The sequence below is a fragment of the Allohahella marinimesophila genome (assembly GCF_039538005.1).
In the GTDB taxonomy this organism is placed as follows: domain Bacteria; phylum Pseudomonadota; class Gammaproteobacteria; order Pseudomonadales; family Oleiphilaceae; genus Allohahella; species Allohahella marinimesophila.
In genome coordinates this window covers 115,344-173,014 of sequence record NZ_BAABBO010000010.1, presented here as the reverse complement: position 1 = coordinate 173,014, position 57,671 = coordinate 115,344, and the positions used below count along the sequence as shown (strand labels likewise).

Here is a 57,671-nt window from a genome sequence, read left to right as displayed (position 1 = left end):
ATACCAAGAAAAAGCTGCAGGCTCAGGTCGCCGACCATCTGTATAGGCCGATGGTCGATGTCGACCTTGAATAGTTCAAGGCTGTTGGTCAGCAGTATACCGAGGAACATCGCGGTCAGAAACGCAGGCAGTCGCATGCCAAAGTCTGAAAGCCAGCCATAAACAGTCGCACCGAGCGCGAAGCACAGAGCAATCAGCAGCACAGCGGTCAGCACGCTATTCAGTTCGATGATATAGGTGATTTTATGCTTGGTCTCGATATGCTGGAGCTCGAGCTTGTCGGCGCCCGAATACAGGTTGTTCCGTCGGATCAGCCAGGCGCCCACCGGTCCACCGATCAAACCGCCTGCGATCAGACCTGCGGTCGCGAAGGTCATGCCGATCGAGCTGGCGTTAGCCAGGCCGAAATGCTCCTCGAATAGCTGGCCCCAGGTGATGGCTGTGCCATGTCCGCCTGCCAGCGATACACTCCCACCAACCAGGCCGTAAAGCGGACTTTCACCTGCCAGCAGGGCGATGGCGGTACCCGTCAGATTCTGGAAGAGCAAGAGCACGATGGCCAATCCCAGCATGATCGCCAACGCCTTGCCACCTTCCAGCATCTGGCGTAACCGAGCCGAGAGCCCTATGGTGCTGAAAAACGTGATGAGCAGAAGGTCTCTCAATTGCAGGTCAAAACGAATCTCAATACCGCTCGTAGCCTCGATCACCGCCACCAATGTACTGATGAGCAGCCCACCGGAAATGGCCGGTGGAATGTGATAGGTATGCAGGAAGGCCACCCTGCGATTGATATGGAACCCAATCCAGAGGGCAATGATCGCAACGGCGACTGTGACGGGCGTATTAATCACCAATGATTCGGACTCTTCTTGGAATAGGTGGACCGAGATTAGCAAGCTCTTGCCTGGCGGACCAATTTTACCGCCTCCAGTTGATAGCTCGCCTTTCGCTTTCCGATTCGCTCTTGGTATGAACCTTTGCGCCTGCAATACTCATCGGCAGACATTGCCACCTGAATCTAGCAGATCTAGATCCTTCAAGCTGGAGTTAGTAGGGACTCGACATGATTTCAACGGTATCAACTCTCATCGGCGGAATCGGCCTCTTTCTTCTCGGCATGATCTTGATGACCGACGGTCTCAAGGCAGTGGCCGGCGACGCCCTGCGCGCGATGCTCGCGAATTTCACAGGTTCTCGCACCAAGGCATTGGCTACCGGCGCTGGCATAACGGCGCTCGTTCAGTCCTCCAGTGCCACGACCCTGGCCACCATCGGTTTCGTATCAGCCGGCTTGCTCACGTTCAATAACGCCATCGGTGTGGTCATCGGTGCGAATCTGGGAACGACCAGTACCGGTTGGATCGTTTCGTTGCTGGGCCTCAAATTTTCATTAGGTACTATTCTGTTGCCTGTTATTGGCATAGGCGCTTTGATGCGTCTGCTAGGCAGAGCCAGACTGGCTCATACAGGCAGTGCTCTGGCTGGTTTCGGAGTGATTTTCGTCGGAATAGATGTCATGCAGGACAGCATGGGTGGTCTGGCTGAGCAGGTGGATCTTTCTCAGTTCAGTACGGCGGGCATTCAGGCCCGCTTGATGCTCGTGATGATTGGCGCAGTCATGACGGTCCTGATGCAATCGTCGAGTGCGGCTGTAGCCACCACACTGACGGCGCTGGCCGCTGGTACGATCTCGGTTGAGCAGGCAGCCGCCCTTGTGATCGGACAGAACCTCGGGACCACCGTTACGGCCTGTATCGCTGCGATTGGGGCCAGCGTGCCGGCCAAGCGCACCGCATTCGTCCATGTCATTTTCAATCTGGGTACCGGCACAATCGCGTTCTTTATTCTGCCAGCTTTCGTAGCGGGGGTGGACCTTGTGACCGAGCGCTGGTTGGGTCGCGAAGAGGCGCTGACAATTGCAGCTTTTCATACGGCTTTCAACCTTTTGGGCGTTGCGGTGTTCTTGCCACTGACCTCGCACCTGGCCAGCTTGGCAACCTATTTCATTCCCGAGATACGCCCCACGTTGACCCGAAACCAGGATCTGAGCATGCGAGATGTGCCATCGCTCGCCGTCAATGCCGCGCATGACACGCTTCGTCAATGTGCAGTGATCACATTGCTCAATGCATCTGCGCGCCTTCGTGGTGAGGACAGTCCTCATATTGAGCAGGTCCTCGTCGAGGTGCGTCAGGCCACCCATGAGACCGGCAATTTCCTCGCCCGGTTGCCCAGTGTCGAAGCGGCTATATTGGGTCGCCTGACAGCGGTCCTGCACGTCATCGATCACGTAACTCAATGCGCTCGCGATGCTGAATGGCTATCTGATTCGAGGCGCCTGCGGACGATGCCGGCCTTGCGTGTGCAGGCAGATCGGCTCGCTGCGCTATTCATGTCGGGGGCTGAAGGATTGACGGACGGTGATCCGGATGATCTGGCAATCGTGACCGTACAGCTAGAGGAGGCACTCTCCAGTGGCGAGGATGCCCGGCCCGCAATTTTGCAGTCGGCTGCCCGCCATGCACTGAATATTGATGAGGCGCTCGATGGCCTGGATGTGCAGCGCGCGCTCGAACGCCTGGCGCATCACGCCGGGCGATCGTTATATTATCTGCATCAGCTGGACCAGCGGACGCCGGATACCGCCTCTCTGGCAGAATTGGACGTCCGTACAGGGGAATAAGCGGCCCGGTCGGTTCTGGCTAATATCACGAGCGATCATCACTGGCATCTTTGGACGCGCTGTCTTCCTGTTTATCTTCGGACTTTTCCTTCAGCTTTTCTGCGCCGGAAAAATCGAAGCCAGTCTCATCGGATAGTTGATCCGGATCGAAACGGATGCCACAGCCGCCTTTGATGATCTGGGGTGTTCTGGCTGTTCCAGGTGTTTGTTCTTCGTTGTCATTGTCTTGCGACATCATGACGGGCTCCTTGTCATGGAAAGGGTGTAGTATTTTGAACACCAGTACTCGGCAACTGTGCAATAAACGATTATATACCAGCGTCGTTGCCATGAATTCAGGGATCACCGTCATCAAAGGGAATTTCATATGCAGTTTTCACGTGAAAGCAAGATAGTCTGAGTCATCCTCACGGAAGGCAGTGCAGGGATGAGGCCCGGGAACCTGGCGCTTAACGAAACGCAATGGGCGTCATGGCGAGCCGGGCATGCTCACGCTGGGGTCTACGTCTCCCCATAATGAGACAGTCACGCAAAGGATCCGCCCGCTATGAACCTTTGGCAACTGATGACGGCTTTGATGCCAATAGTGGCTGTTTTCCTGCTGCTGGTAGTGTTGCGCCTACCCGCCAGCCGGGCAATGCCCCTGAGTCTGCTGGTAGTCGGCACTCTCGCAGCCCTGGTCTGGCGGGTCCCTGGCAGGCAGATTATGGCCTCGATACTGGAAGGCTGGGTGATCGCGAGCTCCATTCTGATCATCGTTTTTGGCGCTATTTTTCTACTCAATACGCTGAGGGCCGGTGGTGCCTTCGATGCCATTCGAGCGGGTTTCTACCATATTTCGCCTGATCGGCGTGTGCAGGTGATCATCATTGCCTGGTTGTTCGGGGCCTTTCTCGAAGGCGCCAGCGGATTTGGTACCCCGGCGGCGATAGGCGCGCCATTGCTTGTAGCGCTGGGGTTTCCCGCCATGGCAGCGGTGACACTGGCGTTGATCGCTGACAGCGCGCCGGTCACTTTCGGTGCAGTGGGTACGCCGCTACTGGTGGGCATCGCCCAAGGTGTACCCGGCACCAGCGATGCAGCGTTGAAGGCCGTAGGGACCACTGCGGCGGGTATCGATATTATCGTGGCGAGTTTTCTACCCCTGTTGATGGTGGCCCTGCTTACGCGCTATTTCGGCGCTAACCGTCGCTGGCGCGAGGGTCTGGCTTTGTGGCGCTTTTCGCTCTTTGCCGGCCTCGCCTACACAGTGCCAGCCTGGGGTGTCGCGTTACTGCTCGGGCCTGAGTTCCCCGCAATTATTGGTAGCATGGTTGGGCTAGCCCTGGTGGTGGGCGCCGCACGACGAGGCTGGTTTTTGCCTGTCGACCCCTGGCGGCTGGCTGACGACCAGGCTTCCGTCGATGGTAAACCTGAGGAGCCTGGCTCACCCATGCCGCTGTGGCTGGCCTGGTCCCCCTATCTGCTGGCGGCATTGCTGCTGATACTCACTCGCCTCAACACCTTGCCATTAAAGGCCTGGCTGCAAGGCTTTACCCTGGAATGGCCAGCATTGCTGGGTACCGACATTTCCGCCAGCCTGGCGCCCTTGTACCTGCCCGGAACCGTGTTTGCGGGGACTGCGCTGATAACGCTCGTAATGCACCGACTACCCTTGACTACCGCGGTGGCGGCAGCCCATCAGACTGCCGGCAGTCTGCTGCCAGCCACCATTGCCCTCGGCACTTCAGTGCCGATGGTGCGAATTTTCCTCAACTCCGATGTGAATAGCAGCGGTCTTGAGGCCATGCCCACCGAGCTTGCCCATCTTGCAGTCGCTCATCTGGCCGATGTGTGGCCACTGATGGCTCCGATCATCGGGGCACTCGGCAGTTTCGTCGCCGGCTCATCCACCTTTTCCAACATGATGTTCGCTGGTCTGCAGCAGGAAGCGGCGCTCTCTGCAGGCCATTCCCCCAGGCTGATCCTGGCTCTGCAAACACTTGGGGCGAACGCCGGCAATATGATCTGTGTGATGAACGTAGTGGCCGCCGCTGCCGTTGTAAACCTGGCTGGGCGAGAAGGAGACGTTATCCGCCTGACGCTGGGACCTATGCTGTTTTACGCAATTGGCGCAGGGCTTATCGGGTTGGGACTCGCGTGAAACGGTTTTCGGAAAGATCCGTCTCAGTGAAATGTCGCTTAATTACATTACTGTAATGCTTTCGGTCGGGAGAAACTGGTTCGGAAACTTGTTTTACATCAATGGAATTTCCTTTATTCAGTGCTCACGTAACAGCGCGTTGCCTTCTGTCAGCACAGATACAAATTGACCACAAATCTGAAGCGCATATGCAACTATATTGTCGGGGAATTTTACCTTGTCTGGATCCTGATATGCACTGGTTCAACCGAAGTTTAATGAACAAACTCCTCGCGATCATCGTCGCATCGACGACCCTCTGCCTTGGGGCTGCTGCTTACAGCGTCTGGTCCTCGAACCACGCGATGAACGAACTCGAAATGCTGCTCGATAATGATGTGCGGCAGGCGCGGCAGGCCCAGGTCGTACTGGCAGACTTCAAGACCCAGGTACAGGAGTGGAAGAACGTGCTGCTCAGAGGTCAGGATGACGCTGCTCGAGCAAAGTACTGGGCGCAATTTCAGGCTCGAGAAGCCGGTGTCAGACAGGGTGCCGAGGCCTTGGCCGAAACCTTGCCCCCATCGCCATCGCAGGTCAGCATCGTAAACTTCATCGAGTCACACAGGCTTATGCAGGATGCCTACCGCAAAGGGTTCGAGGCCTTCGTGGCGAGCGGCTACGATGCTGCTGCTGGTGATCTCGCTGTCAAGGGGATAGACCGGGCACCCGCCACATATCTCGATGAAGCTAATAACCATTTGATGGAGAGCGCTCGCAGCAAGACCAGTTTGATCACGGGCCAGGCCCAGTCATCACTCTGGTTTTCGAGTGCAGTGCTCTTCAGTATGATCCTTATCAGCGCAGCGCTAGTGCTGTATACCGTAAATCGTGCACTTGTAGCGCCAAGCCGCTATCTCGTCGGCAGGATTTCGGAGCTTAGCCAGGGCAGACTGAGCGGCGAAATTGAAGTGTCGACGCAGGATGAGCTTGGACAGTTGGCTGATTCAGCAAAAACACTCCAGACCTTTCTCCGGGATATCGGCAGACAGATGGGCGAGACTGATGTGGCTATGCAGAGCGCGTCGCGAGCATTGAACGATACCGCAGCGCGTCTGGCTCGCCAGGCGACGTCGGCCCACGATAAGACTGACCAGATGGCCACCGCCATGCAGGAGATGTCTCATAGTGCATCCGAAGTGGCGAGTCATGCCAACAGCACGGCCAGTGTTACCAGACAAGCCAATACTGATGCGAGCGAGGCCAGTTCGACAATGTCTCAGGCGAGCGCTGCCATGAGCCGGCTATCCAGCCAGATTCAGCAAACGTCTGACATGGTCGACAGCTTTTCTGAAGACACGAAGAATGTCGGCTCGGTCATCAATGTCATTCGTGGTATCGCTGAACAGACGAATCTGCTGGCGCTGAATGCGGCCATTGAAGCCGCAAGGGCAGGGGAGCAAGGGCGTGGTTTTGCTGTCGTCGCGGATGAAGTGAGATCACTGGCTCAAAAAACTCAGGAATCCACCAAGGAAATCGAAAGTATCATCGCCAAGGTGCAATCAGGGGCGAAGGGAACGGTCGAATTCATGAAGTCGAGTCAGAGCATTTCGGTCGAAAGTTCGGCACTGTTTGCCAATGCTCAGACTGGCATTGACAGTATAGGTCGTCAGGTTGCCGAGGTGGATCAGCTGGCTGAACAGGTGGCGACTGCTGCCGAGGAACAGACCAGTGTTTCGGCAGATATTTCCCGCAACATCACCGGTCTTGCCGAATTGACGGAGTCCACGCTCAGAGACGCCGATACGGCTGAAACCGTAGCGAAACAACTCGTACAGCTGGCTGAACAGGCCCGTTCAATCGCGCAGCGCTTCGATATTAACAAAACCAACTTTGATCAAAAGTCTGTCAGCTGATTAAATAGCAAGCCTGTCGTGATTCATTCTTCGCCAGGGATATTTCAGCATGCTCCGGCACGCCACACATAGGAAGGAACACAGCAAAACGAGCAGGATGGCGAGCCTGGGTCTTGCTTTCGTAGCGCTCGCGGCGCTGATCTGGGGGTTGGCGGGTGGAGTCGCCGGAATGTTGATCGCCGACGGCTGGGATCCATTCGTAGTGGCCCTCTACCGGGGTGCTATCGGACTTGGCGTAGTACTGATCTGGCTCGCCTTGCGCCGGGATGGCTGCGGTATGACGAGTGGCCGCCTTTGGTTCTGGTCCGCTATCGCTGGTCTTGGTGTTGCTGGCAACTTCACGTTCTATTTTGTCAGCATCGCCGAAGGCAGTGTCGCTGTGGCGGCGACCCTGATGTACTGCGCCCCGGTGTTCGTCTACCTCGTGTCCTTCGCCTTCAAGCTGGAACAGCCCGATCGGTTCAAGTGGATCGCTATGGCGGTGGTCGTCATCGGTATCGTTCTGCTGACCGGTGTCTATGAGAGCGGGGAAGGCGGCGTCACGGCGATCAGCGCCGGCGCTGGACTGTTGTCTGGACTGTGTTATGCGATTTTTATCTTCGGCTTCAAATTTGCGGCGCCTCATGGCAGCCCGCAGGCGATTCTCGCAATTGCCCTGGCGGTGCTCGCCACCGTACTGATCTGGCCCGCTGATTCCGGGCAGACTATTGAGGTGCTCAGCTCGCCAAGTTGGTCATTGTTCGTGTTACTGGGTGTGTTTGGTGCGGGCCTGTCATTCGTTATTTACATCGTAGGTCTCAATCACGCCGCACCGGCCGTTGCTTCAATAGTAGCGATGGTCGAGCCAGTCACCGCTTCGCTGTTCGGTGTCGTATTACTGAATGAGAGCCTCGCCCTGTTGCAGGTATTGGGCATGGCGCTGATTCTGGTGACTGTCACTGCTTTGAGCGTCCACTCGAGCTGACCGAGCCTCTCTCCGATGACTGGAGAGAGGCAAAGCGAGGCCTAGTTACAGCTCCGATACACTCGCACCCAATCCACCTCCATCTTCGCCGGGAAGATGCCCATGTCGACACCTTGCTGTCCGCCCCACATTCCACCGATAGCGACATTCAGGATGAGATGGAAGCGCTTGTCGAAGGGCCAGGTGCTCCAGCCCTGTTTTGGATTCGTGTAGGTTCCGAAGACCCGACCATTCATCATGTACTGGATGCGATCCTGGTTCCAGTCAACACTGTAAACGTGGAACTGATCCTGTACTGTGTTGTTGGTTGTGGTCACGGTGAAGTTGTTGCCCAGCATATGATTGCGGCCGTTGGAGTGGATCGACCCATGGATATTCCAAGGGTCATGACCAACGTTTTCCATGATGTCTATTTCACCGCTGTTTGGCCAGCCACCATATTCAGAATCACTCGGCATCATCCAGATCGCAGGCCATGTACCGCGGCCTCGAGGGAGCTTGGCGCGAACTTCTATGCGGCCATTCAGCCAGTCTCCCTTGCCATGGGTTTTCAGGCGTGCCGACGATATCTCATGCCCGCCGAACCAGTCCCTGCGAGCTTCGATGGTGAGAACGCCGTTACCAACGCGGGCGTTCTCCAGTCGCTGTCCGGTGTAGTTCTGCCACTCGTCGTTGACCCAACCTGGTCGCTGCACTTCGAAGCTCCATTTGCTGGCGTCCGGCAGCCCGCTGTAGTTGAACTCATCGGCCCAAACCGGCGCTGCGGTGCAGGTGCCACCACCGCCACCTCCCGGACCACCGCTCACTGCAGCTAGCCGCCATTTCTGTCGCGCCTCGCCCTGGTATTGGTACTGCTGGATATTGCCGCCATCGTAGGCGGCCCAATCGGCCACGTTGACGACCTTGCCACTGTGCTTGTTGCGGATCTGGTACTCGTTATTGCCGACACTGATGAAAGAGAAGAGCTGAGCATCGTTGCCGTTGTCGTTCCATTGTTGAAGGTTGGCGTTGTTGGCGGTCGAGGCATTGGCCACATCGAGCATGTGTCCGCTGTGTCGGGACTGAATCTTGTAGTAACCGTTGCCGGTATTGATCAGGTTCCACTGCTGATTGGCACCAGCGCCGTAAGCCCACTGCTGGACATTCGCGCCTGGTGTGGCAGATACGTTGACGACATCGAGGCTTTTGCCGCTATGCACCGAGTCGATACGCACAGCGCCTGAAAGGGTGGTAGCTGCCCCGACCGGAATGATCTTCCACTTCTGATTATTGTGGTTGCCCCAGGTCCATTGATGCACATTGGCGCCGTTGTCCTGATTCCAGGCGGCCACGTCGAGCACTTTGCCGCTGGCGACATTCTCCAGCCTGTACACGCCGCTTTCGATTTCCACAATACGGAACTTCTGTGCATTGGAGCCGTTGTAAGCGGCTTGCTGGATGTTCGCACCATCATGAGCGGCGCCCCAGGCGACATCGAGATACAGCCCACTATGACGATTTTTCAGAAAGTAAGTGTCACTACCGGCAGAGACCATTTCCCATTGCTGATTGCCACCATTGCCATAGGCCCACTGATGCACATTTGCGCCGGCAGCCCTGGACACACCGTCTACATCCAGGGCCTTGTTCGAGTGGAGATTGACGAGATAATAGTTGCCCGTGAAGGTGGTGCCAGCGTTTGCGGGTAAGCTGATTGCCAAAGCGAGTAGACCACCGCACATGATCCGGGCAGTGATTGAAGGTGTCTGAAACTGCATGCCTTATTCTCCTGTGAATTTTCTAGCAGCCAGCAGCCTGCCGCAAGATAGGGGCCGCTGACGCGAACCCTATCTGATGAGTGGCGACGAAAGCATCGTCGGAACAGACGATGCCGATAGGGAGATAGCAGACTTTCTGCAGAATATGTGACGTGGATCGAAAGCGGACTATGATTAGCTGAGGTCGCCCAGCTCAGGAGACGCCGCTGTGATTCGTGTTTCGCCGCGTGCAATAGTTGATGAGCCTGTCTTCACGGAAACCCTTTACCATTACGTGAACCGTCAGCATCAGCAACAAGTTGAGGCCCTGGCACAATTGCTTAAACAGGCGAAGGCAGAGGGCTGTGCAGAGCGGATTAGCAGCCATGTTCTCTCTGCCAACGCTTATTCGACATCTCAGCAGCCAGCTGTGCTATGTAGTGCTCTCAGAAACACCGCTCATTGAGCTGTATCAATACCTTTTGCCTGGCGTTCGAGTAAGGTCGAATTCACTGTTGGTGTATCGGATTGCAAAGCGGATTCAGATTCTTGTATCGACGATCCGCACAATGCTAATCTCAATCACAGCAAGTATTGCAAGTGTCGGAAAACGAACATTTTTTGCTGAGTCCTGTCTCATCCTTGCTGTGGACCGAGAGGGCATTTCTCATGGGGGTCCCCCTTCATCATGCTTGAAAGCGTGTTCGTACAGGTTGGCGTGATTGTCGGCATCGCGGCGATGGGGGGCGTGTTGGCACAGTGGTTACGCCAGCCACTGATAGTTGCCTTCATCGCAGTCGGGATTCTGCTAGGCCCTTCAGTCCTTGGTCTCGTATCTCATAGCTCTGAAATAGAACTGTTTGCTCGTCTCGGGATTGCCCTGCTGCTGTTTGTAGTAGGGCTCAAGCTTGACCTGCATATTATCCGCACGGTTGGTCCAGTAGCACTCGCCTCGGGTCTTGGGCAGGTGGTCTTCACATCGGTCGCCGGCTATCTGATTGCACTGCTTCTTGGTATGTCGTCTATAACGGCAATCTATGTGGCAGTTGCGCTGACTTTCTCCAGCACTATCATCATCGTCAAGCTGCTGTCCGACAAACGCGAAGTGGATTCGCTGCATGGCCGAATCGCGGTGGGTTTCCTCATCGTGCAGGACATTGTGGTGGTTCTGGTCATGATCGGACTCACTGCCTTTGGCAAGGCCGGTGGTGATTTCCATCTTGGCTGGGAGGCCCTCAAGATCCTGCTGAAAGGTGCGGGCATGATTCTCTCCGTGGCGCTGTTAATGCGCTACGTGTTGCCCTGGTTACTGCAGCGCCTGGCCCATTCATCCGAACTCCTCATGCTATTCGCCATCGCCTGGGCCTTGTTGGGAGCTGCTGCGGGGGATGCGCTTGGCTTCAGCAAGGAGGTAGGCGCCTTTCTGGCTGGTATATCCATCGCTTCGACACCTTATCGCGAGCAGGTCGCCGCCCGGCTGGTCAGTCTGCGGGATTTCCTGTTGCTGTTTTTCTTTATAGAGCTTGGTGCCACTCTTGACCTGAGTATGCTTGGTGCACAGCTTGGAGCCGCCATCGTATTCTCACTGTTCGTCCTTATCGGTAATCCGTTAATCGTCATGGTGATCATGGGTTTCATGGGGTACCGAAAGCGCACCAGCTTTCTGGCCGGTTTGACGGTGGCTCAAATCAGCGAGTTCTCGCTCATCCTCGCCGCCCTCGGACTGAGCCTTGGGCATCTGCTTCCGGAGACGGTTGGTCTCATCACCTTGGTGGGCCTCATTACTATAAGTGTCTCGACCTATATGATCCTGTATTCCCACTGGCTATATGAACGTCTAGCGCCCTGGCTATCGATTTTCGAACGAAAGGTGCCGCATCGTGAGAGTGACAGTCCGGTCGAGAATGCAGATGGGATCGATGTGCTCGTGGTTGGGCTGGGCCGTTATGGCGCGGCGCTGGCGTCGACGCTTCGCGAACGCGGCAGTCGGCTGTTAGCGATAGATTTCGATCCATCCACGGTTCAGCAGCACCTGCGTGATGGTTACATGGTGCACTACGGCGATGCAGAAGATCCTGAATTCGTCGGGACCTTGCCCCTGAATCGCATCCAGTGGGTTGTCAGCACGGTAAGGGATCGTGACATCAATCGCATGCTCTTGAATGGGCTGCGCGAGCTGGGTTATCAGGGAAAAGTGGCGATAGCGACGTCCAGCCGTCGTGATGCCGCCTGGTTCGAGCAGGCGGGAGTGGATCTGACGCTCATTCCGTATGCTGACGCCGCCAGAGAGGCAGCGACCAAGCTCATGCCGAAGCCTGCCGTCGCGAATGACCCTGTTGGAGACCCTGTATGAATAGATTCAACAACATTGTTTATGTCTCGGATCGAAGCCTCAACCAGACCGCGACCATGGCACGCACGGTGGCGCTCGCCCAGGCCAGTCAGGCTCGACTGACTGTTCTGGAAGTCGTGCCCGATATCCCTGCTGGTGTCTGGATCAGCCTGGATGGCATTCAAGCCGCGGATTTGACGGCGGCGCTGGTTCAAGAACGGCAACTGCAGATTGAATTGCTGACTTCAGGCTTCAAGGACGAGATTGAGATTGAAATCGAGGTACTTGTGGGCAGGCTGTCGCTCGAAGCCATCAGGGCAGTATTACGCAAGGATTTCGATCTGCTTATCAAGCCTGCTGAGAATCCCGACTATCTCGACCGCCTCTTCGGCAGCGATGACATGCATCTGTTGCGCAAATGCCCCTGTCCGGTCTGGTTGATGAAGCCGCTGGAGGGTACAAGTTATCGAAGCATTGTCGCCGCGCTGGATCTCGGAGCTGACGACCGATATCCGGCAGAGAAGGCCTTGAATAGGCAGATTCTTGAGCTTGCAGCCTTTCTTGCGGTATCTGAATCTGCCGAGCTTCATCTATTGCATGCCTGGGATGCCCCTGAGGCCGAGTTTATCCGCATATGGGCGAATGATCCGGATACGGCCGAAACGGATTTTGTAGAGGGCGAGCACTTTCGTCGCCAGAACGATATGGAAAGCCAGGCCCTCGAGCTCCGTGACTGGCTCGGCGCTGAAGCCTATGACTATCTCTCCCCCCGCATTCATCTGGCAAGGGGGAACCCGAAGAAGGCTATTCCTCGACTTGCCGAAAATCTCAAGGCTGATCTGGTCGTGATGGGTACGATTGCGCGCACAGGGATTCCCGGCTTTATTATCGGCAACACCGCAGAAGCCATTCTCGATCAGCTCAAGTGCTCAGTGCTGACGCTGAAGCCTCCTGGTTTCCGAACACCGGTTACTCTGGACTAAGTCGCTACTTGGCTCGGATTGCCTGCCTTTGAGATGTAATAGTTGGGAAACGATAGTGTGAGAATATTTCCGTTACGCAGTGGAAGCGGTCAAGGAGGATTGAAGTGGAAATAAGTGACTTACCGTTCGATATCACAGATTGGTCGAAAGTCGATGCGAGCGAGCACAAGGGAGCGCAGGGCATGGCTTACTGGCGAACGCGCGCGTTCGGCAATATTCGTGTGCGAATGGTAGAATATTCGCCGGGCTACATCGCCGATCACTGGTGCGCGAAAGGGCATATCCTGCTGTGTCTCGAGGGCGAGTTGGTCACTGAGTTAGCCGATGGTCGCCAGTTCGTGCTCACGCCTGGTACCAGCTATCAGGTTGCGGATAATGCCGAGCCGCATCGATCATCGACGGCGACTGGTGCAAAACTGTTTATCGTTGACTAGGGAGCTCAATCAATGAAGCAGACCGGAAGCTGTCTTTGCGGCGGCGTGCTCAACAAAGCACCATGGTTCGATATAACCGACGAGCTTCCCCAGTACCCCGAGAACTAAAACCATGAGTATGCTTGATAAGAAAGTACCCCCACTTCTTCTGGCTGGAATTGCTGCTGTCGGCATCTGGGCTATGGCAGCTGTCTTGCCAGGCGCCCACCTGCCGGCCTGGCTTCGAATCTACGGTGCCTTACTCATCTTCGTCTCAGGGTTTTTGATATGCATCGCCGGCATTATTGAATTCAGACGTGCTAAGACCACAGTGGATCCACGCATACCGGAGACTACTTCCTCGCTCGTCACGTCTGGCATCTACGCAAAAACCAGAAATCCAATGTACGTCGGCTTTACGCTTTTTCTGATTGCCTGGGCTATGTACCTGACGTCTCTGTGGTCGTTGATAATCGTCGTTGCATTCGTGGTCTTCCTCAACCGTTTTCAGATCAAACCTGAAGAAGAGGCACTGGAGGTGATTTTTGGCCAGGAATTCGCAGCCTATCGGTACAGAGTGCGGCGATGGATTTAATCTAGCGAAGAGGATTTATGAAAGTTATCTTTTCAGTAGTGTTTTTTGCATTGCTGCAGGCTTGTTCAACAGTAGGCTACCATGGGTAGACCGCCATGCTTGTCCCTGGGCAGCGAACCGTGCCTATGCTCCGCGAAGCAGCAGCAAGATTTCAGGCAGACCTGTTGTTAGCCTATAGAAGCACCTGCGATTCATATCAGAAATATCGGTTTCTCAGCGCAAATGAAAACAGATCCTATTGCTCGGTAGAGGCTGTCTTGTTGGATATCCGGTCGGGTGTAATCGTCAAACCCGTGGTGAGCACCGAAGACTTCAGCACCCGAAAATCTGACGAGGATACGAGTTTCAGTGAGACTGTTAAAAAGGCTGAGCTGGAAGCCGTAGCCAAGGCGCTGGGTAAGGTGGCCGATGAGGCGGTGCTTTTCCTGAACAATGTGCCAAGGATGTGAGTAATATTTTCACATTTCTAACCCTGCGATGTATTAGCCAACAACTTTCTCTGATATCGCGCTTAGCTCGGAGCCTTGTGTTCTGCTGACCTTCCTCATTCGTGTCTATCAGATATTCATTTCTCTTCTCTGCTTATCAATCGGTGGGCTGGCCCTGCTTACCTCCGGGTATATGGTATTCAACATGCTGTCGCACCCGGACACGAAAAGCGATGTGCTCTTCGGGGTTGGGCTGTTTGGGTTGATGTTTTCGCCGGCGATAGTGATTGCGGGCTTGAGATTACCGGTGAATAGACCGAATCGCTTCGGGGGACTCTTCGGCCCAAATGTACTTCGGGCCATGGCGATCGTTTACGGAATCATGGGCGGCATCGTTCTGATTCTGGCGATCAAGGAGGAGGATATTTTCGGCATTTATGGGAGTCTGGGATATATATTTACGACTCAAGGTGCCTTCGTTCTCGCCAATCTTAGGGGGAGGGCATAGCTTCCTTGATGCCGAACTCCACTGCCATGTCCCGGTTCGCTTGCCGGGCCATTAAAGCCCCAGTCGTGATCTGTCTCCCACTGTGGAACTGCAGGCGCGCTGGGACAATTTCAAGGCGCGGCCGGCACAACGGTCGCGGCGCCCTGCCGCTAACATGCTCTGTCTGGTGCATGACCGCTCGCGAAGATGTCATGCGAGCCTTTAAAAACCATATCAGAGAAATCAGTAATGCGAACTGGAAGACGACTACTCACACTCATCGCCCTGGGGATTGCCGCATGCACTGCCGCCATGCCGGCCTCTGCCGAGGCTTCGCGGGAAGTGTTCCCCTACTGCAGTTACAGCTTGCTTGATGACGGCTGGGTCTCGACGGCAGATGACGTGCGAAAGATGCTGCGAGAAAAGCGGGCAGAGGATGTTCAACCAGGCTTCGTCGAAGCTACCGACGCCACGGTGAATCAATTTAGAGCGCTGTTTCAGGCCCTGAACCGGGACGACTTGACAGTGGCACGCTCTGCGGCAAAAGCGCTTGGTTACAATGCTTGCCTGCTGCGAAATCTACGCCGCGATGGTGAAGTGGATCGCTTCCTCTTCCTGTCCAAAGATCAGACGCAGCAGATTCATCTCCTATGGCGTCTTGGTAAGGCTGATCCCATCATCATTCAGTCGCCACATAACTTCAAAGATCAGCGTGACAAGGAAAAAGCCACCGAAAGTTTCGTCAGGACCCGAGCCCGCCTGCTCATCGCAAACTCATTGCATGCCAACGACAGTAAGCAACGCTCTCCCTGTAGCGGAAACAACGCGGTCAGCAATGGCGCGCACTATCACAAGGGTTGGTTCCATGCGGCACATGTGGCCTCTGCAGAGTTGCTACCTGATCATGGCGTATTCCAGCTTCACGGCATGGCGTCTCGCAGGGGCAACGGTGATGTGAATTACATAGACATTTCACCAGGCTTCAAAAAAGACCAGGTGAAAGAACACTCGCTTTTGAGGTATTTCGATAACGCGCTTGTGGAGAGTTTTGGTGGTGATTACGCCAGCAAGTATATCGTGTCCGCGGCCAGCCCAAGCCCCTGGACTCGAGTCAAATCCGGATCCCATCTTCCCGGTACTTTCAACACACAGGGAAGGCACCTGAATGGCTCGCCTGAACCCTGCCGCAAGAAAGCTCAGGCCGTCCACTACGAAAACAGTCCACAACGTTTTGTCCATGTCGAGCTATCGTCCAATCCACGCCAGCGCCATCTGGACGATCTGATCAATGCACTCAACATCGCTGCAGCCGAGTGGCGGACCAACGCGGCGGGCGGCGACGCTCACTCACTGGAGGGGGCAAAGTTACAGGTGGGCACCATGCGGGTCAGTGATAAACCAGCATTCTTCACAGATGAGTTGGACGCGTACGAACAGCCAGTGATCATCGCAGGTATTCCAGGCATGGAGGGTAAACATCCTGTTGTCGTCGAAGCCATTACAGGCCTGACGCCGGCGCTGCAGCTCAGAGAGTGGTCGTATCTTGACGGCTGGCATAGATACGAGTCTGTGCCGTATCTCATTGCCGAGAGTGGCCGTTTCGAGTCGGACCAGCTGCAGCTCGAAGCCGGTCATACGAAGTTTGACGCAGGGCTTGGTGAAATGAATGTGCATTTCCAGGCAACATTTGAAGGTAAGCCGGTGGTACTGTTGACCGAGAAGAATAACGAACGAGGTGATGTTGCAGCCCTGCGTATCACTAATCTGAATTCAGAGGGCTTTACTGTTAAGGCGTTTGTCAGCGAGCGCGCGCAGGCGATAGGTAAAAAGCTCGGTGGGATAGAGCTTGGCTTTTTGGCTGTCTATGAAAGAGCGGAGGAGACGGTTGGGTCCGCTTCAGTTCCCTTGATTGGTGGATCGGCGGTGATGCTGAAGACCGAAGTTTTCCAAGGTAATCATACACCGCAACTCATGGGAGTCTTGGTTCAGGAAGAACAATCCAGTGACGGGGAAGCATGGCATACTAACGAGGAGGTGGGGCTTGTTGTCATAGACGAGCTTGTTTTCGGTCATATGCAAAGCCTTTACGGTGCAGATCCTGCGGCGCTTCGCCGCTTGGTTGATTAAACAAGTCGACACCACCGGGATGAGTATCCCCGTGGTGAATTAGAGGCTATACATACCATCGTAGCCTGGTCGAGAGATTACTTCTAAACAGGGTCCAGCCAATCATGACCATTCCTGCAAAACCAGTCTTCTGGCGCGACTCCCGCCTCTCTCACGTCGAACTCCGCAAGGTCGCTGATGGTCGTCAGGTCCGATATGCGCCCCACAGCCATAAACAGTGGTCAATTGGAGCCATTACTGAAGGACAAAGCACCTTTCACTATCGAAATGACAGATACCGCGTTGGTGCCGGAGATCTGGTGTTTATGAATCCAGGCTGGGTGCACGACTGCAATCCCATCGACAATCAAGCGTGGGCTTACTACATGATGCATCTCGATACCGTCTGGCTCACCAAACTAAGATTCACGGCAGGGCTGTTGCCTACGCCTCATTGGCAGGATCTACCTACGGCGGTGTTATCAACTGGCGATTGGCACGATCGATACTGCAATGTCGCAGCTTGCCTCCTTGACGCCAGCCGTGCACTGCTCGTCAAGCAAACAGTGCTGGCCGAATTTCTCTCCGACTTGATGCATGAGCTGGCGAAGCAGCCGATCGGGCCGGATCATCAGGCTCCTGCTTCGTTGAAGAAGTTGGCTGGATACCTTGATAGCCAGGCGACGGAGGACGTTTCTCTGGATGTGCTATGTAAGCGTTCAGGCTACAGCGCTGGTTATCTCATTCGTGCGTTCAAACAGCATTTTGGCCTCACGCCGCATGCGTATCTGATTAATAGAAGAATTCAGTTGGGGCAGGGCGAGCTCAGGTGCGGTATACCGATCGCCGAGGTGGCGCTCAATGCAGGTTTCGCAGATCAACCCCATTTCCAGCGTACCTTCAAGCGGCTGGTAGCTGCCACGCCTAACGAGTACCGTATATCCTCAATTGATGACGAGATAGACACAGCTCGCAGCCAGCATCCCGGCCAGCATGCGGTTGATTGTGACTAAAATGTCAGCGCGGTGCACATATCGTCGCAGGAATGCCCCGGCAAAAACCCAGCCACTGAGCGATAGCCAGCATATCGGGAGATAGAGCGCAGCGAATACGATGACCTGATTGAACTCGCTTCCGCTGGTAAATGCACCGATGCCGGAGGCTGATGCAAGCCAGGCTTTGGGGTTAAGCCACTGCATGAAGACGCCGCTCATGAACCCGGGCGCTTTCGGCACCTCACTTTCAGGCAAGCGCCCGTCGTCCAGGGCGAGTTGATAGCTCAGGTAGAAGACGAAAGCGACTCCCGCCCAGGTGAGCACCTCTTTCAACACAGGCACCATGGCTAGCACCGAATACAGTCCCAGCCCCACGGCAACGAACAGCACGAGGAAGCCCAGCGTAGCACCTGTCACGAAGATCAATCCCTGGTGGACCGGGTAGCGGGTACCGCTGCTCAGGCAAACGAGGTTAACCGGGCCGGGCGAGATGGATGCCGCCAGGGCGAATGCCGACATTGGTAGCATGGTGGAAAGGGTCATTGCGAGTCTCCAGAGGGGATGGTTCGGGGAGTCTGCAACACTGCTGTCATGGGGGTATTGAATAAAATTGATGTTGGCGAAAACAGCGTTGCCATGGTCGCAAAATTCAATTGCGTCAGCACGATGACCGATGGCACGCTTTGACGCCGAGAGCTGTTGGACATGTGCTCAATCAGCACGCTATCAGGAGACGTCATGTGAAAAGTGCACAGACATTCTGGGACGACACGGCAGCACGTTACGCCAAAAGCGCCATCAAGGACGAAAAGACCTATCAGAAGAAACTCGCAATCACTCAGGCCTTCTTCCGGCCCGATTGGTCAGTGCTCGAGTTTGGGTGTGGAACAGGCAGTACAGCGATCGTTCATGCGCCTTACGTCAGGGAGATTCTGGCTACTGATATCTCTGGGAAGATGTTGAACATCGCCCGCCAAAAAGCTCGGGATGCGGGTGTCGAAAACGTGCATTTTCAGCAGGGCACCCTGGACAATGTGGAGCTTGCTCCGCAAAGCTTCGACGCTGTGCTTGGGCTCAACATACTGCATCTGCTAGAAGATGTTGAGGCTGCCATCTCTCGAGTACATACCTTGCTAAAGCCTGGCGGAATATTCGTTTCAAGCACGGTTTTGATCGCCGAGATGAAGCGCCACTGGCGGTGGCTGATTCCGCCTATGCAAATCCTCGGTTTTGCGCCTCACGTCAGCCGTTTCAGCGCAAGCGAGCTCATCACGATGCTGGTCAATGCTGGCCTCAGTATCGACTATGAATGGCAGCCGGGTAGGGAATCAATCTTCATCGTGGCCAGAAAAGATACCGCGGGCAGGTGATCATCAAGATACTCTCCCGGCATAACGCCCGCCTCGGGTATCATCCTGGCGGCGGGAACGCCTCAGCCCCATGTTGTGCCCAAGCTTGTGGGCGAGGGTGAAGGGTCGCATTTTGGACCCACTACACCGAGTGAGATAGGCAAGGTTCGGCCATCAGGCCCACTTGCGCTACCAGGCGTTTCCATCTGTGGGTTCTGTGATGGCTCATGGTTGTTGCCTCAAGCTGAGCGGGTCAGCCCCATGGGTCGTTTGCAAGGTTCCGAAGCGCAGACCATCCATCGTGACGAGTCCCAGGGTCTCATTCACGTGGCGGGTTTCCTTGTTTGCCGACTGCTCCTCCTGAATGAATACCGGATGTGTGGATACATCATCATTCACCAGCATGCGTTCGTAGTTCAGGGTCGCAGGCGAGGTCAATGTCGGTAGATCGAGGACAATCGAGCTATCGTTTTCAGCGGCCTCTCCATGAAGCGCCATATAGCCAATATCGATCCCCTCGATCTGGCTGACTTCAGACTGCAGCTTTTCTTCCAGAAATCCCCGCAGCGTGAATTCGTCACGGTTTACAGAACTGAGGCGAACGGCGATTGGCATTGCATTGCCATTGTTCCTGACTGTCAGCAGCACTAGCGGTGGCGCTTCAAAAGAATGCTGAAAGGAGAACACCATATCTTCGTCGAGTGCATCGAGGCTCACATGTCCGAACTCGATCTGCACCCCTTCGGCCTGGTAGCCACCTGCTTCGGCAACGAGGAAGGGAACGGTTTCGTTCGTGTGCCACGCATCGAGGTACCGCCACTCGTTCAGTTGCATGAAGAGCTGGTTCTTGCCGCTCAGTGACTCTGCAACGACCGGGTCCTTTCCGCGAAAGCTCGGTACACCCGCCAGCACGACGGGATCGTTGAATGTGATGCCGTCTGGCAGTGGTAGCAAGGTAGGTTCGTGATCGACCTCAAGAACCCCTGACACCATGCGCGAGGCCTCGATGTTCTTTAGTGGTGATTCTGGATCGTTTCCACCGTCCTGGATCGGGTCCTGTACAGCAGTATTGTCATCGCTGCTGGAGTCGCCCCCAGCCGTGCTGTCGCCATCCTTGAAATTGACGGGCACTTCGATGACCGGAAAGTTTACAATTTCGATCCTGGCCAGTACCTGTTCGGCTGCCGAACTTTTTACTTCGAAATCCCAGCTCATATAGGGCTTGGTTTTGGGGTTTTTCGCGCTGTCGCTTTCGGTAAAGATGTAATTGATCCCCTTTTTGTCCAGGGCCTTGATGACAGCGCCGTCCGCCTTTCTGGACAGTTCACGATCACCGGACTGGCTCCACACTTCTGCACGGTCGCCGTCGACGATCATCATAGGGCGGCAGCCGGATGGATTGTCATTTCGGGCCTTGATCGTCAGCTTCACCTTGCCATCCTGGTTTTTGCCGAGCGTGCGTTGCAATGACTGACTCACCTCAAACTCAGGCGGTTGCGTGCATTGCGCATGATGAGACGAGTGGGAGATATGGAGGGTGACGTTGGCCGTATCTACCGCATCCACGACCTCGATGTTCAGGCCTGTTTCATCCTGAAGGTTGCCTGAGAACCGTTCAAACAGAATGCTTTTCTGAAAGGTGCAGCGCTTGCAGGGGCTGGCCACATAGATCACCAATTCATGACTGCTCAACCGGCCCTCTCCAGCCTTGAGAGTATCCGGGCTTTTCGGCATGGCGATGAACAGGCGGTTGCCAGTGTGCGGAATGTCGTAGACGAGCGCGAGAGGGGCGTTACCGGGGTTGTTATTCTTGTCTATGGCGCGAAGTTGATATTCAAGTTTGCCTGGCAGAATCCGCTCCACCTCGTGTTTCTCGAACCAGCCAAGCCAGTGCAGCTCTGGTGCGTTGTAGTTCTGCGTATTCTGGGCGCCCATGAGCGTGGTCTTGTCGTAACAGAAACCTTTTTCATTGCTGCAGTTGCCGCGCTCGTAGTCGCGCGAATGTGTGAGACGCAGGATATGGCCTATTTCATGACGCATGGTCATGGTGTTGCCGATATTGCCGCTGTTCATATTCACCGTCTTGCCACCAGCGTTACCACCGTAGCTACAGGTCTTGTCCGGATAGGAAAATATGCGCAGGTCGAAAGATTGGATATTGGAGACGGAGTCGTTTGCGCGTGATCGATTGCCGCAGCTTTTTGGCAGATCGACCTGTCTGGTGCTGCGAATATCGACATCCGAGAAGCCGTACTTGCCTCTGGATACCGTCTCGTAAAAATTATCGACCCGCTTGATGATACTGCGCATATTCGCTGCACCAGGACTCCAGTTCGTATCGCTGAAGTTTAAAGGCGCCACCACCACCCGTTTCTGACCGTGTGACGTATGCAGATTCCTGTTGTAGTTCTGCACACAGGACGGCTCATTGGCTGTGCAGTCGTAACCGTATTTTGCGAAGGCCTGGATCGATACGGAAAACGAAGCCAGACCTGCAATCAGGGGTATGATCAGATTCCTTGTTCTGTGGGGCAGCATGAAGAGATGTCCTTTGCGGTTCCGGGCGCAGCGAGTTGTGCGGAGGGCATGGTAGTGGAGGGCGGACATGACCGTTTGTCCTCCCATGACAGGCGATTGTCTTGTGCCGCCATCTCTATGATTTTGTGAGCCTTGTCACCAACAGGTGAGCGTGATCTATGTGAGGAGATTAACGGTCATTTGTCGCAGGCGCGGGTATACTCGCCTTTCAAAGGGGCGTCTACGGGGAATGGGAGGTGTGAAAACAATGCAATCGCCGTTTCTGCTTACCTCCTGGGTCTCATCTTGTCTGAATGGCCTCAGGCTGCGTGGATGGTGTCCAGAGCAACTCTTCCGGATCGCATCGGTCGATCCTGCATTGTTACAACAGCCCACATTTCCAGCCCATAGCTTCAATGTTCTGCTTGAAACGGCGAGGACCCTTCACGATGCGCCTGATGTTGGCATTGAGGCTCGCCGGGGTATCACACCTGGCAGCCTGCTGTCGGTTGGGCTCGCCGTAATGAGTTGCCGCAACCTCAGGGAGGGGCTTGATCTCATGGTCAAGTTTAACGCCGGTCTGACCAGTTGCTTTGAGTTATCGCTTGCTGAGCACGGCGAGCGCACGAGCTTTGGACTGCACCAAGGTCTGGATGTGACGGAGCCTTACCCTTGATTGCCGATGCGGTGCTGGCGACCACGATCAAGACCTGTCGTTTCATTCAGCCTCACCCTATGCGAATTCTCGGGGTCGAAATGGCCCGCCCTAAGCCTCTGCATGCGGAAATCTATCTGAACTATTTCAAGGCTCCCGTGTCATGGGACGCTGGCCACACCGTTATCCATTTCGACTCGATCTATCTCAATGCACCATCGATACATGCCAACCAGTCACTGTTGGCGGAAAACGATCGGCAGGCGACAGCCTATTTCGGGTTACGACAACCGAGGTCTATCACTGACGAACTCAGGGCTTATCTGCACAAGTCCAGCGATTGCCGGCAGATCAGCCTGGATAGCGCCGCCCGTCATCTCAACATGGGGGGCCGTTCACTACAGCGTGAGCTGCATGCGCAGGGCTCCACCTATTGCCAGCTTCTGGAAGATGTACGCAAGCAGAAGGCTCAACGAATGCTGGCCGACTCAACTGAAAGTGTGACCCAGATTGCCCTCACCCTCGGCTTCCGCGATACCGGAAATTTTTGCCGTGCCTTCAAACGCTGGTTCGCCTGTTCGCCGAATGCCTGGCGCCGACAGGTCCAGGGTCAGCGACCATCAGTCGAAACTCATCGAGGTAGCTTGCGGTGAATAATGAAGCTGCAGTTCTGGCGTATTTTGACGATTTCGTCGAAGCGTTCGCGACCTTTGACGGCGTCCGAGTGGCCGCCAAGTTTGGACTGCCGTTTATGGCTAAAGGGCAAGCAGATTCGTGTGCGCTCTTTAAATCATACGAGGCGCTCAGGGCGCATTTTCAGGTGTTCCTCGATGACTATAAGTCGAAGGGTTGTCGCGAATGCCGCTACTCGGATCTGGACCTCCGATGGCTGGGGGCAGACAGTGTTCTGGCTACTGTGAATTGGTCTCTGCTCGGCGGGTCAGAAGCGCCAATTCTGGGGTGGACAGAGTCCTATCTGTTGTCATTTATCGAAAGTCGGCCTCTGGCTTTTGCAACTATTGATCACGTGAATGAGGGCGACACGGCAAGCTCCTCCGAGGCGGAAAAGCAGCAGGCAGAACAATGAAGCGACACTTTGAGTTAATGGCGAACTACAACCAGTGGATGAACGCTAAAGTCTACGATGCAGCCAGCAAGATGAGTGAGAGCGAAATAACGAAAGATAGAGGCGCGTTTTTTGGCTCGGTGCTGGGAACGCTTAATCATATCGCCGTTGGCGATATCATCTGGCTCAAGCGATTTGCGACTCACCCGGGTAGCACTAAAGCGCTCCAAAATGTCAGTGATTTGCCGAATCCCGGCAGTCTGGATGGCATGCTGTTCGATAATTTTCGCAGTTTGCGCAGGCACCGCAACTGGCTGGATGACCAGATCATCCGCTGGGTATCGGCGCTAGAAGACAAGGGCCTCGATTGTGTGCTGAGTTATCGAAACACAAAGGGCATAGCCTCGGACAAGCGTTTCTCTAGCCTCATCATGCATTTCTTCAATCACCAGACTCATCATCGTGGGCAGGCGTCAGTCTTGCTCAGCCAGGCAGGACAGGATATTGGTGTCACGGATTTACTGGCGCTTATTCCGCAGGACGTCGCAGTGTGACAAGCTATTGGGTTCAAGGAGGAGAAAAATGTGAACCAGTGTATTCGTAAAACCGGCCAGTCATCCGTTTCAAGCCTTCCACTGATAATAGGGCTTGTCGCATTCACACCCTCGATCGCCGTGGCGTTGGAGACGCTCTGCACCAGGGATGAATATGTATTCTGGTCCTGTAGCGCCGCAGGCAAGGTCTACTCACTTTGCGGCCAATCGGCAGAGTCGCCAGATACGGGTTATCTGCAGTATCGAGCGGGCCCCGCCACGCGGCCCGACATCATTTATCCTGCTTCACAAACGCCGGCTACCGATAATTTTCGCTACCAGCTTCTGAACCGCGCCGCTGCAGTTCATTTCGAGAGCGCTGGATTTCAGCACTCGATATATGAGTCCATCAACGCCGAGGCCTCTATCGATGTGGAAAAGGACGGCAAACGACTTCTCAGCGTTCGTTGCGATAGCTCTTCGAACACGCTGACCTTGACGTCAACGATCAATGAGTTCAAGGCTATGGGTATCTATGATTGAGCCGATGCTCGCAAGACCGGATTCACTGCTCAATCTGTTCCGCTATAAGGCTTGGGCGAATACCGAGCTTTTTGAGCTGATCGGAAACATCAGTTTTGAGGCTTTTCCGGAGCAATGGACGACGGCAGTTCGCCTTCTCAATCATACACTCGTCGTGGATCAGATTTTCGCCGCACATTTACAAGGAAGGGCACATGCTTTCGAGGCCACAAACACAGTAGAGACTCCTTGCCTGAAAGTTCTTCAAACGAGTGTGCAGACTTCCGACCAGTGGTTCATCCACTATGTGAGTGAATTGAATCCAGGGACGTTAAAAGCCAATGTGACCTTCGAATTCACTGACGGTGATGCCGGCTCGATGACCAGGGAGGAGATTCTGAATCACCTCGTTATTCACAGTACGTATCACAGAGGCAATATCGGAATGTTGCTGAATGCTTGTGGCCTGGATCGGCCGAAAGACACTTTGACAAGATTTCTGCATGCTTTTGAACCGAGCCGGAGAACAGAGGCCGGCCATTCGTGAAAAGAAGGATTCAGCTATGAGCAACGACGTGTATACACCACCGAAAGTCTGGAAATGGGACCCCGAAAACGGCGGCGCATTTGCCAAGATCAATCGTCCAGTCGCTGGGCCCACGCACGAGAAGACGCTTCCCGTTGGCGAGCACCCTTTGCAGCTCTACTCGCTGGCCACACCCAACGGCGTGAAAGTCACCATCATGCTCGAAGAGTTGCTGGCGCTTGGCAAGTCGGGCGCTGAGTACGATGCTCATCTCATCAAGATCACCGAAGGTGATCAATTCGGCAGCGGTTTTGTCAGCGTCAATCCGAATTCGAAGATTCCTGCGATGCTGGATCAGAGCACCGATCCAGCCACTCGTATATTCGAGTCGGGATCGATATTGCTCTATCTGGCAGAGAAATTCGGCGCCTTTATTCCCTCGGATACAGCCAGGCGCACTGAGTGTCTGTCATGGCTGTTCTGGCAGATGGGCAGCGCACCGATGCTCGGTGGTGGCTTTGGTCATTTCTACGCCTATGCACCAGAAAAATACGCGTACCCAATTAATCGTTACGCTATGGAAGTGAAGCGACAACTCGATGTGCTTGATCGTCAGCTAGCCGAGAATCGATACATGGCTGGTGACGATTACAGCATTGCAGATATGGCAATCTGGCCTTGGTACGGTGCACTCGTGACCAACAAGGTTTACGAAGCAGCGGAATTTCTGGAAGCCCACACCTACAAGAACGTCTTGCGTTGGACCGACGAGTTGGAACAAAGACCTGCTGTGAAAAGGGGTCGAATGGTGAACCGGACCTGGGGTGACCCCGCCGAGCAGTTGTACGAGCGCCATGATGCCAGAGATTTCGACACCAAGACCCAGGATAAAATTGAGACCTCGAAAGGGGAGTGAGTATTTCCTCTGGCCGGCAAATGGAGATCGAGATCGTCGATATTGCCGATGAGCGGCTGTTCGCCATACCGGTGATGGAATGCGGTGAGCCTCTGGTAGATGTAGCCGGTAGCTCTATCGTCTACGGCGAACCGCCTGAATATCCGGAGACAGCGCCCGGTTACCGACTGGTGCGCGAGGGCGTCTTATCAAGGCTGGAGCGAGCTCAGGCTGCCTTACCAAAGGACCTCCACTTGCGTCTATATGAAGGCTATCGGAGTCCGCAGGTTCAGGCCCGTATTTTCTCAGCACAACTCGCCCGAACCACAGTCTCCAACCCCAGTTACACTCAACGACAATGCTTCAGTGCAGCAGCCAGGCTGGCTTCGCCTCTTTACACATTCGAAGGCAACATGATATTACCGCCTCATAGCACTGGAGGTGCAGTTGACGTGGAAATCGTTGATCGCACGGGGAATGTGATCGAGTTCGGTATGGAAATAAAGGACTGGGCGACAGTTGGTCCAGAGCGGTGCGCCACCGGGTTCCCTGAGCTGGTTCAAGCTGCGCGACGCAATCGCGATCTCCTCGTGAATGTCATGAGCAAGGCGGGTTTTATAAATTATCCGCGAGAGTGGTGGCATTTCTCATACGGAGACAAGTACTGGGCTTTCGTCAAAGACAGACCGCATGCGCTCTACACTGGGGTTGAACTTACTAGACGACCGGTCTAATATAATGCCCATGACATCAAACGACACCCGCACGCACATTATAGACACTGGCGCGGAGCTTATCGGTCAAAAGGGCTTTGGCTCCACTGGCATCAATGCCGTGCTCACAGCCGCCGGTGTGCCCAAGGGTTCGTTCTACCACTACTTTGCCAGCAAGAATGATTTCGGCCTGGCAGTCATCGACACCTACGCCGAGGAATACGACGCGAGGCTCGATGGCATCCTCAAGGATACAAGCCGGTCGTGTGTCGATCGCTTGAGAGCGTACTTCGATACGGGTCTTGAAGCGATGACCAATTGCGAACACACCCGGGGCTGTCTGATTGGCAACCTTGGCCAGGAGCTGGCAGGACAGAGTGAGGCGTTCCGTAAGCGTCTGGACACGGTGTTTCATAGCTGGGAGAAGCGCTTTGAGCAGTGTATCGAAGAGGCTCAGCAGGCTGGCGATGTAGACGCTTCCGTCAATCCGGCCGACGCAGCCAGTCTTCTGCTGTCAGGCTGGGAAGGCGCCATTTTGAGGGCGAAAGTGTTGAAATCCACTGAGCCGATGGAGCGTTTCATCCGGGTATTTTTCCGCCAGTGCCTCGGCATTAGCTAATTTTTTTCGCGGCCTGTCTAGTAGACTGGTCTAATTACTAGCAGTTCATCATTCTACATCAAAAGGACATTGTTTATGAGCGATTCGGAAGACATCCTGTTCAAGCCATTTGAGCTTGGTTCACTCTCACTGCCAAACCGTGTGCTCATGTCGCCGCTGACCCGTTCGCGAGCATCGCAGCCTGGCGACGTACCCAACGACATGAACGCTCGTTATTACGAGCAGCGCGCTGGAGCCGGACTTATCATCAGTGAGGCCACGCAGGTGTCGCCACAGGGCAAAGGTTATGCTTTTACGCCAGGCATCCACTCGGCAGATCAGATTCAAGGGTGGCGGACAGTCACTGACGCCGTTCACAAGGCTGGCGGACGCATCCATCTGCAGCTCTGGCACGTGGGTCGAATTTCTCATCCTGACCTTCAACCGAATGGTGATAAGCCGGTCGCACCATCGGCCATTAAACCTGAAGGCGCGAAGACTTTTGTCAGCGCTGATTCCGGCATGGTTGACATTCCAGAGCCTAGAGCACTGAAGGCTGAAGAGATGCAGGATATCGTCGAGCAGTTCCGTAAAGGCGCCGAGAATGCCAAGGAGGCCGGTTTCGATGGCGTGGAAGTGCACGGTGCCAACGGCTATTTGCTGGATCAGTTCCTCAAGAGCGGCAGCAACAAGCGAACCGACGAATACGGCGGATCTGTCGACAACCGATTACGTCTGCCACTCATGGTCGTCCAGGCAGTGGTCGATGTATGGGGCAAGGACAAGGTCGGCATCCGCGTGAGTCCTACCGGTAGCTTCAATGCCATGGAGGACGAGAACCCGCTGGACACCTATGGCGAGTTCGCCAGGCGCCTCAATGAGATCGGTATCGCCTATATCGAAGTGGTCGAGGATTCATTCCAGGGTAATCACGCCGATGGGCGGCCGGAAGATGTCATCGACGCCATCAAGGCTGGCTTCAAGGGCACTTATATTGCCAATGGCGACTACAGCGCAGATGAAGCCCGCAAGCGCATCGATGCTGGTCGCTGCGACCTGGTCACTTTCGGGCGACCATTTATTTCCAATCCCGACCTGCCAGAGCGTTTTCGTCAGAACGCACCGTTGAACGACTGGGATGGCGATACATTCTATGGCGGGGACGAGCACGGCTACACCGATTATCCGGCCCTGGAGGACGCAGAAGCCAAGGCCTGATACACACTTTTCAAGGAGAACATTTATGAGTAACACACAGGATTCAATCAAGGGCAAAGTAGTCATCATCACTGGCGCGAGCAGTGGTCTCGGCGAAGCCACAGCCCGCCGCCTCGCTGAGCGTGGCGCCAAGCTGGTGTTGGCCGCGAGGCGTGAAGAGCGTCTTCAGAGCCTGAAAGAGGAGCTCGCTGCCAAGGGTGCAGAAGTCATTTATCAGGTGACAGATGTGACCGATCGCGAGCAGGTCGAGTCGCTGGCGAAAGCTGCCAAAGACAAGTTTGGCCGTATCGATGTGCTTGTGAACAACGCCGGTCTCATGCCGCTGGCACCGCTCGACAAGCTCAAAGTAGATGAGTGGGAGCAGATGATCGACGTCAACATAAAAGGTGTCATGTACGGTATCGCGGCAGTGTTGCCCACCATGCGTGAACAGCACAGCGGCCACGTCATCAACCTGTCTTCAGTGGCTGGTCACAAGGTGTTTCAGGGAGCAGCAGTGTACTGCGCCACGAAATACGCAGTTAGAGCGCTCTCAGAGGGTCTGCGCATGGAAGCTGGAGACGAAATCCGCAGTACCAATATTTCACCTGGCGCTGTGGCCACCGAGCTGACAAGCACAATCACCGATCCGAAAGCGGCCAAGGCAGCGGACGAGATGTACAAGGTCGCCATTGAGCCAGATGCTGTGGCGCGCGCCATCGTCTTTGCCATCGAGCAGCCGCATGATGTCGATATTAACGAGATCATCCTGCGACCGACTGCTCAGGAACTGTAGACTGTCCATGCTTGACCAGAACATCTGGTCAAGCATGGCTTCATCTGAGCACCAAGCCCGGGTAAAGTGCTTCCTCCAAATTCAACTGCATTCGAACTTATTCAACACAGCAAAGAGGATTCCCAGGTGACGGACATTGTAGATTATCAACTGAACGATGGCATCGCGACGATCACGATCAACAATGGCAAGGCCAACGCGCTGAGCCATGAGGTCTTCGAGGCGCTGAACAAGGCACTTGATCAGGCTGAGCAGGATAGTGCAGTGGTCATCCTGACAGGTCAGGCGGGTATTTTCTCTGGCGGCTACGATCTCAAGGAAATGCAAAAGGGGCCTAAGGAAGCAGTCGCGCTCGTGACTGTGGGCTCCAAGTTGACGCGACGGCTTGCTGCGTTTCCCTTGCCGGTGATTGGCGCGTGTACTGGCCATGCCATTGCCAAAGGTGCCTTCATGCTGTTGTCTGTAGATTATCGCATTGGCATCGAAGGCAATTTCAAGCTTGGCCTGAATGAAGTGCTCATCGGGATGACCATGCATCATGCAGGCATCGAAATAGCGCGACATCGACTGGCGCCAGCGCATTTCTATCGTTCTGTCATCAATGCTGAAATCTATAATCCCGAAGGTGCTGTCGCCGCCGGTTTCCTGGATGAAGTCGTAGCACCGGGCCTCCTTATCGAGCGTGCCACCGCCATAGCTCATCAATTCCAGCAGCTGAACATGAAGGCTCACCAGCAGACAAAGGTCAAGGCCAAGGCTGATTATCTGGCGCTTCTGGATCGCTGCATCGAGCAGGACTCAGCGCATTTGGGCCTGACCGGCTAGGGAACGTCGGGGGCTGCGTTTGCGGTGCAGGTTCGTAATTCTGCACCAAAAGAGCACGGCTCTTCGGCGGTGGCATGCACTATTGCGGTGCGAACCGCCAGTGTCGCAGAGCTTTTGAATCAAGTGGGATTTGGGTAAGTCATTGTTTTCAAATGGTTGACGATTTTACGGAATGTCTGATGCTTTTCCCCGGACATACCGCTTTCATCAATCCACAGAGAACATGATTATGGCCTATATAGAACCCAATGAATTTGCGACCAAGATGGTCGATGCCGGGGAGCAGAAGTTGTTCATGTCTACCAAGGACACCCTGGTTCGGGCATTCATGGCCGGTGCCATCCTTGGCTTGGCAGCCTTCTTCGCCATCACGGTCATCGTCCAAACGGGCAGTTTGCTCGTCGGGTCCATGTTGTTCCCGGTTGGTTTCATCATGCTGTACCTGATGAAATTCGATCTGCTCACCGGTGTGTTCACCCTGGTGCCACTCGCACTGCTGGACAAGCGTCCAGGCTGTACGCCGAGTCAACTGATGAGAAACTGGGGCCTTGTATTCCTTGGCAATTTTGGGGGCGCGCTCACTGTCGCCTTCTTCGCTTCTTTCATCCTGACCTACGGCTACAACACTGACGGTGGCGCGCTCGCAGCGAAAGTCAGCAGTATTGGTGAGTCCAGAACCCTTGGCTATCAAGAGCACGGTGCTGCTGGTTGGTTCACGATTTTCATCCGCGGCATGTTGTGTAACTGGATGGTCTCTATGGGTGTCGTTGGCGCGATGATCTCAACCTCGGCTACTGGCAAGATCGTCGCCATGTGGATGCCGGTCATGCTCTTCTTTTTCATGGGCTTTGAACACTCCATCGTCAATATGTTCCTGTTCCCATTTTCGATGATCATGGGTGGTGAGTTCACCATCGTGGACTACTTCGTCTGGAATGAGATCCCGACTGTACTGGGCAACCTGTTTGGTGGTCTGCTGCTGGTGGGTTTGCCCATCTACTGGACTCACGTGAGAACCAACCCTGAGCGTCGCGCTGCCAAGATCGCAACAGAAGGCCGACTGGTATCATAGGCAGCCAATCTGCCATGACAAGGAATCCCCAGCCTGAGAAGGCGGGGATTTTTTGCGTATGAAGAAACATTTATCGGTGTCTGTGGGCCACTGCAGTAGTGCTGGGCGAAAACCTGTCAATCAGGATTTCCATGGCCTACTCATACCGAAGGAGCCACTGCTGTCGACGAAGGGTATTGCAGTCGCAATTGCCGACGGAATCAGCAGCAGTGATGTGAGCCAGATAGCCAGTGAGACGGCTATCAAGGGCTTCCTTTCAGATTACTACTGCACCTCTGACTCATGGTCAGTGAAGACCTCGGCTCAGCGCGTGCTGAAGGCCACCAATTCTTGGCTGTACTCGCAAACCCGTAACGGTCCCTATCGCTACAATATGGACAAGGGCTATATCTGCACCTTCAGTGCCATCATCTTCAAATCGAATACTGCCCATCTCTTTCACAGCGGCGACTCAAGAATTTATCGGCTCGTTGGCAGTCGTCTCGAACAGTTGACGACCGATCATCGCCGTATCATTTCCGAGGAGACGAGCTACCTGACCCGAGGCCTGGGAATTCATGATGATCTCGAGATCGACTATCGATCTCATGCCATTGAAACCGGCGACATCTATATTTTGGCGACCGACGGCATCTTTGAATACCTCAATGAAAGGACCATTGCCGAAGCGATAGTGCAGAATGAGTCCACCGAATCTGGAGTTGCCGACGTCCGCCTCGCAGAAGTCGCCGAACGCCTTGTGCAGGCTGCTTACGATGCTGGCAGCGACGATAACCTGACGCTGCAGATTGTACGAGTCGACCAACTGCCCGATCGTGACCTGAACGAAGTGCATCAACAGGCAAACCTTCTGCCAGCGCCTCCACCGCTATCGGCGAGAATGCTCTTTGACGGGTATGAAATTCTGCGAGAGATCTATATCAGCAGCCGCAGTCATGTCTTTCTGGCTGAGGACACCGAAACCGGCGAGACGGTCGTGATCAAGACACCATCGGCGGAGATGCGCAGTAACGAAGCCTATCTCGAAAACTTCTTCATGGAAGAGTGGATAGCCAAGCGTATCAATAATGCACATGTGCTGAAAGCAATCGAACCTCAGCGTAAACGACACTATCTGTACACCGTCACTGAGTATCTGGACGGCAAGACCCTGGCGCAGTGGATGATCGACAATCCAGCGCCTTCCATTGACGAAGTCCGGGATATCGTCGATCAGATTGCCAAAGGTCTGCAAGCCTTTCATCGACAGGAAATGGTGCATCAGGATCTGCGGCCCCATAATGTGATGATAGATGCCGCTGGCACAGTCAAGATCATTGATTTTGGAGCCACCAAGGTGGCTGGGATTTCCGAAATCGTGAGCAAGAACGAAGCGCTCGTCGGGACCGCGCAATACACGGCGCCTGAGTATTTCCTCGGTTATGCTGGCACCAGTCGGTCAGATGTGTTTTCACTCGGAGTGATGACTTACCAGATGCTGTCAGGAGAATTGCCCTATGGCGTCTCTGTGTCGCGAACCAGCACTGCTCGGGAGCAGCAAGGTCTGAGGTATCGATCGTTGACAACCATGGACAATGCTATTCCTGGCTGGCTCGACTTCGCCATCAGCAAGGCTGTGCATATCGATCCGATGAAAAGGTATTCCGAAGCTGCGGAGTTCATTTACGAGCTCAGGCATCCCAATCCAAGGTATCTCAGCCAGACCCGGGCTCCGCTTATTGAGCGAAATCCGACACTATTCTGGCAGGGGGTCTCGTTCATTCTACTTTGCGTGGTAGTCTGGCAGGGAACGCTCTGACGCCAATTCGGATGTTTGCATGATCTCCAAGGCTCTCTACGCCTACGCAGCAGACGCAATGCTTCTTTTGCACGTGTTGTTCGTGGCCTTTGTCGTGATCGGTTTAGTCCTGATATTTATCGGCAAGTTCATGTCATGGCCATGGGTTCGGAACCTCTGGTTCAGGGGCGCGCATCTTGCTGGCATCGGCATCGTGGTAATTCAGGCATGGCTGGGCGTCATATGTCCGCTCACAGTCTGGGAAATGCAACTTCGGGCCAAGGCAGGTGAGTACAGTTACGAAGGCTCATTTATTGCCCATTGGCTGAGTGAACTCCTCTACTATCAAGCACCCGCCTGGGTCTTCATAGCCTGCTATACGATTTTCGGGGTATTGGTAGTGTTGAGCTGGTGGCTGGTGCCGCCTAGAAAGCGGAGCGATGCTCCGCAAGCCAGAGCTTGAGCTTTTCCACGGGAAGAGGATGACAGAGCCAGAATCCCTGTAGCCGATCGCAGCCCATCGTCTTGAGCAGACGTCCGGTTTCCTCGTTCTCGACGCCTTCGGCTACCAGGCGATAGCCAAGGCCATGAGCCATATTTATGGCGGTCGCAACGATGACTCTGGAGCTCTCACTGGTGCAGATATCTGTAATAAGCGATCTGTCGAGTTTGATCTCCGTGGCCGGCAGGCGTTTGAGATAGGACAGGGATGAATAACCGCTGCCGAAGTCGTCTATAGACACTTTCAAGCCCAAATCTGCGAGCGCCTTCAAGGCGATCAGGCCCTTTTCCGGATCTTCCATGGCGGCAGTTTCCGTAAGCTCAAGCGTCAGGCGACCTGGCTCGATTCGGGCGAGCATGGGTTCGATCAATTCCCTTAAATCGCCGGACACCAGGTCACGAGCGGAGATATTGATCGATATTTCGAGCTGAGGATAGTCTGTGAGAATGCTGTCGAGTTCCCTGATGCTGTTTTCAAACACCCAGCGGGTCAGCTGGGTAATGACGCCGGTGTCTTCAGCCAGCGGAATGAAGTCGACCGGAAAAACCCAGCCACGCTCGGGGTGGTGCCAGCGGATCAGGGCTTCGAGCCCTACTATCTCATCGTTGATGAGACAGAGCTTGGGCTGGTAGTGAATGGCCGTAGTGCTGTTGTGTAAGGCCTCCCTGAGATCCGACATCAGCGTCAGACGACTTTCACTATAGATATCGTAATTGCGTGAGTAAAAGCCGACAGCTCGCTTGTCTCGCGGCGCTATCTCCATGCCGACATGAGCATTTCGAATCAGCATCGCGGCATGGTCACCGTGCATGGGGTAGGTGGCCGCACCGAATTTCGGATGCAGTTCAATGGCGAGATTGTCCAGCAGTACCGGTTCCGACAGCTGTCTGAGCGCCAGTTCAAGCCCTTCGAAATTGTCCCCGACCTTACCTGCATCCAACAGCAAGCCGAAGGTGTCTCCAGAGATCTGATAGACCCGTTCAATCCGACCCATGTCATCACGCACACTCTGTACATAGGGGAGCTTCCCGGCCAGGGACTTCATTTGCAGTGCAATGTCCTGAATCAGCCGCTCGCTCCGAGCAAGATCGAGTGTTCTGTTGATCTCTTCCATCCGCGTGACGCGAGCCACGCCGACCATATAATGGCCCTCGGGGTTCAACCGCAATTGCTGGTTGATCACCCATTCGAAGCGGTTACGGTTAGGCAGGCGCGTCACCGGGTCGTGCATCATTGCGTCGGTGAGCTTCGTCTGGGCCTCATGGCGGGATATTTCCATACGCAGACGATCAGCCTGCGCTTCAATTTTGTCTTCACGTTCCCTGTGAAGTCGGTCGGCCAAGGCAAGTGTCAGGATGAAGGCTTCCAGCCCTGAGCCGATCTGCATGGCATATTGCGTGAGAAAGTTTTCAGGGAAGAATCCCATGCTCCTACCAGCAGTGGCCAGCACGCCCACCGTCAGCGGTGTCCAGGCGATAGTAAAGAACATGCCAGCCCGCAGACCCGCAGCCCAGGTGATGGGCCCGGCCACAAACAGCAGTGAAAAAAACACGAAGGAGGAAAGGGCCGAAAGCTTCACCGCTACGTTGTAGCTCATGAAAAAAGCAGCCAGTAAATTGACTACTTCAAAACAGATCATTGCCTTGAGGGCGAAGTCGAGCCTGGGACTATGAGTCTTCGTCTTCAGAAACTCCCGACAGAACAGGACCGAAAACAGCGCCAGAAAAGGCATCGACAACAAGAGTGCGCGACCGTGCAGGACCGGAGACTGCGGATAGTCATGCTGAAACCCATAGCCGCGCATTGAAATGAAAAAGAGCAGGTAGCCCGCGATGGCCAGCGCGTAGAACAGGTACAGCCGTTCCCATAGCTTCAGGAATATGGCCATGTTGATCATGATGATGATCGTGAGACAGCCAAAAAAGAAGAAGTGAAGCTTCTGCTCCTTCGCAGCGGCTTCGAAAAACTGATTCTCTCGCCAGACTTTCAAAGGCAGGATCATAGAGCCATCCGTGCGCACCCGAACATAGATGGTTTTCGTCTCGTGGGAGGCAAGCACGAAGCGCAACAGCATATTCGGATGATCGACCTGGCGTGGCTCGAAGGGGCGAGTATCGCCGGTGGCAAAGGTGTCGATGCGTTCTTCGCCGGAAAATACATGAAAGACGACATCATCCAGCAGTGGGTAGGCAAGCTCTGCAATCAGATCTCGCCTGTAATCTGTCTCGTTACGAACAGAAAAGCGTAGCCAGTAGGACTCATCTGAAATGCCAAAGGTGGCATTGCCGTTTTCCACCAGTTGCCACTGGTGTTCAGGCAGCTTCAGGACCTCTTCCAGGTCGGCCGTTCCTTCGGGATCAACCAGATACTCGAAGTGGGCTTCGACAGGCAATGATCTGGTGACGGTTATAGGGCCCGTTTCGGCAAGCACAGGCTGGCTGCCGCACCAGATGATGAAGACAAGAACGAAACGAAACGCGTGGGATAGGGTCAAGTTGGGGGCCTCGGCACCTTGCCAACCCTGTCATTGGCAAGATTTGAAACGGGATTCTTTAGTGTAGACAATTCCTGGCCAAACCGTAACCAGTCTCCAGACTTCGACTTCACGTCATTGTATGGATTTGCCAGGAATTGAGACTGCTGCCCGCGGTAAAAAGCTATCATGACTGTATACAGTCGACCTGGAGATGGAATGAAGATCAGAGAAGCTTCAGAAGCAGATATCGAGCAGATATGGCCGATCTTTCACGAGATTGCCGCGGCTGGGGAGACCTACGCGTATCGGCGAGACACCACGAAATCTGAGGCACTCAGCATCTGGCTGGCGAGCCCGCAAAAGACCTTCGTCTTCGAGGAGGATGGGCGCGTATTGGGCACCTATTATATCAAGAGTAACCAGCAGGGTCCGGGCGATCATGTCTGCAATTGCGGCTACATGGTGGCGTCGGCTGCGAGGGGGCGGGGACTCGCTACGGCTATGTGTCAGCACTCTCAGGAGGTGGCCATCCAGCTGGGCTACAAGGCGATGCAGTTTAATTTTGTCGCCTCAACGAATGGTGGTGCTGTGCTTCTCTGGCACAAGCTTGGCTTTGCAACAGTAGGCCGTCTTCCCGGGGCCTTTTGTCACCACTCAAAAGGCTATGTCGACGCCCTCGTGATGTACAAGTGGCTTGAGGCCGAAACGGAACTATAGCCATGAAGACGTTTGACAATGCACCTCTGCAGTTCAGCATTGGCGTCCCGGAGGGCTGGATTCTATTACCTGGAGCCTGGGCGAAGAAATTGAAGATGTCGGCAGCATCGACTTCGGACAGTTTTGCTCAAACCCTTGGCAAGTCGAGCGAGCCCTTGTTGTCGATGTACCTCCCACAGGTCAATCCGCAGGCGGCGGTGCCCATTGTTCAGTGTACCGTCAAACCAGTCTCCATCATGAGCGCCTTTCCCAGTCTCGATGCCGTCATAGAGGCGACCATACCCCAGCTTCAGGGCGCGTTCCCGGACTTCGAGCTTCTGGATCGCCTGGGCATGATGCTTTTCGCAGGTGTGCGCAGCGCCTACATGAGGAGCGCCATGACAGTGCTCAATGAGCGCCATGAACGTTTTCTCTGCATGTCCGAACTCTTTATCTGCCAGTCTTCAAAGGCGATATTCATGTTTGGATTCACCGGCTCGCTCGATCCCGAGTTGCGGCCGTTGGACGACTTTGCGGCTGTCAAACGGTCTATCCGCCTGCACTGATTGCCTTGCCCTCCATTAAAACCATTCAGGGGTGATCTGATTCACATTCCTTGACAAAGTGCTCTAAATCACTTGCACAAGTCCCTGATCCTGAAAATTAATATCCTGTCATTTTCGGGGCGTCAGTGAGTCGGTCGGCTCCCGTGAGGATGCGTTCAACATCATAAACACCAATGACTCCGCTGATGAAAGGCTTTATCCGGCCGTTGCTGTTCATCGCATAACCCCAAAAGGGAAGGGAATACTCTTGAAAACGACCAAGACTTTTTTAGCCGGTCTCACACTGGCTGGCTTAGGCACCATCACGTCCGCGCAGGCTGACCAACCCGTCGCTCCGCCTGGCACGGATGACGTCATTATGTACATCGTGGGTGGAACCCCCGCTGAAGATGGCCCCTACCGGTTTACCGTGTCATTGCAGCGCAATGGCGGCCATTTCTGCGGCGGCAGCTACATTGCCGACAATTGGATACTCACTGCAGCGCACTGCGTACCAAACGGCTCCACCAATGGGCTGAGTGTGCTGGTAGGGCGAAATGATCTCAATGCCAGCGGTGGCCAGCGTATCGCCGTTTCACAGGTCGTCGTGCACCCGAGCTATAACGATCGGACGAGCGACAACGATATTGCGCTGCTGCGTCTTCAATCGCCCGTCACGATTTCTGCAAACAAGGTCAACCTTGCCAATGCCAGTGAGACCTCACAGGGTGCAGGTCAGGGTGATCTGGTGACCGTCACTGGCTGGGGGGCCACACGAGAAGGTGGCGCGGGCTCGGCGGATCTGCTCAAGGTCGATGTGCCAGTGGTGAGTAATAGTAGCTGCAACTCGGCTTACGGAAACATCACTTCGAACATGCTCTGTGCTGGCTATACCTCAGGCGGTCGAGATTCATGCCAAGGCGACAGCGGTGGCCCCCTGGTTTTCCAGAATCAGGGTCAGTTCTATCAGGTTGGCGTCGTCTCCTTCGGCAACGGCTGTGCAAGGCCTAACTATCCAGGTGTATATACGCGCGTGTCCCAGTACACCAGCTGGATCGGCCAATATACCGGGAGCACACCGCCCCCACCGCCGTCTGACAATGTCCTCAAGAACGGCGAGCCACAGACTGTAGCTGGTAGCAGGAATCAGGAAAAGATCTTCCAGGTCAAGGTCCCGGCTGGCGCTGATAACCTGTCAGTGAAGCTCTCGGGCGGCAGCGGTGATGCGGATCTCTACGTCAAGTACGGTAGCCAGCCCACCACCAGCAGCTACGATTGTCGGCCCTACAAGGACGGCAACAACGAAAGCTGTAGTGAAGCCGAACTCGGTAACACTAAAGCGGGCGTCTATTACGTGAGTGTGCGTGGCTACAGTGCCTTCAGCGGCGCGCAGCTCGTGGCCAGCTATACCGCCGGGGGCACCGGCGGCGATTCTGGTGGCGACACGCTGTCCCAGCAGAATCTGTCTGGAAACGCTGGCTACTGGCGCTACTACACCATTGATGTAGCGTCGGGCGCCAGCGCACTTGACGTGGTCACCGGTGAAGGCGCAGGCGATGCTGATCTGTACGTTCGTTTTGGCAGCAGACCGACCAGTAACACCTACCACTGCCGGTCGAACCAGAATGCCAACGAAGAGCAATGCCGCTTCACCAATCCACCAGCGGGTACCTGGCATATCGGTATTCGTGGCTACAGCAACTATAGCGGCCTGGCGCTGGAAGCTGCTGCCAACTAGAGCCTGAAGCTTTTCCTCATGCCAGCCCCGACCATTCGGTCGGGGCTTTCCTGCATTGTCATATCTCACCTCATTGGACCATACCCGGTCCTGCAAATCTTGCATTCCTGCTTGTAGCATTCTCCGATATCGGAAACGTTGGCGAACAACGTAACGATCCTGAAGAGTGGCGGGAAGCCGCGTCTCATGGGCACTTGTGGGCTGAATTACCCTATGGTTCGAGGTAACGGCACGCTCTTTGCTTTTCTTCAGCTCGAGAACATTAAGGACGTACCAGCGGCAAGCGCACATTCGATCGTCCAAAGTGGCGCATAGCCGAATATTGCCGCGTTATTCAAGGTAGAAAAAGGAGATAATGTGATGAACATGAAACTCAATTCGATAGCAGCCAGCGTCATTGCAGTCGCTTCGTTAGGCTTTATGCCTGCTGCAGTTCACGCCGCAGAAACGACCAAGGTCGAGAATGCAGCTGAGAAGCGAGCAGAGAGCAAGGATACCCTGCAGGAAGCAGCCACCGTTCTCGAGGCAATGAAGAAGGATCCTGATTTCGAACAACTGCTTCAGGATGCCAAAGGCGTTTTCCTCGTGCCTAACTATGCACGCGCGGCCCTCGGCGTTGGCGCCGCTGGTGGCGAAGGCGTTCTACTGACCAGTCAGAACGGTGAGTGGAGCGGTCCTATGTTCTACAACATGGGCGCTATCAATGCCGGTGTCGAAATCGGGATTGAAGCCGGTCAGATTGCCATGGTGCTGAATACCGACAAGGCCGTTGAAACATTCATGGATGAGCACAATTTCTCGTTGAATGCGGATGCCGGTCTCACTATCGTCGATTACTCGAAGCGTGGTCAGGCGTCATGGGGCAAGGGTGATATCGTCATCTGGTCCGATACCGAGGGTGCATTTGTCGATGCTGCCGTCACGGTAGAAGATATCTTCTGGGATGAAGAAGAGAACAAGGCTTTCTATGGCAAGGATGTCACGCCGCAAACAGTGGCAGATGGCAAGGTCAAGTCAATGGATGACAATCCTGTGATCATCCTTCTGGGCACAAGATAATTGTGCTATCGGGAGGGGGTTACCCCCTCCTTTTTTAAAGTTCTAGTTCCACGCCGGCATAGAAGGTTCGGCCCGCTGCTGGTTCGAAATACCGGCCGTTGCCTGCATTGATTCGTACGTTTGCGTAATAGTCTTCATCCAGCAGATTTCTTATTCCCGCGAAAGTCTTCAGTTGAGCGCTGGAACCCATTCGCCATCCATCGCCTCCCCGAAGATCGACCAGCCAGTACTCGTCTACCTTGATATCGTTGGCATCATCTGCCACAAGACTGCCCACATAGCGTGTTTCCAGCGCAAGAAATCGCTCACCCACAGCTGACCACATCAGTTCGGTGTTCCATAGCCGTTCAGGCAATCCCGGCAGGCGCTTGCCCTCCAACTCGCGACCGTCCACTCGATAATCTTCGAAGGTATAGCGCGCCAGCGTCAGTGCAGTCTCGACGCGCCAGGCTGGGGCAGCGCGCCAGCTGACCGCGACCTCGAGACCTTTGCGCACGGTATCTCCGGCGTTGCGATAAAAGGTCCGGCCGGTGTTATCGTTCAATTCGAACGGCACCAGTTCATCGCGCACGTCGACCCAGAACAGTGTGAGGTCGTAATCAAACTGATACCCAAGCCGGCCTCGCAGACCCAGCTCGTGGTTTCGCGCCTGCTGTGCGTCCACCCCGGGATTGAAGCCGCCCCCATTGGTTGGGTTGGCGAACTCGGAAAAAGTCGGGGTTTCGAAGGCCGTACTGATATTGGCATAGGCCTGATGAAGTAGCTGGTAGCGGTAACTCAGTCCAGTAGACCAACTCCATTCCCTGAACACACGTTGTCCACTCTGATCGCCATCTGAACGAAAGTCATCATCTATGCTCAGCCGTATGCGGTCGAAGCGCGCGCCGCCGGAGAGTGTAAGAGCCTCGCTTACGTCGACGTCTGCCTGAGTGAATATTCCCAAAGCGGTAGCACTCTGGAACTCTCTTTCGCTCAACTCGCCAATGTTGCCTTCGAAAGACACGTCACGCCGCTGTCGATCATCGGCCTGTCGACGTGCTTCCATACCAGCGACATAACGAAATGGAAGACTGGCGAGCGAAAGTGCGTCATGAAACTCTGTGCTGACGCCGTAGTACTCCCGGTTGTAATTGATCAGACTATCGCCCGGATAGGGGAGTTGCTGCTCGAAATTTCGCTGCAGGTAGAAGGTCTTGAGGTATAGCTGCCCCGTCCACACAGACAGATCTTCGTACTGCAGACCTAGCACCTGTTGATCGACACGCTGACCGGTATCGAAGGCTTCCGTAAAGCGACCAGCCTGTTGTCGATCAAGAGCGACCTGTTCCGACGTGAGTGCGCCTGGGTCCTCGGCGCGGGGATTATCCAGCAGGTTCACTATCGCAGTCAGGGCGCGATCACTGCCAAGGGCCCTGCGGACCTTGCCGTTGAGCAGGTACTTGTCGACTTCGCTATGGTCCCTGAAGCCATCGGAATGTAGCGCTGACAGACCAATATGATGCGCCCATTGATCACTACTGCCGCTGTCATTCAAGGCGACCTTACCAAAGCCATCACTGCCGCCTGTGAGCCTCATACTGCTTCGATCTCCAATCAGCCGACCGTCTGCAGTCTGTACGCTTATGACGCCGCCTGCGGCATTGCCATACAGCACCGATGCAGGGCCACGGATGATCTCGATTCGCTGTGCGCTGTCCAGATCGATCGCATCGAGCTGGGCCTGACCATCGGGCAGCGTATATGGAATGCCGTCGACCAGCACAGTAATGCCCCTCACTCCGAATGGCGCCCGCGCACCAAACCCTCGAATGGACACCCGTTCACCCTGAGCAAAATTTTCACGGTTCTGCAAGGCTACGCCTGGAACACCAGCCAAAACTTCATCCAGTTTCAGTCGCTGCTGAGCCTTTTGGATGTCCTCTCCATCAATTACGGACGTGGCCGCTGGAGTGTCATAGAGCGTGCGCTGCATACGCGGTGTGGTCACAATAATAATCGTGTCGTCTGTTTCTACCGCTGTCGCCTCAGCGAGAGCGACCGGAGACTGTGGAATAACTCCAGCCAGCAGGCAAAACCTGAGTGTCTGCGTTCGCCTGCTGGCGACTTTTGTATACCTCAACATCAACCCCTTTAAACTCATGATCTGGTAGGCTTGCAGAACAGTACGCTTCAGGAAGGCAGACGACCTACAAACGCTTGATCAGGCACAACAGGGAGAGCTTCTGGCCATGAACGAAAATACCCCAAACGCAAGCACAGGGCTGCCGATGGCGAGACGCATTGGCCTGTTTCTGGGGCCGATATTCATGATGTTGACGATTTTTCTGCCTGCCCCCAGTGACATGAGCAGCGAAGCCTGGGCGGCTCTGGGCCTTTTGCTGTTCATGGCGACCTGGTGGTCGACCGAGGCCATTCCGATACCTGCGACGGCGCTCCTGCCAATTTGCCTCATACCGGCACTAGGACTTGGCACCATCAAGGAAGCGACTGCTCCGTATGCCAATCCGTTGATCTTTCTCTTTCTAGGCGGCTTTGCGCTGGGGCTATCGATGCAGCGCTGGAACCTGCACCGACGCATTGCACTCGTTACCCTGCGTATGGTCGGTAGCCAACCGAGACGGCAAATCGCGGGTTTCATGGCGGCGACTGCCTTTCTGAGTATGTGGGTCAGCAATACGGCGACCACCATCATGATGTTACCGATAGGCCTCTCAATTCTCCATATGATGAAGAGCGCTGACGAGGGAGAAGCCGGGCGCTTCGCCAAGGCTTTGCTTCTGGCCATCGCCTACTCAGCCAGTGTGGGTGGTATTGCGACGCTGATAGGCACGCCGCCGAATGCTTTGCTCGCTGGCTATCTGCTGGACAATCACGATATCACCGTAGGCTTCCTCCAGTGGATGCTGATTGGGGTGCCGATTGCGACCATTATGCTGTTCTTTATCTGGTGGTGGCTCACGCTTGGAGGCTTTGCGCTCGAGTCGGGAGAGAGTAGTGGTGCGCTGATCCGTGAGCAGCTGCAGAAGATGGGTTCGATGAGCACTGGTGAGAAACGCGTCGGGATCATATTTCTGATCACCGCCGCTGCCTGGATCAGCCAGCCGCTGCTGTCTGAAAACCTGATCCCGTGGCTCGATGATACGACGATCGCCATTGCAGCCGCCATCGTGCTATTCCTGACGCCGGTAGACTTGCAAAAGCGCGAGTTCGTGCTCGACTGGGACACCGCCCAGAACATCCCATGGGGTGTTCTCCTGTTGTTCGGCGGCGGGCTGGCCATGGCCGCAGTCATTGCCAGTTCGGGGCTGGCCGGTTGGATTGCCGAGAGCCTGACAGTGCTGGACATGTTGCCTACCATTTTCATGATTGCCGTGGTCGGAACGGTCATCATTTTCCTGACTGAAGTCACCAGTAACACCGCCACGGCAGCAGCCTTCCTGCCCTTGATGGGTGCGCTGGCGATTGCGACCGACGTGCCGCCGGAGCTTTACACCGTGCCTGCGGCCATCGCCGCGAGTTGTGCGTTCATGATGCCGGTAGCGACGCCACCAAATGCCATCGTGTTTGCGGGTGGGCAGCTTGAAATAGGCGATATGATTCGTGCGGGTTTCGTGCTGAATCTGATTGGCATCGTGGTAGTGACGCTGCTGGGCTACCTGTTAATGGGATGGGTGTTTGGTATCTGAAAAAAAAACCGGCCGCTGCCTTTGCAGCAGGGGCCAGCTAGATGAAGGAGGCTGTGTTTATGCAGCGACTCCGAACCGGCCGAGATTCATGACCTTGGTCCAGGCCGCGACGAAGTCGGTCACGAACTTCTCCTTGTGATCATCCTGGGCATAGACCTCGGACAGGGCTCGAAGCTGTGAATTATGTCCGAACATCAGATCGACCCGTGTGCCTGTCCACTTCACCTGGTCGCTTGCGCGATCACGACCTTCAAAGAGATTGCCGGTCTCTGACACCTGCTTCCACGCCGTACCCATATCGAGCAGGTTGACGAAGAAGTCGTTGGTCAGGGTGCCCGGTGTTTTTGTGAACACGCCGTGCGCTGAGTCATCGTAGTTGGCATTCAGTACACGCAGTCCACCGATTAGCACGGTCATTTCAGGTGCCGACAGCGTCAGCAACTGAGCTCGGTCGACCAGAACCTTCTCCGTCGGCATTTTCATGTCGACTTCAAGGTAGTTGCGGAAGCCCTCCGCCTTTGGCTCCAGTGGCTCGAAAGAATCAGCATCCGTCTGTGCCTGAGTGGCATCGGTTCGACCCGGAGTGAATGGAACATCCACGTTGTAGCCAGCGTCGTTTGCCGCTTTCTCTACAGCAGCAGTACCGCCGAGCACGATCAGGTCAGCGATGGAGACTTTCTTGCCGCCTTGCTGTTGATCATTGAAATCCTTCTGAATGGCTTCCAGTGTGTTCAGGACTTTTTTCAGCTGCTCTGGTTGGTTCACCTTCCAGTCCCTCTGCGGAGCAAGACGGATACGTGCTCCGTTGGCACCACCGCGCTTGTCTGAATTGCGATAGGTAGACGCAGAGGCCCAGGCGGTTGAGACAAGCTCAGATGTGCTCAGGCCTGAATCAAGAATGCTGCTTCCGAGCGTCTTGATATCGTTCGCATCGATCAGCGGGTGATCGACCGGCGGTACAGGATCCTGCCAGATGAGATCTTCATTCGGTACTTCATCGCCGAGGTATCGAACGCGCGGCCCCATGTCACGATGTGTCAATTTAAACCAGGCACGTGCGAAGGCATCTGCGAATTCTTCGGGGTTCTGATGGAAGCGTCTGGAGATTCGCTCGTAGCTCGGGTCGACTTTCAAGGCCAGGTCCGTGGTCGCCATCATGGTCGGTACTCGCTTCCCTGGTGTGTGGGCCGCCGGGGCGAGATCCTGATCGGCAGGGTCTTTCGCTTTCCACTGGTGAGCACCAGCCGGGCTCTTCGTCAACTCCCATTCATAGTTGAACAGCATGTCGAAATAGGTCATGTCCCACTTTGTGGGGGTAGGGGTCCACGCGCCTTCGAGGCCACTGGTGATAGTATGGTCGCCATGTCCACTTTCAAATTTGCTGCTCCAGCCGAGGCCCTGCTCGGCGATGTCGGAACCCTCTGGTTCACGACCCACATGAGATGGATCGCCGGCGCCATGGCATTTACCGAAGGTGTGGCCGCCAGCAATGAGCGCGACGGTTTCTTCATCGTCCATCGCCATGCGTCCGAATGTCTCACGGATATCATGCGCCGAAGCTGCCGGATCAGGCTTGCCATTAGGGCCTTCAGGGTTGACGTAGATCAGGCCCATCTGTACTGCGGCCAGGGGATTTTCAAGCGCCCGTCCTTCACTGTAGCGGGAATCGCCCAACCACTCGTCTTCGGTACCCCAGTAGACATCTTCACCTGGCTCCCAGGTATCTTCCCGACCGCCACCGAAACCAAAGGTCTTGAAGCCCATGGACTCGAGCGCACAGTTTCCGGTGAGCACCATCAGGTCGGCCCAGGAAATCTGATTGCCGTATTTCTGCTTGATCGGCCAGAGTAGACGCCGGGCCTTGTCGAGATTGGCGTTATCCGGCCAGCTGTTCAGCGGAGCAAACCGCTGTGATCCGGTAGAAGAGCCACCGCGGCCGTCGCTGACCCTATAGGTACCTGCGCTGTGCCAGGCCATTCGAATGAAGAAAGGACCATAGTGACCATAGTCGGCTGGCCACCAGTCCTGAGAGTCTGTCATCAGGGCAAAGAGATCAGCCTTCAGGGCCTTCAGGTCGAGTTTATTGAACGCTTTGGCGTAATCGTATTTTTCGCCCAAGGGGTTCGAGCGGGCTGAATGCTGGTGAAGAATATTCAGGTTGAGCTGATCCGGCCACCAGTCGCCGTTGGTGCGTCCCTTCTTGGGTGTATGCATGACGGGACACTTGCTTTCGTTACTCATAATCTCTCCTGCAACTCTTGTTGGAAGGTGGGCACCGCACGAACCCATACCCTGACATTAACAAAATTCCCAACACTGTCAGGTAAAAGTTTCCTATGGTCTCGATAGCCTTCGAATCTGAATCGTAGCAAAGTTATACAGTCACACACGGCGACATGCCTGAAAGATTAGGTTGGGTGGCGGGGGAGGGAGACCCTGAATTCGCTGCCTTTCCCGGTCTCGTTATTTTTTGCACTGACTGTGCCGCCATGCAGTTCCACCAGGCTTTTTACCAGCGCCAGTCCCAGCCCCAGGCCGCCTTGTGAACGATCAGGCGATCTTTCGGACTGCGTGAATAGGTCGAAGATATGCGGCAGGAGCTGGGGTTCGATGCCGATGCCGGTATCTTTGATTCGAACCTCTATGTCTTCCGCATTCAGCACGACATCCACTTGAATTTTGCCCTGCTGGTCGGTGTAACGAGTGGCGTTGTTGAGAATGTTCGAGAAAATCTGAACGAGACGGGTGCGATCACCGAATACCTTGTCCTCTGTTTCGGCTCGCGACAAGGTGAGCGTCTGCTGTTTGTCAGTCAGTAAATGGTCAATCTGTTCGACTGCATCATCGATGACGTCGCTTATCCTGACTTGCGAACGCTGCAGATGAACCAGTCCGCGAGTGACTCGTGAAACGTCCAGCAGGTCGTCCACAAGTTGAGACATGTGGCTGACTTGCCGTGAAATGACTGCACTAGTGGCTCGTACTTGTCTGGCGGCGAGATTGGGTAATTTCAGCAGTTCAGCCGCCGTACTGATGGGGGCGAGCGGATTGCGAAGCTCATGCGCCAGCATGGCCAGGAATTCGTCCTTACGGCGGTTGGCCTCTCTCAGCTCTTCCTGAGCCTGTTCAATTTCATGAATGTCTGTGTTTGTTCCGAACCACTGGACGATATTGCCTGCTGCATCGTGAAGCGGCGCAGTCTTGGTAAAGAATGTCCGATACTCTCCGCTGGCAGAGCGTATGGGGCCGGTCATTTCGAAAGGTTCACCGGCGGCAATGAGCGCCTTGTATTGCTGAACACCCTCGGCCGCGCTTTCAGGTCGGTGGACCACATGCCAGCCCCAGCCCTGAACCTGCTCCAGGGAAGTGCCGGTATATTCAAAGAACCGATCGTTGAACCAATGTATGTAACCGTCAGGCTGCGCCATCCACGCCAGCTGGGGAATCGTATTGGCAAGCTGGCGGAGGCGTTGCTCACTGTCCTGCAAGGCCTTGTTGGCCCTTATGGCTTCCGTTACATCACTGCCTTCTATGAAAATGCCGCTGACATCGCCAGCGCTGTCGCGGATCGGCTGATAGACAAAATCGACGTAGCGTTGCTCCAGTTCGCCGCCTGGCTGACGCCTGAGTCTGACAGGTACTGCACGCCCTACATAAGGTTCGCCACTTGAATAGACGATATCAAGTAGCTCGAAAAGACCCTGGCCTTCAACCTCGGGCAAGGCTTCTCGTACCGACCTGCCGACCAGGTCCCGGCCACCGACCAGCTGATAGTAAGCCGTGTTTGCGAGCTCGAAGGTATGGTTGGCGTGACGCAGAATTGCCATGATACCGGGTGCCTGCTGAAAGAAGTCCCTGAGACGGTCATTTTCGTCTTTGCGTTCACGCTCAGCTAAAACCTGTCGAGTAGTTTCGGTGCAAGTGCAAAACACCCCCGCCACATGTCCCGCCTCGCAATAAACGGGTGAGTAGGAAAAGGTGAACCAGGTCTGTTCGGTAAAGCCTTTACGCAGAATGGTAAGTGGCAGGTTTTCGAAAAACGATGATTCGCCGGCCATAGCCTTATCAATGATGGGCGAAATATCGCTCCAGATTTCTGACCAGATCGTTTTGAATGGCTGGCCTAGCGCAGCTGGATGTTTTTGGCCGAGGATAGCCGCATAGGCGTCGTTATAGAAAAAGCCGAGCTGCGAACCCCAGGCGACGAACATGGGGAATTTTGAATTCAGCATGAGGCTCGCCACGGTTTGCAGTGCCTGCGGCCAACTTTCAGGCGCCCCAAGGGGTGATCGATTCCAGTCATTCTGTTCGATCAGGCTTGCGATTTCGCCTGTTCCTAGCTTAAGAGAGTTCACTGCACTCATCCGACAATTATGGCGTGATAAATTCTTTACACGGCGCATGAACGCCCTGCTACTGCTCTGACCGTTGCTGCCAGCTATATGAGCCGTTAAACCGAGAATTTTACGTGGATCTGTGCGGCGCAAGGCGAGATGATGAGCAAGGTACGTAGGTAATTCAGGAAAGGTGCTTTAGTGATGAAAGAAGCTCGCAGGAAAAGCGATGGATATCTGTAACATCCTGTGTAATCTTGGCGGCAGATACGTTAGTCAGGAAAAGGATCAGGGCAGAGTATGAAGACGGATGAAATGGCCAGTGTTCTCGGCTCGAGCTGTGAGGAGCGATATGATTATTTTCTCACTGCAGTAGGCGAACATCGCGATATCTGGATTGTGGTCAACAACGATCAGCAGTTTCTTAAGATCTATGACGAGGATGATGGGATCGAATATCTGCCAGTCTGGCCTGACAGGGCTTTTGCCGCTGCTTATTGCGAGGACGCTGCAGACCTAGCACCCAAGAGCATCGCAGTTCCAGAGTTCTTCAAAAAATGGATTGACGGCCTGACCCGCGATGGTTTGCAGGTAGGCGTATTTCCGGGCTCAGACGCTACAGTCTGGATGATGGCGCCATCCGAGCTGAAAAGTGATCTCCAGGAAGAACTGTCACAGCCCTGAGTTGCTCTCCAGGTGCCGTGGCGAAGCGCTAGTCCTGTGCGGCACTCGACTCACTCAAGACCTGAGGCTTTTTGAACGCTTTCTGAAAAAGGTCCTTGTCTTCAGCAATGACCAGCGCGCAGCGGTCAGCAAGTTCTTCGCTCATACCGTCTACTTTCTTGAGCAGATATTCACGAATTTCCTCAGACAGCTCCAATACTCTGTCGCGGGCATCTGCCTCAGCCTTCGTGTTGAAGAGGAGCTCATTGGGCTGTTTCAAAGCCATTTCCAGTCCATCCCTATCTGAATAGTAAACTGCCTGTACTGACATGTTCGAATACCCTTCCGGCAATAAATTTGGCTGGTTATTTATACAGTGTCCGGTGGCTGGCAGCAAGGATAAATTGCAGCTTCACTACCGCCTGGTAGCCCGCTTTTCCGGTTGTGGACTTCTCGCTTTTGTTCAAAAGAGCAACACATATAGTTTTTCTTTTTAATATCTATCCCGACTATACAGACCTATAACTTAAGTCCGGCTTTCGTTTTCCCCTCCAAGATTTTACGAAATCTAAAACGTGCTCTCGCGTCCCGGCAAGATTCAAATATCGGCTTCAGGCACTGCGAAACGTCCATCGCGGCCTGTCATATGCCGCACAACAGTTACTATCAGGTAAAACAGATGAAAGCATTCGACACAAATCCGAAACACCTTGTATGGCCATTGGTAGCGGCGATATCGCTAGGCCTTACAGGCTGTGGTAGTGACAGCAAGAACAGGACAGCGCCGACGACAGATGGTACTACGGATGGCACCACCACCGAGGGCTCACCAACCGTGGCCTCTACTGGTCCTGCCGACAAAATGGTCGACGTGGCGCTCAATACCATGGTGGTAGCAACCTTTAATAATGCCATTGACGCTGACTCCATCAGTTCTGCCGGTTTCACGCTGGCCGCTGCGGGGCTGACTGACGAAACAGGTACAGTGACGGTGGATACAGCCACCAACACCGCTTCTTTCGATCCGACAAGCAATTTAGTCGGAGACTCTGTCTATACGGCCACTATTAGCACCGACGTAAAGTCGCTGGAAGGTATAGCTATGGACAACAATTATGTCTGGACTTTCACAACCGGACTGATCGTTGATGTTACGCCGCCGGCAGTCGCTTCCACAGATGCTGCTGATCAGGACACGGACGTTTCGACCAACAGAAATGTCAGTGTCGTTTTTAGTGAGAAGATGAATCCTGCCACGATCAACTCAACCACGTTCACCCTTACTGGTCCGGCCGGTGCGGTTCCTGGCGTCGTGAGCTATCCGGGCACCACTGCACAGTTCAATCCTGATCAGGACCTGGATCTCAGTACTCAGTACACCGCTACCATCACGACTGGTGCGGAGGATCTGGCAGCCAACGCGCTGGCTGCAAGTTTCGTGTGGAGTTTCACCACTGGCACGACGCCCGCCATGGGCCCAGCACCTGTCAATCTTGGAACAGCGGGCAACTATGTCATTCTCGCCAAGACAATGATTTCAACAACAGGTACCACCAAAATAATAGGGGATATCGCCATAAGTCCGGCTGCTGAAACCTTCATTACCGGCTTTTCGCAAGCACGCGACAGCTCGGGTACTTTTGCGACGACGCCGTCTGATATATTGACAGGCAGAATCTACGCAGCCGACATGACACCACCGACACCTGCAATACTCACGACGGCAATCAGCGACATGGAGATTGCCTTTACCGACGCCGCTAGCCGAACGACACCTGACTACACTGAGCTTGGTGCAGGCGATGTGAGCGGACAGGTTCTTGAGCCGGGTCTCTACAAGTGGGGCACCTCACTATTGATGACTTCTGCTGTAACGCTCAACGGGGACGCCAACGACGTATGGATCTTCCAGATTGCTCAAGACCTCACTGTTGAGAATGGTGTCGACTTGATACTGGCCGGTGGTGCGCTTGCAAAGAACATCTTCTGGCAGGTCGGTGGTGCTGTATCTCTGGGTACGACCAGCGATTTCGATGGCATTATCCTTAGCCAGACAGCGATTGTTGTGAAGACTGGCGCCACGCTGAACGGCCGGGCTCTGGCTCAATCTGCTGTAACGCTGGATGCCAATGCGGTAACAGCGCCTGCGCTTTAAGCCAGAATGATAACGGATTGCTGCCAGTGAAAGTCTGCACGGCAACCCATGATAATCGAGGGACCCAAATTTGGGTCCTTTTTTATGGCGTCACTGCTTGCGGGTGTTTACTACGGTCGCATAGTCTGTAGCAATGGATAGTACAGATACTGACGACCGGCCTTCTTCAAGTTTGCGCATGCGTAAAAACGCGAGTGCTGACTCATGCCGATGATGGTGCTGATCACGCAGCTGATGCTTCCCATCCTGCTGTTATGCTGGTTGGCGTGTCTACCTGCCAGAGGACGACTGGCTTTTACGATGCAATTCGTTTCGGTGGGGTTGACCTTGCTCGGGCTCGGTCTGGCGGCCCTATGGAGCATGCCGCCATTTTGGGTGCCGTTTCTTTACGCTGTAGCCTATTGTCTCGTGCTTGGCTGGCATCTTTTCAGTAAGCGTCCAGCCGATACTGCCTTGTGGGCAGCCGGACCTGTGAATACGGTGCTTGTTCTAGTGTCCATAAGTCTGGGACTCGCTGGCGGCTATCTTGGCGTCAGAGCCATACAAGGCCGCCAATTGCCACCGGTAGATATAGTGGACATTGCGCCGCCCTTCGGGCCGGGCACTTATATCATCGCAAATGGCGGGTCAGACACGATTGTGAATAGTCACCTGCATACACTCGATCCTGCTGTCGATCGCTATCGTCTGTGGCGGGGACAAAGCCGAGCTCTGGATATTTTCAGAATCAAGCCTTCAGGACTGCATATGAATGGCTTCTGGCCATCTGATCCGGCGCTGTACACGACCTTCGGAACACCTGTGCTGGCACCATGTTCAGGCGCTATCGAACTCGTAGTCGATGGCGTAGCCGATATGCAGGTGCCGCAGATGGATCGCCAACATATGGCAGGCAACTACGTCGCGCTGAACTGCGGTGAGTTTTTCGTCATCCTCGCTCACTTGCAGAAGAACAGCGTCAGGGTCAGGCAAGGCGATACTGTGGAGATTGGCGCACGCCTTGGTGAAATGGGGAATTCAGGGAACAGTTCAGAGCCGCACCTGCATGTGCATGCTCAGCGCGGACTGCCTGAAGACTCAATGCTTGGGGGAGAGCCGCTGGCGCTGACCATCGATGGTCGCTTTCTGGTTCGCAACGATCGCATCACAGTAGACGCTCCATGACCTCGGCGTCGAGCATCACCAGGCAGAGCATGCCCGGCCGGATACTAACGCTTGACCTGCACTTCGGGCCCTGCGAGATGAGCCAGCAAAGGATTTCGCGTCCAGACCCATTTACGCAAAGCCGCGCCAATGGTTAGGCCGACAGCGAAACCCCCGATGTGCGCCCAGTAGTCCACGCCACCCTGGCCCATGCTCATTCCAAAGAAATTGAGGCCTAACCAGATGCCGAAGTACCACATGACCGCCAGCTTCTTCTGCCATACCACGAACATGAAGGTCATGCTCGCTTTCGGGAACCAGAGAAGGTACATGCCAAAAAGGCCAGCTATGGCCCCGCTGGCGCCGACCGAAGGGATGGGGGAGCCGAGATTGGCCAATACGCTGATGGTACCAGCCAATATGCCGCAGACGAGATAAATTGCGAGAAAGCGACCGTGGCCCAGGGCATCCTCGAGATTGTCGCCAGTGAGCCACAGGAAATACATGTTGCCAGCGAGGTGGAGCATGCTGCCATGAAGAAATGTGGCTGTAATAAAGCTCCATAAGCCGTTACCTTCCTGCACGACGGCAGGGGCCAGGGCGAAGTTTTCGAAGATCATATTTGTGGCGTGGAGGTCAAAACCGTACGAGATAAAAATCAGCGAATTGATAATCACCAGTGCGATCGTCACCCAGGGGGTGATTCGGGGTTTGACGTTGTATTCCACCGGCATGCGCAGAAGCGCCTCGAACACCCAGGTCTTCCACGAGGTAGACTGATTCATGTCCTGAATGGCGTGTTTGATCGCCGCTGATTTGACAACCTTTGATACGGTATCACGTGCTACCCATGCGCCATCGCAGGCCCTACACACATCGATATCGACATGATAGTCGTTCAGTAGATGGTAGATCTGCATGCCATGACTGCAGTCCGGACATTCTCGATTGGAGTAGTCCAGTGACGGCCCGAGGTCTGCAACATAGTCGCCGTAATCTGTCCGCTGGCACTTGGCGGCTACCAGAGCGTCGAGATCGGCTTTTTCGAACCATACACCGCCACACTGACGACAGATATCCACTTCTTCACCGTCATAGTCCTTTATGGTCAGATGGGCGGTTCGGCATTGGGGGCAATACTTCTTTCCTGACATCAGCTGTCTTCCTTGAGTAGTTCGATCTGAACGCCATCGGCCTTGAGGCTTTCGCCCAGTGCCTGATAATTCGCCTTCAGTTTGGGTAAGGTGTCCTGCTCCATCCTGTCCAGCAACTCGGTCAACAGTTTGGCTGCATAGGTGGCACCATAAAAGTGGTTTTCCACCTTCTCGATGATGCTGGCAGTGTCCGCATAGAAACGGCGCCCCTCGGTGAGAAACAGACTCGGTGTTTCTAGCGTCGCCGGCGAAAAGCGCATGGTCTCCCACACAAACTGTGACAGGGCCGGGTGCTGATCCTTGAGATTTGCCGGATTCCGTCCGAGGACGTCTTTCACGTAGCCGCGAAGTTCCCTGGCATTGTCTTGCAGTTCATCGTGCAGCGACGCGCGGAGGTAGTAGTTGTGCTCCTTGGCGATGATGCTGTCAAAGCGGATGGCCTGCTCGAGACCAGCATTGGCAGCGAGATACACGCCGATAATCGTCGCCAGGACAACGAAGACCTGCGAAACCCAAAAGCCGGACTTCTGAAGATCGCCATGATCGAGTTGTTTGATTTTCTGAATGGGGGCTTTCATGTACTGCTTCCCTGTAGATGCCCGGTCTGCCTGAGTGGCAGGGGCGTTCTCCTGAGGCGCGGGAGCATAAGGGATTGAGTAGCTGAGTTCCAGAACACAGTCGACGGTTTTGGCTTAATATGCCGCTGGTAGCGCCGAGAATAAGCGCTGGAGTGACAGACTTGAATGAACGCTGCATGATGGATGCTTCACAACTTAAGGGACTGCGAGAGTATTGCCGATGTCTAGCCATGCCTGAGCAACTGAATCTCCGTCATCTCCAGTACTTCTGGGTTATCAGCCGTGAAGGCTCAATAGTCAAAGCCAGCGAAGTCCTCGACCTTGCACCGCAGACCCTGAGCGGTCAACTGGCGACTTTCGAAGCTTCTCTCGGTGCGCGCCTGTTTCGACGCGAGCGCCGCTCGTTGGTACTGACGGACCTGGGGCGAATGGTGTACGGCTATGCCGAAGACATCTTTGCGACTACGGCTGAGCTCACCGAAGCGCTCAAGCTGCCGTCAGCCGAACGCCCGATTTCGTTGTCAGCGGGGGTCTCTGCCTCAATACACAAGCTCATCGCTTACCATCTTCTGCAGCCAGCATTTGCACTCGATCGACCGGTGAGCCTGCACTGTCAGACGGGACGCACCGCCGATCTCATGCTTGGGCTGAAAAGACAGGAACTCGACGTCGTTTTGACAGATCGCATGCCCCATCTCGACGATCAGACACGCCTGACCGTGCATCCGATCATGCGGTCTACCATCAGTCTTTTCGCATCGCCTGAGATGGCCAGCCGGCTTCGCGATAATTTTCCCGCATCTCTTGAAGGTGAGCCCTTTCTTGCCAATGCCACCGACGCGCCATACTACGACCAGCTGATGAACTGGTTTTCCGTCGCAGGTATCCGCATGCGATTGGTCGCCCAGATTGATGACAGTGCGCTTATCAAGGTGTTTGGCCGGGAGGGAGCGGGCGTGTTTGCAGCGCCGACCGTCATCAGTGCTGAGGTTTGTCGCCAGTACGAAGTTGAAAAAATCGCCAGTATCGATGAAGTGAGTGAAGAGTTGTTTGCGGTCACTAGAGGCCGCACAGTTCTGCATGAGGGCGTCAAGGCCATATGCAGACCTGCGACCCTGTTCGAGAGCGGAATTCATCGTTAAAAACGATCTGTTTATTCTGGTAAATCTGGTTTTATCGAGGTCTGTCTTCAGCGATGATGTCGCCGAGCGTTGAATCAGAGGATCTCTCGTGCCAGATATCATTGTTATGTTCTTCCTCCTGGGTGTTGTAGCGGGGGCCCTGAAATCTGATCTGACTATCCCCAAGGCTGCTTACGATATCCTGAGCCTTTTACTGATGCTCACCATCGGCCTGAAGGGTGGCATGGCGCTTCACGGCAACCTTGGATGGCACCTGTTGCCTGAAGTGTTGGGTGTCATAGCATTGGGTTTCAGTCTTCCCTTGCTGATGATCCCGATTCTGCGTCATCTTGTTGGACTGAACATTGCTGACTCGGCCAGCTTTGCAGCGCATTATGGCTCGGTCAGTGCGGGTACTTTCGCCGTCGCGCTGGCGTGGGTAGAGGCGCGAGGGCTCCCCCTGGGCGGACAGGTAACGCTCTACCTGGTGCTGTTGGAACTCCCTGCGATACTGGCCGGGCTCTGGTATTTCCGAAGTCGGCAGGCTGCGTCTGTGCACAGCGCAAGCGTGCCGCTTTGGCAGGAAACATTGACCAACCGCAGTGTGGTACTGCTGGTTGGCGGCGTCGTTGTTGGTGCGCTCTACGGCCCTGAGAATGGCAACGGTGTTACCAATACCCTGACCGGGGCATTTTCTGCGGTACTGTCGCTATTCCTGCTGGAAATGGGCCTTGTGGCGGCCGAAACGCTGAGAGGTCTGAGACTGAAGCATTGGCGGGTCATCGCTTTCGCGTTGGTCATGCCGCCGATTCTTGCGGTGCCTGGCCTGCTTACCGGACTTGCCCTCGGACTGGAACACGGTAGCGTGGTGATACTGGCCACGCTCACGGCCAGTGCGTCCTATATAGCAGCACCTGTCGCGGTGCGACATGCCATCCCGGATGCCGACATTGGACTGGCAATGCTCGCCTCGCTGGGCGTGACTTTTCCCTTTAATGTGTTGCTGGGGATAGGTCTCTATCACGGATATGTTTCAATGATGTCGGGCTAGCTGACGGCATTTATTTCAGTGTCAGCGCTCGAAACAAGGCCTGTCCTTCCAGCGTGCTCTGATTGATATAAATTGCATAGGGAAAGCGATCGATGGCGCTGTCGGAAAATTGATAGTTTTGCCGTTTCATTTTCAGGGTGTCCATCACGTACCAGCCGGTTTCCTGTATGGCGAGCACATAGTCGACACGACCGTGCTCCAGCATGCGAAAGCCCTGTGATATATCATCAATGAAAACGAGGTGGGCGCCCTTGCTCACCAACTCCGCATTATAGGCTTCCAGCTTGAGTGAGCGGGTCACTGCAATCTGCTTGCCGGCGAGTTCGGACAGATCGGTCCATTCAAAGGCCGAGCTTTCCCTGACACGAAAAAGCCCATAGATGAAATTTGCATCCTGAAGCACGAGCCTGACAGTCGAAGCCGCAGCATTGGGCTGAGGGACGTAAGAGGCATGCCAGGCCTCGTTGTCCATGGTTTGCTGTAATCGTGCCGGAGGTAAAAAGCGCGGCGCAATTTCAATACCAGAGCCTTCCAGACGCTTCCGCAGCATGGCGAATGAGGTGCCCTGCGTCGGCATGGCTTCGCTGGTGAAAGGAGGATATTCGATAGTCAGGACTTTAACGATGGTTGAAGCGGGAAGCGCCGATGTCTGCGCAAAAGCTGTCGCCGTGACGGCGGCCGCCGTGAACAGTACGAACATCAACAACAGTCTATTCATGGCGTGTTCCCTTGGAATATAGGCTGGAGCATCCGGCTCCCGGTATTTATTTTTATTGTTATCATAAGTTGCGAATGATCGCTGGTCCATGCTGGTGACTCATATCCATTGTTTTTCAGCTTGACTGCAGGCTTGAGTACCGCGTATCAGTATCACCCGTGCAGGCAAATTGGGCGGTGGAGTGGATATGACAACAATCAGGCTGAGCCTGTTGATGCTTCTGGTGACGACAACGCGCGTTACGAATGCGAGCGATTTCTGCGAGCACTCCAATACAAATCAGCTGGTGTGGAACGAAGCCTTTGTCGCTGCGCTACACGCATTCCATGGTACGACGCGAGCGAGTCTCTTCGGACGAGACGAACTTTTAGTGGAACAGGCGCTGACTGGTTTGGGCGGTCCCCCCGACAGGATCAGGACGCTAAGCGAAGGACTGGTGATGGCGAGCGCCTGTCGAGCTGATAGCTGCACTGAGAAAGCAGCGGTCGTACTGTCCTGCCCAGACACTATCGAAGCCGTGGGCGTACTGCATTATCGATGTGGATCGGCTGATGATTGGCAGGTCTGCCCTGATGAGCCTGTCCTGTCGGTCTATCTGCATCGGCAGCCCGGCTCACGGATCGCCAGCGACGCTCTGAAAGCCTGGGCAATCAATTCGGTGCCCAAAGCACGCTTGCCGCTGTCTTATGATTATCGAGACCAGTTCAACGAATTACAGGATCCTCCCCCTGATCCAGGTGCCGGAGCGCTGCGATGACCGAGTATTTTATTCAAGCTTTCGTCTACCTCATTGCGGCAGTGATAGCTGTGCCACTGGCCAAGCGCTGGGGACTTGGATCTGTGCTCGGCTATCTCGTCGCAGGGGTCGTTATTGGGCCTGTCACGGGATTGGTGGGGCAGGAGACCACCACCATTCAGCACTTTGCCGAGTTCGGTGTAGTGATGATGCTCTTCCTGGTGGGTATGGAGCTGGATCCAAAGGCACTCTGGGCCATGCGGGTGCGTCTGGTGGGGCTGGGCGGATTGCAGGTTGCCCTGACAGCCGGTGCGGGAATGGGTATCGCCATCTGGCTGGGCCTGGCCTGGCAGACCGCGCTAGCGACAGGTCTGATCTTCGCACTCTCATCTACAGCCATTGTATTGCAGACCTTGAACGAAAAGGGCCTGGTTAAAACCGAAGGCGGGCGCAGTGCCTTTTCTGTTCTGTTGTTCCAGGATATTGCTGTCATTCCAATGCTCGCCCTCATTCCA

General features: G+C 54.8%; 53 protein-coding genes (2 of these 53 cut by a window edge). 40 read left to right on the top strand and 13 right to left on the bottom strand.

Translation table 11 applies throughout. The features are described from left to right. Nucleotides 1–854 carry the 5' portion of a sodium/glutamate symporter gene (gene gltS, locus ABD735_RS11925; protein ID WP_344806769.1) on the bottom strand. It extends 340 nt beyond the left edge of the window, so 854 of the gene's 1,194 nt are visible here — the first part of the coding sequence; its start codon is at nucleotides 852–854; its stop codon lies off the left edge, out of view. A 212-nt stretch (nucleotides 855–1,066) separates the two neighbouring features. Here gltS and ABD735_RS11920 point away from each other — a divergent pair, with 212 nt between their 5' ends. Next, on the top strand, nucleotides 1,067–2,686 hold the full coding sequence (locus ABD735_RS11920; protein WP_344806662.1) for a Na/Pi cotransporter family protein: 1,620 nt from the start codon (nucleotides 1,067–1,069) through the stop codon (nucleotides 2,684–2,686). 25 nt (nucleotides 2,687–2,711) lie between these two features. On the opposite strand, the gene ABD735_RS11915 is transcribed toward ABD735_RS11920, so the two are convergent. Beyond that, nucleotides 2,712–2,924, bottom strand: a complete 213-nt coding sequence (locus ABD735_RS11915) for a hypothetical protein (protein ID WP_344806660.1) — start codon at nucleotides 2,922–2,924, stop codon at nucleotides 2,712–2,714. Between the two features lie 309 nt (nucleotides 2,925–3,233). On the opposite strand from ABD735_RS11915, the gene ABD735_RS11910 reads away from it, so the two are divergent. From ABD735_RS11910 to ABD735_RS11900, 3 genes are all read left to right on the top strand, one after another. After that, nucleotides 3,234–4,829 (top strand): L-lactate permease, encoded by a 1,596-nt coding sequence (locus ABD735_RS11910; protein WP_344806658.1) that lies wholly within the window; start codon nucleotides 3,234–3,236, stop codon nucleotides 4,827–4,829. A gap of 257 nt (nucleotides 4,830–5,086) precedes the next feature. Next, nucleotides 5,087–6,721 carry a methyl-accepting chemotaxis protein gene (locus tag ABD735_RS11905; protein WP_344806656.1) on the top strand — a complete coding sequence of 545 codons (1,635 nt, stop codon included), beginning with the start codon at nucleotides 5,087–5,089 and terminating at the stop codon, nucleotides 6,719–6,721. Nucleotides 6,722–6,818: 97 nt separating this feature from the next. Beyond that, nucleotides 6,819–7,685, top strand: coding sequence for a DMT family transporter (locus ABD735_RS11900; RefSeq protein WP_344806655.1), 867 nt, complete (start codon nucleotides 6,819–6,821; stop codon nucleotides 7,683–7,685). Nucleotides 7,686–7,726: 41 nt separating this feature from the next. Here ABD735_RS11900 and ABD735_RS11895 read toward each other — a convergent pair whose 3' ends face one another. Continuing rightward, complete coding sequence (locus tag ABD735_RS11895; RefSeq protein WP_344806653.1) at nucleotides 7,727–9,442, bottom strand: RICIN domain-containing protein; 1,716 nt, start codon at nucleotides 9,440–9,442, stop codon at nucleotides 7,727–7,729. A gap of 667 nt (nucleotides 9,443–10,109) precedes the next feature. On the opposite strand from ABD735_RS11895, the gene ABD735_RS11890 reads away from it, so the two are divergent. The 8 genes from ABD735_RS11890 (at nucleotide 10,110) to ABD735_RS11855 (ending at nucleotide 17,778) form a co-directional block, all read left to right on the top strand. Further along, complete coding sequence (locus ABD735_RS11890; RefSeq protein WP_344806652.1) at nucleotides 10,110–11,774, top strand: cation:proton antiporter; 1,665 nt, start codon at nucleotides 10,110–10,112, stop codon at nucleotides 11,772–11,774. Then, complete coding sequence (locus ABD735_RS11885) at nucleotides 11,771–12,736, top strand: universal stress protein (protein WP_344806650.1); 966 nt, start codon at nucleotides 11,771–11,773, stop codon at nucleotides 12,734–12,736. Before ABD735_RS11890 ends, ABD735_RS11885 begins: the two co-directional genes overlap by 4 nt. Before the next feature lie 104 nt (nucleotides 12,737–12,840). Further along, nucleotides 12,841–13,170 (top strand): DHCW motif cupin fold protein, encoded by a 330-nt coding sequence (locus tag ABD735_RS11880; protein WP_344806649.1) that lies wholly within the window; start codon nucleotides 12,841–12,843, stop codon nucleotides 13,168–13,170. A gap of 112 nt (nucleotides 13,171–13,282) precedes the next feature. Beyond that, nucleotides 13,283–13,744 carry a methyltransferase family protein gene (locus ABD735_RS11875; protein WP_344806647.1) on the top strand — a complete coding sequence of 154 codons (462 nt, stop codon included), beginning with the start codon at nucleotides 13,283–13,285 and terminating at the stop codon, nucleotides 13,742–13,744. A 257-nt stretch (nucleotides 13,745–14,001) separates the two neighbouring features. Continuing rightward, nucleotides 14,002–14,193, top strand: coding sequence for a hypothetical protein (locus ABD735_RS11870; protein ID WP_344806645.1), 192 nt, complete (start codon nucleotides 14,002–14,004; stop codon nucleotides 14,191–14,193). A 184-nt stretch (nucleotides 14,194–14,377) separates the two neighbouring features. Beyond that, nucleotides 14,378–14,680, top strand: coding sequence for a hypothetical protein (locus ABD735_RS11865; RefSeq protein ID WP_344806644.1), 303 nt, complete (start codon nucleotides 14,378–14,380; stop codon nucleotides 14,678–14,680). A 228-nt stretch (nucleotides 14,681–14,908) separates the two neighbouring features. Then, nucleotides 14,909–16,786, top strand: coding sequence for a hypothetical protein (locus ABD735_RS11860; protein WP_344806642.1), 1,878 nt, complete (start codon nucleotides 14,909–14,911; stop codon nucleotides 16,784–16,786). Nucleotides 16,787–16,890: 104 nt separating this feature from the next. Then, a complete protein-coding gene (locus ABD735_RS11855; RefSeq protein WP_344806641.1) occupies nucleotides 16,891–17,778 on the top strand; it encodes an AraC family ligand binding domain-containing protein in 888 nt (295 codons plus the stop codon). On the opposite strand, the gene ABD735_RS11850 is transcribed toward ABD735_RS11855, so the two are convergent. Then, nucleotides 17,710–18,303 (bottom strand): LysE family translocator, encoded by a 594-nt coding sequence (locus ABD735_RS11850; protein ID WP_344806639.1) that lies wholly within the window; start codon nucleotides 18,301–18,303, stop codon nucleotides 17,710–17,712. The two genes, ABD735_RS11855 and ABD735_RS11850, sit on opposite strands and share 69 nt — an antisense overlap. A 197-nt stretch (nucleotides 18,304–18,500) precedes the next feature. On the opposite strand from ABD735_RS11850, the gene ABD735_RS11845 reads away from it, so the two are divergent. Beyond that, a complete protein-coding gene (locus tag ABD735_RS11845) occupies nucleotides 18,501–19,130 on the top strand; it encodes a class I SAM-dependent methyltransferase (protein ID WP_344806637.1) in 630 nt (209 codons plus the stop codon). Between the two features lie 204 nt (nucleotides 19,131–19,334). Here ABD735_RS11845 and ABD735_RS11840 read toward each other — a convergent pair whose 3' ends face one another. Continuing rightward, nucleotides 19,335–21,647, bottom strand: coding sequence for a zinc metalloprotease (locus ABD735_RS11840; protein ID WP_344806635.1), 2,313 nt, complete (start codon nucleotides 21,645–21,647; stop codon nucleotides 19,335–19,337). Between the two features lie 247 nt (nucleotides 21,648–21,894). Between ABD735_RS11840 and ABD735_RS11835 the strand changes: the two genes are divergently transcribed. From ABD735_RS11835 to ABD735_RS11765, 15 genes are all read left to right on the top strand, one after another. After that, nucleotides 21,895–22,302: an AraC family transcriptional regulator ligand-binding domain-containing protein gene (locus ABD735_RS11835; protein WP_344806633.1), complete on the top strand. Its 408-nt coding sequence runs from the start codon at nucleotides 21,895–21,897 to the stop codon at nucleotides 22,300–22,302. Next, a complete protein-coding gene (locus ABD735_RS11830; RefSeq protein WP_344806631.1) occupies nucleotides 22,299–22,934 on the top strand; it encodes a helix-turn-helix transcriptional regulator in 636 nt (211 codons plus the stop codon). Before ABD735_RS11835 ends, ABD735_RS11830 begins: the two co-directional genes overlap by 4 nt. Further along, a complete protein-coding gene (locus ABD735_RS11825; protein ID WP_344806629.1) occupies nucleotides 22,931–23,368 on the top strand; it encodes a hypothetical protein in 438 nt (145 codons plus the stop codon). The genes ABD735_RS11830 and ABD735_RS11825 overlap by 4 nt, the downstream gene beginning before the upstream one ends. Next, nucleotides 23,365–23,901, top strand: coding sequence for a DinB family protein (locus ABD735_RS11820; RefSeq protein WP_344806627.1), 537 nt, complete (start codon nucleotides 23,365–23,367; stop codon nucleotides 23,899–23,901). Before ABD735_RS11825 ends, ABD735_RS11820 begins: the two co-directional genes overlap by 4 nt. A 30-nt stretch (nucleotides 23,902–23,931) precedes the next feature. After that, nucleotides 23,932–24,423, top strand: a complete 492-nt coding sequence (locus ABD735_RS11815; protein WP_344806625.1) for a hypothetical protein — start codon at nucleotides 23,932–23,934, stop codon at nucleotides 24,421–24,423. Beyond that, nucleotides 24,416–24,949, top strand: a complete 534-nt coding sequence (locus ABD735_RS11810) for a DinB family protein (RefSeq protein ID WP_344806623.1) — start codon at nucleotides 24,416–24,418, stop codon at nucleotides 24,947–24,949. Before ABD735_RS11815 ends, ABD735_RS11810 begins: the two co-directional genes overlap by 8 nt. Before the next feature lie 16 nt (nucleotides 24,950–24,965). Next, nucleotides 24,966–25,844, top strand: a complete 879-nt coding sequence (yghU, locus tag ABD735_RS11805) for a glutathione-dependent disulfide-bond oxidoreductase (RefSeq protein WP_344806621.1) — start codon at nucleotides 24,966–24,968, stop codon at nucleotides 25,842–25,844. Further along, the gene (locus tag ABD735_RS11800; RefSeq protein ID WP_344806619.1) at nucleotides 25,841–26,557 is read left to right on the top strand and encodes a M15 family metallopeptidase; all 717 of its coding nucleotides are present in this window, start codon (nucleotides 25,841–25,843) and stop codon (nucleotides 26,555–26,557) included. Before yghU ends, ABD735_RS11800 begins: the two co-directional genes overlap by 4 nt. Nucleotides 26,558–26,561: 4 nt before the next feature. Continuing rightward, on the top strand, nucleotides 26,562–27,155 hold the full coding sequence (locus tag ABD735_RS11795) for a TetR/AcrR family transcriptional regulator (protein WP_344806617.1): 594 nt from the start codon (nucleotides 26,562–26,564) through the stop codon (nucleotides 27,153–27,155). A 75-nt stretch (nucleotides 27,156–27,230) separates the two neighbouring features. After that, complete coding sequence (locus ABD735_RS11790) at nucleotides 27,231–28,352, top strand: alkene reductase (RefSeq protein WP_344806616.1); 1,122 nt, start codon at nucleotides 27,231–27,233, stop codon at nucleotides 28,350–28,352. 25 nt (nucleotides 28,353–28,377) lie between these two features. After that, nucleotides 28,378–29,127, top strand: a complete 750-nt coding sequence (locus tag ABD735_RS11785; RefSeq protein WP_344806614.1) for an SDR family oxidoreductase — start codon at nucleotides 28,378–28,380, stop codon at nucleotides 29,125–29,127. Between the two features lie 126 nt (nucleotides 29,128–29,253). Then, nucleotides 29,254–29,952, top strand: coding sequence for a crotonase/enoyl-CoA hydratase family protein (locus ABD735_RS11780; RefSeq protein WP_344806612.1), 699 nt, complete (start codon nucleotides 29,254–29,256; stop codon nucleotides 29,950–29,952). A gap of 229 nt (nucleotides 29,953–30,181) precedes the next feature. Then, complete coding sequence (locus ABD735_RS11775) at nucleotides 30,182–31,024, top strand: formate/nitrite transporter family protein (RefSeq protein WP_344806610.1); 843 nt, start codon at nucleotides 30,182–30,184, stop codon at nucleotides 31,022–31,024. A gap of 58 nt (nucleotides 31,025–31,082) precedes the next feature. After that, nucleotides 31,083–32,822: a bifunctional protein-serine/threonine kinase/phosphatase gene (locus ABD735_RS11770; RefSeq protein ID WP_344806608.1), complete on the top strand. Its 1,740-nt coding sequence runs from the start codon at nucleotides 31,083–31,085 to the stop codon at nucleotides 32,820–32,822. A 19-nt stretch (nucleotides 32,823–32,841) separates the two neighbouring features. Continuing rightward, the gene (locus ABD735_RS11765; protein ID WP_344806607.1) at nucleotides 32,842–33,264 is read left to right on the top strand and encodes a DUF2784 domain-containing protein; all 423 of its coding nucleotides are present in this window, start codon (nucleotides 32,842–32,844) and stop codon (nucleotides 33,262–33,264) included. On the opposite strand, the gene ABD735_RS11760 is transcribed toward ABD735_RS11765, so the two are convergent. Further along, nucleotides 33,227–35,797 (bottom strand): EAL domain-containing protein, encoded by a 2,571-nt coding sequence (locus ABD735_RS11760; protein WP_344806605.1) that lies wholly within the window; start codon nucleotides 35,795–35,797, stop codon nucleotides 33,227–33,229. The two genes, ABD735_RS11765 and ABD735_RS11760, sit on opposite strands and share 38 nt — an antisense overlap. 198 nt (nucleotides 35,798–35,995) lie before the next feature. Between ABD735_RS11760 and ABD735_RS11755 the strand changes: the two genes are divergently transcribed. The 4 genes from ABD735_RS11755 to ABD735_RS11740 all read left to right on the top strand — a co-directional run bounded on the left by ABD735_RS11755 (nucleotide 35,996) and on the right by ABD735_RS11740 (nucleotide 39,817). After that, nucleotides 35,996–36,496, top strand: coding sequence for a GNAT family N-acetyltransferase (locus tag ABD735_RS11755; protein ID WP_344806603.1), 501 nt, complete (start codon nucleotides 35,996–35,998; stop codon nucleotides 36,494–36,496). 2 nt (nucleotides 36,497–36,498) lie between these two features. Next, a complete protein-coding gene (locus ABD735_RS11750; RefSeq protein ID WP_344806602.1) occupies nucleotides 36,499–37,041 on the top strand; it encodes a hypothetical protein in 543 nt (180 codons plus the stop codon). Between the two features lie 247 nt (nucleotides 37,042–37,288). Then, nucleotides 37,289–38,758, top strand: a complete 1,470-nt coding sequence (locus ABD735_RS11745) for a trypsin-like serine protease (protein ID WP_344806600.1) — start codon at nucleotides 37,289–37,291, stop codon at nucleotides 38,756–38,758. 360 nt (nucleotides 38,759–39,118) lie between these two features. After that, the gene (locus ABD735_RS11740) at nucleotides 39,119–39,817 is read left to right on the top strand and encodes a lipid-binding SYLF domain-containing protein (RefSeq protein WP_344806598.1); all 699 of its coding nucleotides are present in this window, start codon (nucleotides 39,119–39,121) and stop codon (nucleotides 39,815–39,817) included. Nucleotides 39,818–39,851: 34 nt separating this feature from the next. On the opposite strand, the gene ABD735_RS11735 is transcribed toward ABD735_RS11740, so the two are convergent. Beyond that, nucleotides 39,852–41,939, bottom strand: a complete 2,088-nt coding sequence (locus ABD735_RS11735) for a TonB-dependent receptor family protein (RefSeq protein ID WP_344806596.1) — start codon at nucleotides 41,937–41,939, stop codon at nucleotides 39,852–39,854. A 106-nt stretch (nucleotides 41,940–42,045) separates the two neighbouring features. Between ABD735_RS11735 and ABD735_RS11730 the strand changes: the two genes are divergently transcribed. Beyond that, entirely contained in the window at nucleotides 42,046–43,503 is a 1,458-nt protein-coding gene (locus tag ABD735_RS11730) for an SLC13 family permease (protein WP_344806594.1), read from the top strand. 57 nt (nucleotides 43,504–43,560) lie between these two features. Here ABD735_RS11730 and katG read toward each other — a convergent pair whose 3' ends face one another. Beyond that, nucleotides 43,561–45,744 (bottom strand): catalase/peroxidase HPI, encoded by a 2,184-nt coding sequence (gene katG, locus ABD735_RS11725; protein WP_344806593.1) that lies wholly within the window; start codon nucleotides 45,742–45,744, stop codon nucleotides 43,561–43,563. Nucleotides 45,745–45,911: 167 nt separating this feature from the next. Further along, a complete protein-coding gene (locus tag ABD735_RS11720) occupies nucleotides 45,912–47,858 on the bottom strand; it encodes a sensor histidine kinase (protein WP_344806591.1) in 1,947 nt (648 codons plus the stop codon). Nucleotides 47,859–48,137: 279 nt separating this feature from the next. Here ABD735_RS11720 and ABD735_RS11715 point away from each other — a divergent pair, with 279 nt between their 5' ends. Then, on the top strand, nucleotides 48,138–48,521 hold the full coding sequence (locus tag ABD735_RS11715; protein ID WP_344806589.1) for a DUF2750 domain-containing protein: 384 nt from the start codon (nucleotides 48,138–48,140) through the stop codon (nucleotides 48,519–48,521). A 28-nt stretch (nucleotides 48,522–48,549) separates the two neighbouring features. On the opposite strand, the gene ABD735_RS11710 is transcribed toward ABD735_RS11715, so the two are convergent. Then, complete coding sequence (locus ABD735_RS11710; RefSeq protein ID WP_344806587.1) at nucleotides 48,550–48,831, bottom strand: YebG family protein; 282 nt, start codon at nucleotides 48,829–48,831, stop codon at nucleotides 48,550–48,552. A gap of 348 nt (nucleotides 48,832–49,179) precedes the next feature. Between ABD735_RS11710 and ABD735_RS11705 the strand changes: the two genes are divergently transcribed. Next, nucleotides 49,180–50,655, top strand: a complete 1,476-nt coding sequence (locus tag ABD735_RS11705; RefSeq protein ID WP_344806585.1) for an ice-binding family protein — start codon at nucleotides 49,180–49,182, stop codon at nucleotides 50,653–50,655. A gap of 300 nt (nucleotides 50,656–50,955) precedes the next feature. Then, nucleotides 50,956–51,819, top strand: a complete 864-nt coding sequence (locus ABD735_RS11700) for a M23 family metallopeptidase (protein ID WP_344806583.1) — start codon at nucleotides 50,956–50,958, stop codon at nucleotides 51,817–51,819. Nucleotides 51,820–51,863: 44 nt separating this feature from the next. Here the strand turns inward: ABD735_RS11700 and ABD735_RS11695 are convergent, their stop codons facing one another. Then, the gene (locus tag ABD735_RS11695; RefSeq protein WP_344806581.1) at nucleotides 51,864–52,952 is read right to left on the bottom strand and encodes a rhomboid family intramembrane serine protease; all 1,089 of its coding nucleotides are present in this window, start codon (nucleotides 52,950–52,952) and stop codon (nucleotides 51,864–51,866) included. Beyond that, entirely contained in the window at nucleotides 52,952–53,530 is a 579-nt protein-coding gene (locus tag ABD735_RS11690; protein ID WP_344806579.1) for a hypothetical protein, read from the bottom strand. Before ABD735_RS11690 ends, ABD735_RS11695 begins: the two co-directional genes overlap by 1 nt. Before the next feature lie 230 nt (nucleotides 53,531–53,760). On the opposite strand from ABD735_RS11690, the gene ABD735_RS11685 reads away from it, so the two are divergent. Then, nucleotides 53,761–54,672, top strand: a complete 912-nt coding sequence (locus ABD735_RS11685; protein ID WP_344806577.1) for a LysR family transcriptional regulator — start codon at nucleotides 53,761–53,763, stop codon at nucleotides 54,670–54,672. A gap of 88 nt (nucleotides 54,673–54,760) precedes the next feature. Beyond that, a complete protein-coding gene (locus tag ABD735_RS11680) occupies nucleotides 54,761–55,702 on the top strand; it encodes a sodium-dependent bicarbonate transport family permease (RefSeq protein ID WP_344806575.1) in 942 nt (313 codons plus the stop codon). A 10-nt stretch (nucleotides 55,703–55,712) separates the two neighbouring features. Here ABD735_RS11680 and ABD735_RS11675 read toward each other — a convergent pair whose 3' ends face one another. Next, entirely contained in the window at nucleotides 55,713–56,420 is a 708-nt protein-coding gene (locus tag ABD735_RS11675) for a type 2 periplasmic-binding domain-containing protein (protein WP_344806573.1), read from the bottom strand. Nucleotides 56,421–56,607: 187 nt separating this feature from the next. On the opposite strand from ABD735_RS11675, the gene ABD735_RS11670 reads away from it, so the two are divergent. Both ABD735_RS11670 and ABD735_RS11665 read left to right on the top strand, forming a co-directional pair. Beyond that, the gene (locus ABD735_RS11670) at nucleotides 56,608–57,177 is read left to right on the top strand and encodes a hypothetical protein (protein ID WP_344806571.1); all 570 of its coding nucleotides are present in this window, start codon (nucleotides 56,608–56,610) and stop codon (nucleotides 57,175–57,177) included. Next, nucleotides 57,174–57,671 carry the 5' portion of a monovalent cation:proton antiporter-2 (CPA2) family protein gene (locus ABD735_RS11665; RefSeq protein ID WP_344806569.1) on the top strand. The gene runs 1,398 nt beyond the window's last position, so 498 of the gene's 1,896 nt are visible here — the first part of the coding sequence; it begins with the start codon at nucleotides 57,174–57,176; its stop codon lies beyond the right edge, outside the window. The genes ABD735_RS11670 and ABD735_RS11665 overlap by 4 nt, the downstream gene beginning before the upstream one ends.

Excerpts from the sequence above, each read along its gene's own strand:
- katG (WP_344806593.1), bottom strand. The coding sequence starts at position 45,744 with ATGAGTAACGAAAGCAAGTGTCCCGTCATGCATACACCCAAGAAGGGA.
- ABD735_RS11795 (WP_344806617.1), top strand. The coding sequence starts at position 26,562 with ATGCCCATGACATCAAACGACACCCGCACGCACATTATAGACACTGGC.
- ABD735_RS11875 (WP_344806647.1), top strand. The coding sequence starts at position 13,283 with ATGAGTATGCTTGATAAGAAAGTACCCCCACTTCTTCTGGCTGGAATT.
- ABD735_RS11820 (WP_344806627.1), top strand. The coding sequence starts at position 23,365 with ATGAAGCGACACTTTGAGTTAATGGCGAACTACAACCAGTGGATGAAC.
- ABD735_RS11785 (WP_344806614.1), top strand. The coding sequence starts at position 28,378 with ATGAGTAACACACAGGATTCAATCAAGGGCAAAGTAGTCATCATCACT.
- ABD735_RS11710 (WP_344806587.1), bottom strand. The coding sequence starts at position 48,831 with ATGTCAGTACAGGCAGTTTACTATTCAGATAGGGATGGACTGGAAATG.
- ABD735_RS11700 (WP_344806583.1), top strand. The coding sequence starts at position 50,956 with ATGCAATTCGTTTCGGTGGGGTTGACCTTGCTCGGGCTCGGTCTGGCG.
- ABD735_RS11740 (WP_344806598.1), top strand. The coding sequence starts at position 39,119 with ATGAACATGAAACTCAATTCGATAGCAGCCAGCGTCATTGCAGTCGCT.
- ABD735_RS11865 (WP_344806644.1), top strand. The coding sequence starts at position 14,378 with ATGCTGTCGCACCCGGACACGAAAAGCGATGTGCTCTTCGGGGTTGGG.
- ABD735_RS11750 (WP_344806602.1), top strand. The coding sequence starts at position 36,499 with ATGAAGACGTTTGACAATGCACCTCTGCAGTTCAGCATTGGCGTCCCG.
- ABD735_RS11810 (WP_344806623.1), top strand. The coding sequence starts at position 24,416 with ATGATTGAGCCGATGCTCGCAAGACCGGATTCACTGCTCAATCTGTTC.
- ABD735_RS11890 (WP_344806652.1), top strand. The coding sequence starts at position 10,110 with ATGCTTGAAAGCGTGTTCGTACAGGTTGGCGTGATTGTCGGCATCGCG.
- ABD735_RS11885 (WP_344806650.1), top strand. The coding sequence starts at position 11,771 with ATGAATAGATTCAACAACATTGTTTATGTCTCGGATCGAAGCCTCAAC.
- ABD735_RS11685 (WP_344806577.1), top strand. The coding sequence starts at position 53,761 with ATGCCTGAGCAACTGAATCTCCGTCATCTCCAGTACTTCTGGGTTATC.
- ABD735_RS11715 (WP_344806589.1), top strand. The coding sequence starts at position 48,138 with ATGAAGACGGATGAAATGGCCAGTGTTCTCGGCTCGAGCTGTGAGGAG.
- ABD735_RS11695 (WP_344806581.1), bottom strand. The coding sequence starts at position 52,952 with ATGTCAGGAAAGAAGTATTGCCCCCAATGCCGAACCGCCCATCTGACC.
- ABD735_RS11690 (WP_344806579.1), bottom strand. The coding sequence starts at position 53,530 with ATGAAAGCCCCCATTCAGAAAATCAAACAACTCGATCATGGCGATCTT.
- ABD735_RS11765 (WP_344806607.1), top strand. The coding sequence starts at position 32,842 with ATGATCTCCAAGGCTCTCTACGCCTACGCAGCAGACGCAATGCTTCTT.
- yghU (WP_344806621.1), top strand. The coding sequence starts at position 24,966 with ATGAGCAACGACGTGTATACACCACCGAAAGTCTGGAAATGGGACCCC.
- ABD735_RS11895 (WP_344806653.1), bottom strand. The coding sequence starts at position 9,442 with ATGCAGTTTCAGACACCTTCAATCACTGCCCGGATCATGTGCGGTGGT.
- ABD735_RS11900 (WP_344806655.1), top strand. The coding sequence starts at position 6,819 with ATGGCGAGCCTGGGTCTTGCTTTCGTAGCGCTCGCGGCGCTGATCTGG.
- ABD735_RS11905 (WP_344806656.1), top strand. The coding sequence starts at position 5,087 with ATGAACAAACTCCTCGCGATCATCGTCGCATCGACGACCCTCTGCCTT.
- ABD735_RS11670 (WP_344806571.1), top strand. The coding sequence starts at position 56,608 with ATGACAACAATCAGGCTGAGCCTGTTGATGCTTCTGGTGACGACAACG.
- ABD735_RS11840 (WP_344806635.1), bottom strand. The coding sequence starts at position 21,647 with ATGCTGCCCCACAGAACAAGGAATCTGATCATACCCCTGATTGCAGGT.
- ABD735_RS11770 (WP_344806608.1), top strand. The coding sequence starts at position 31,083 with ATGAAGAAACATTTATCGGTGTCTGTGGGCCACTGCAGTAGTGCTGGG.
- ABD735_RS11730 (WP_344806594.1), top strand. The coding sequence starts at position 42,046 with ATGAACGAAAATACCCCAAACGCAAGCACAGGGCTGCCGATGGCGAGA.
- ABD735_RS11855 (WP_344806641.1), top strand. The coding sequence starts at position 16,891 with ATGACCATTCCTGCAAAACCAGTCTTCTGGCGCGACTCCCGCCTCTCT.
- ABD735_RS11910 (WP_344806658.1), top strand. The coding sequence starts at position 3,234 with ATGAACCTTTGGCAACTGATGACGGCTTTGATGCCAATAGTGGCTGTT.
- ABD735_RS11775 (WP_344806610.1), top strand. The coding sequence starts at position 30,182 with ATGGCCTATATAGAACCCAATGAATTTGCGACCAAGATGGTCGATGCC.
- ABD735_RS11915 (WP_344806660.1), bottom strand. The coding sequence starts at position 2,924 with ATGATGTCGCAAGACAATGACAACGAAGAACAAACACCTGGAACAGCC.
- ABD735_RS11850 (WP_344806639.1), bottom strand. The coding sequence starts at position 18,303 with ATGACCCTTTCCACCATGCTACCAATGTCGGCATTCGCCCTGGCGGCA.
- ABD735_RS11920 (WP_344806662.1), top strand. The coding sequence starts at position 1,067 with ATGATTTCAACGGTATCAACTCTCATCGGCGGAATCGGCCTCTTTCTT.
- ABD735_RS11705 (WP_344806585.1), top strand. The coding sequence starts at position 49,180 with ATGAAAGCATTCGACACAAATCCGAAACACCTTGTATGGCCATTGGTA.
- ABD735_RS11735 (WP_344806596.1), bottom strand. The coding sequence starts at position 41,939 with ATGTTGAGGTATACAAAAGTCGCCAGCAGGCGAACGCAGACACTCAGG.
- ABD735_RS11755 (WP_344806603.1), top strand. The coding sequence starts at position 35,996 with ATGAAGATCAGAGAAGCTTCAGAAGCAGATATCGAGCAGATATGGCCG.
- ABD735_RS11860 (WP_344806642.1), top strand. The coding sequence starts at position 14,909 with ATGCGAACTGGAAGACGACTACTCACACTCATCGCCCTGGGGATTGCC.
- ABD735_RS11675 (WP_344806573.1), bottom strand. The coding sequence starts at position 56,420 with ATGAATAGACTGTTGTTGATGTTCGTACTGTTCACGGCGGCCGCCGTC.
- ABD735_RS11835 (WP_344806633.1), top strand. The coding sequence starts at position 21,895 with ATGCAATCGCCGTTTCTGCTTACCTCCTGGGTCTCATCTTGTCTGAAT.
- ABD735_RS11790 (WP_344806616.1), top strand. The coding sequence starts at position 27,231 with ATGAGCGATTCGGAAGACATCCTGTTCAAGCCATTTGAGCTTGGTTCA.